Below are 48,241 nucleotides of genomic sequence, written 5' to 3' on the forward strand. Positions count from 1 at the left end.
TGTGCGTCCAGTAGACGCCGGGGTGCTGCCGGGACGCGGCGAGACCGCTGGACTCGGTGATGCGCGGGTCCTTGATGGTGAAGCTCTCGTCGCCGTCGGCGGCGTACGCGTTCGACGGCACGGCGAGCCCCGACAACAGGCAGGCGGCAGCGGGGAGGAGGGCGGCAAGGCGTCGGCGCATGCCCCAAGACTGCCATCCCGGGGCGCGGACCCGAGGAGGCACCGGTGATGATCGTCGTGGCGGTCCTCACAGCGCCCCGTGACCCCACCGGCCACCCGGATCGTTCATCATGAGCGGATGCTCAGGTTCATGCCCGTAGGTGACTCCATGACGATCGGCAGCGCCGGCGAACACACATGGCGTTACCGGCTGTGGCAGCACCTGCGCGACACCCACGACGGCCCGTTCGCCCTCGTCGGCCCGCGCGAGACGCTGTACGACCAGGCCGCGCAGGAGCCGACGTCCTACGACTACGCCGACCCCGACTTCCCCCGCGCCCACCTGGCCGGCTGGGGCGAGGGCTGGCAGCACATGGTCCCGCTGATCGCGGACAGCGTGCGGGCGTGCCGCGCGGACGTGCTGCTGGTCTCGCTGGGCCTGATCGACCTGGGCTTCTACACGAACGCCGAGCAGACCGCGGACAACGTCCGGGCGTTCGTCGCGGCGGCCCGCTCGGCCAACCCCCGCGTCCGCATGGTGCTGCTCCCGGTGATCCGGAACGTCCGCGCGGAGGCCGACCCGGACTTCGCCGCCCAGGTGAGCCTCTTCAACGACCACCTCGCCAAGGCGGTGACCGACCTCGACGAGCCGGCCTCACCGCTGCTGCTGGCCTCGGTCCCCGACTCGTACGACTTCCACAGGGACACCTACGACGGCACCCACCCGAACGCCTCCGGCGAGCACAAGCTGGCGGCGGCCTTCGCGGACGCGATGTGGCGGGGATGGGGCTGGGGAGCGGAGTACGAGGTCCGTACGTGACCTGGTGACCGTGCGTATCGTTGTACTGCGCGGCTGGGCTTGTGGTGAGTCTGGCCGGGGAGGAGCGCCACGATGACCGTCGTCGAAGACAGGATCGAGATGGCCGAGAGCGACAACACGAGCACACTCGACGAGATGTTCGAGCGGCTTGAGCAGATGCCCGTCCCCGAGGGATACAAGGTCGAGATCGTCGAGGGGACCGTATACATGTCGCCGCAGCGGGACACCCACTGGGACATCATCCTGGACATCGTCGAACAGCTGCGGACCAAGTACCCCCGCAAGCGCGTGAAGTCGGACGTACGCATCGACTACCCCGGGCATCTCAACGGTTTCGCCACCGACGTGACGGTCATCGCCGAGGGTGCGGTCAGAACGGCAGGCGGTCTCTGGCGCTACGAGGATGTCGAGTTCGTCGCCGAGGTGATCTCGAAGGGCACCGCCGCCAATGACTACGGCCCCAAGAAGACCGCCTACGCCCTGGCCGAGGTGCCGGTCTACCTGATCGCTGACCCGTACCAGGGGCGCTGCCACATCCACACCCAGCCCAAGGGCGACGCGTACACCGTCGAGACCAGGGTCGCTTTCGGCCACGAGGTGGACCTCACCGGCACAGTCGTCGGCCTGACCCTCAAGACGGACGAGTTCCCCCGCGACTGAAGGCCGCGGGCTCCTTGCATAGAGCGCACTCCAAGCCGTTGGCTTGGAGACCATGAAGTACACGCAGCTCGGACGCACCGGACTCAAGGTCAGCCGACTGGTCCTCGGCACGATGAACTTCGGACCGCAGACGGACGAGGCGGACAGCCACGCGATCATGGACGCGGCGCTGGACGCGGGGATCAACTTCTTCGACACGGCCAATGTGTACGGCTGGGGCGAGAACAAGGGCCGCACCGAGTCGATCATCGGCAGCTGGTTCGCCAAGAGCGCGGCCAACCGCGACAAGGTCGTGCTCGCCACAAAGGTGTACGGCAACATGGGCACGGACGGCGAGCCCTGGCCGAACCACGACAAGCTGTCGGCCCTCAACATCCGGCGGGCGGTCGACGCCTCGCTGAAGCGCCTGCGGACCGACCACATCGACCTCTACCAGTTCCACCACATCGACCGGGACACCCCGTTCGAGGAGATCTGGCAGGCCGTCGACACGCTCGTCGCCCAGGGCAAGATCCTGTACGCCGGATCCAGCAACTTCCCCGGCTACAAGATCGCCCAGGCCAACGAGGCCGCCGCCCGGCGCGGGTCGTACGGACTCGTCAGTGAGCAGTGTCTGTACAACCTCTACGAGCGCCGCGCCGAGATGGAGGTCATCCCGGCCGCGCAGGACTACGGGCTGGGCGTCATCCCCTGGTCCCCGCTGCACGGCGGTCTCCTCGGCGGGGTGATCCGCAAGGAGGTCGAGGGCGGACGGCGCTCCAGCGGGCGTACCGCCGACGCGCTCAAGGACGCCGCCGTGCGCACCAGGGTGCAGTCGTACGAGGAGCTGCTCGACAAGCACGGGCTGGAGCCCGGCGAGGTCGCGCTGGCGTGGCTGCTGACCCGGCCGGGTGTGACCGGGCCGATCGTGGGGCCGCGTACGGCGGAGCAGCTGGAGTCGGCGCTGCGGGCGATCGAGCTGGAGCTGTCGCCGGAGCTCCTCGCCGGGCTGGAGGACATCTTCCCCGGACCGGGGCCCTCCCCCGAGGCCTTCGCCTGGTAGGGCACGGCGGCGCGGCGGCGGCCTGGGGCTATCTCCCCAGCGCCGCCGCCACCGCCACCAGCACGAACATCAGCACGAGCGCACCGGCCATGATCCGGTTCCGGGTCTTCGGGTCCACGGGACGAGCCTAACCGGCCGCGCCCAGTGGCCGGCGGGCGACCGCCTCGTAGCGGGGCTGCTCGCCCGGTACGCCGGAGGCGGGCAGGTTGCTGCGGACCAGGACCAGCTCGGACACGGTCCAGGTGCGGCCGGCGAACCCGGCGAGGGCGTCGACGTACGGCCCCACGTCCACCGCGTCGCGGCTGCGGGCCACCGTGAGGTGGGCCTTGTAGCGGCGGTGCTCGCCCATGTCGAGGCCGGCCCTGCGGCCGGCGGCCTCGCTGCGGTCGGCCAGCAGCCGCAGGGACTCCAGGTCACCGTCGGCCCCTGCCCACAGGGCGCGGCCGTGGCCGAAATGGCCCCCTCCGCGCAACGCCAGCGGGAAGGGGGCCGTGCGGTGTGCGGCGCGCTCCAGGCGGGCCGACAGATCGGGGACGACGCTGTCGTCGACCTCACCGTAGAAGGCGAGGGTGAAGTGCCAGCCGGGGCGGCCGGTCCAGCGGAGCCGGTCCGCGCCGGGGAGGCGTCTCAGCGCGTCCACCTCGGCGGCCAGTTCGGCGACCACCTCGTCCGGTGGCAGCACGGCGGCGAAGAGTCTCATACGCCCCACCCTGCCATCAGGCCGCCGCGGCCAGCTCCTCCCGCCGCTCGCGCGGCACGAACCGCACGCTCGGGTGGCCGTGGTGCCAGCCCACCGCCAGGCGCAGTCCGCCGGTGCGGGCGAGGACCACGGCGATCACCCCGGCGGCGAGGGCCGCGACGGCGCCGCCCGCGGCGAGGCCGGCGCGGGGGCCGTAGGCGTCGGTGATCCAGCCGGCGAGGGGCGCGCCGATGGGGGTGCCGCCGAGGAACACCATCATGTAGAGGGACATGACACGGCCGCGCATGACCGGGTCGGTCGCCATCTGCAGGCTGGTGTTGGCGGTGACGTTGATGGTCATGCCGAACAGGCCCAGCGGGATCATCAGCGCGGCGAACATCCACAGGGTGGGCGCCCCCGCGGCGACGACCTCGATCAGGCCGAACAGCAGCGCGGCGGTGCTGACCACGCGCAGCCGGGCCGTGCCGCGGCGGGCGGCGAGCAGGGCGCCCGCGACGGAGCCGACGGCCATAAGGGTGTTGAAGAGGCTGTAGGTGCCGGCGCCGGCGTGGAAGACGTCGTCGACGAAGGCGGAGAGGTAGACGGGGAAGTTGAAGGCGAAGGTTCCGACGAACCCGACGAGCACGATCGGCCAGATCAGCTCGGGCCGGCCGGAGACGTAACGCAGGCCCTCGCGGAGCTGGCCCTTGCCGCGCGGGGCGCGTTCGACGGCGTGCAGTTCGCGGGCCCGCATCAGCAGCAGGCCGGCGATGGGCGCGACGAAGGACAGGCCGTTGAAGAGGAACGCCCAGCCGGTGCCGACCCCGGTGATCATCAGGCCGGCCACGGCCGGGCCGATCAGGCGGGCCGACTGGAAGTTGGCCGAGTTGAGGCTGACGGCGTTCTGCAGCTGCTCGGGGCCGACCATCTCGGTGACGAAGGACTGGCGGGCCGGGTTGTCCACGACCGTGGCGAGGCCGACGGCGAGGGCGGCGACGTAGACGTGCCACACCTGGACCTGTCCGGTGATGGTCAGGGCGGCGAGCGCGAGGGCGGTGAGGGCCATCGCGGCCTGGGTGACCAGCAGGGTGGGGCGCTTGGGCAGGCGGTCGACGAGGACGCCGCCGTAGAGGCCGAGCAGGAGCATCGGCAGGAACTGCAGGGCGGTGGTGACGCCCACGGCGGTGGCGGAGCCGGTGAGGCTGAGCACCAGCCAGTCCTGGGCGATGCGCTGCATCCAGGTGCCGATGTTGGAGACGGCCTGGCCGAGGAAGAAGAGGCGGTAGTTCCTGATCCTCAGCGAGCTGAACATCGAGGAGCTGCGGGGGTGGTGGGTGGTCTTCGGTGCGGGTGCGGAAACTGTTCCGGTTCCCGTACTCAAGAGCGTTCGCCTCCTTGGTGCGGCTTACAGATGTGCGAGCTTCTCCAGCACGGGGGCGGCGGCGCGCAGTTTGGCCCACTCGTCCTCGTCGAGGTCCTCGACGAGCGCGGCCAGGAACGCGTTGCGCTTGCGGCGGCTCTCCTCGAGCATCGCCTCGGCCTGCTCGGTGCGGGTGACGACCTTCTGGCGCCGGTCCTCGGGGTGCGGCTCGAGCCGGACCAGGCCCTTGGCCTCCAGCAGCGCGACGATCCGCGTCATGGACGGCGGCTGGACGTGTTCCTTGCGAGCGAGTTCCCCGGGGGTGGCCCGGCCGCACAGGGACAGGGTGCCCAGCACCGACATCTCGGTGGGGCTGAGCGACTCGTCGACCCGCTGGTGCTTGAGGCGGCGGGAGAGCCGCATCACGGCGGAGCGCAGGGAGTTCACGGCGGCAGCGTCGTCGCCATGGGTGAGGTCCGGCATGTTCATTAGCTTAACTCATTACTCTGGCTAAGTACCACCCGGAACGCGCCAGATGCCCGTGACCCTCGCCACTCAAACGCCGACGTCACCCGTACGAGTGAGCCGATTCCGGAAAGTGACGCATCGGCCACCCCTGAGCGGCGACCCTCGTGTGCATGGGGACCAGCGTGCTCAGCCTGCGGGTGGACGGGGAGCTGCTCGAGCGGCTCCGGGACCATGCGGCCAAAACAGGAATGAGCGTCCAGGACTATGTCGTCCGGACGCTCATCCGTGATGACTTCGACGAACGGTTCCAGGCCGCCGTCGAGGAGACCGAGAAGTTCTACGGCCTGACGTGAGTGCTAAGTGAGGCCCAGCGCCGGCATCAGGTAGTAGAAGGCGAACACCGCCGACACCACGTACATCGCCGCCGGGACCTCCTTCGCCCGGCCGGCCGCCAGACGCATGGCCACGAAGGTGATGAAGCCCATGCCGATGCCGTTGGTGATCGAGTAGGTGAACGGCATCATCACCATCGTCACGAACGCCGGGACGGCGATCGTGTGGTCGGCCCAGTCGATCTCCTTGACCGAGCCGGCCAGGATCAGGAAGCCGACCGCGAGCAGGGCCGGGGTGGCCGCCTGGGACGGGACCATCGTGGCGACGGGCGTGAGGAACAGCGCCAGGGTGAACAGGCCGCCCGTCACGACGTTCGCGAACCCGGTGCGGGCACCCTCGCCGACACCGGCGGTGGACTCCACGAAGGCGGTCGTGGCCGAGGAGGAGCTCGCGCCGCCCGCGGCGACCGCCAGACCGTCGATGAAGAGCACCTTGTTGATGCCGGGCATCTGCCCCTGGGCGTCGGTCAGCCTGGCCTCGTCGCTGACGCCCATGATCGTGCCCATGGCGTCGAAGAAGCAGGACAGCAGGACGGTGAAGACGAACAGGACGCCCGTCAGCACGCCGACCTTGCCGAAGCCGCCGAACAGGCTCACCTCGCCGATCAGACCGAGGTCGGGCGTGGCGACCGGGTTGCCGGGCCAGGTGGGCGTCGTCAGGCCCCAGGACGGCACCTTCGCGACCGCCTCGATGATCACCGCGAGGACGGTCATGACGACGATCGAGATCAGGATCGCGCCCGGCACCTTGCGGACGATCAGGGCGAGGGTCAGCAGCGCGCCCAGGATGAACACCAGCACCGGCCAGCCGTTGAGGTGGCCGTCGCCGCCGAGCTGCAGCGGGACCGTGGTGTGGGCGGCGTCCGGGATGCGGGAGACGAAGCCGGAGTCGACCAGGCCGATCAGCATGATGAACAGGCCGATACCGATCGAGATGGCCTTGCGCAGGCCGAAGGGCACCGCGTTCATGACGCGCTCGCGCAGGCCCGTCGCCACCAGCAGCATGACCACGAAGCCGGCCAGCACGACCATGCCCATGGCGTCCGGCCAGGACATGCGCGGGGCGAGCTGGAGGGCGACGACGGAGTTCACGCCGAGACCGGCGGCCAGCGCGATCGGCACATTGCCGAGGACACCCATCAGCAGCGTGGTGAACGCCGCCGTCAGGGCCGTCGCGGTGACCAGCTGGCCGTTGTCGAGCTGGTGGCCGTACATGTCCTTCGCGCTGCCCAGGATGATCGGGTTGAGCACGATGATGTAGGCCATCGCGAAGAAGGTGGCGAAACCACCGCGGACCTCGCGGGACAGGGTGCTGCCGCGCTCGGAGATCTTGAAGAAGCGGTCGAGAGCGCCGTGGGCGGGCGCGCCGCCCGGCTGCTCCGGAGCGGGGACCTTGGCGGGGGCCGAGGTGGACATTTGTGGGTTCCTACGAACAGAAGTGGACAGAGGCAAACGGTTTCAGTATGAACATATGAGTCCCCCGATTGCCATCTCCGCGCGTAGACCTGATCGCCGGGGAAGCGGTCGGGTTCACCGGGTCCGCCTCGTACACTGCCCGCATGGCGAAGTGGACCCCCCAGCACGAGGCGCCGGAGCCCCTTGAGGGCCCGGTCGTTCCGACGATCGTCGGCGGCACGATCCTCTGGTTCGTCCTCTTCCTGGCCCAGCTGCCGTTCTACGGCTGGTTCGACGACCGCGGCCACGCCTGGTGGGTGTGGACCTGCCTGGCGGGCGGGGGCCTCGGACTCATCGGCATCTGGTACGTGCGCAGACGGGACGCCGCGATCAAGCGGGCGGCCGCCCGCGACGACGTACCGGCCTCCTAGCCGCCTCCCGAGGGCAGGCGGCCCGGAGCGACCGGTCGGCGGGTGAACGGACGGATCCGCACGTACCGTCGAATGCATGACGCACACCGACGCGAGCGCCGGACTCGACCCTGTGCATCCCCTGCCCGCGCCGGCGCCGCCGGCCGGCGGGCTCACCGCGGCCGAGGTCGCCGAGCGGGTGGCGGCCGGCCGGGTCAACGACGTGCCGGTGCGCAGCAGCCGGTCCGTGGCCGACATCGTCCGGGCCAACGTCTTCACGCGGTTCAACGCCATCATCGGTGTCCTGTGGCTGATCATGCTGTGCGTCGCGCCGATCCAGGACAGCCTGTTCGGCTTCGTGATCCTCGCGAACACCGGCATCGGCATCGTCCAGGAGTGGCGGGCCAAGAAGACCCTGGACTCCCTCGCGGTGATCGGCGAGGTCCGGCCGACGGTGCGCCGGGACGGGGCCGCCGTACAGATCGGCACCTCGGAGATCGTGCTGGACGACGTCATCGAGATCGGGCCCGGCGACAAGGCGGTCGTGGACGGGGTGTGGGTCGAGGCGGACAGCCTGGAGGTCGACGAGTCGCTGCTGACCGGCGAGGCCGACCCGGTCGTCAAGAGGCCCGGCGACCCGGTGCTGTCCGGCAGCTTCGTCGTCGCGGGCGGCGGCGCCTTCCGGGCCACCAAGGTCGGGCGCGAGGCGTACGCGGCGCAGCTCGCCGAGGAGGCCTCCCGGTTCACCCTGGTCCACTCCGAGCTGCGCTCGGGCATCTCCACCATCCTCAAGTACGTGACGTGGATGATGGTCCCGGCCGCGCTCGGCCTGATCGTCACCCAGCTGGTCGTGGAGAGCCGGGACCTGCGGGACTCGGTCGCCCGCACGGTCGGCGGCATCGTGCCGATGGTCCCCGAGGGGCTGGTGCTGCTCGCCTCGGTCGCCTTCGCGATCGGCGTCGTCCGCCTCGGCCGCAAACAGTGCCTGGTGCAGGAGCTCCCCGCCATCGAGGGCCTCGCCCGAGTCGACACGGTCTGCCTGGACAAGACCGGCACCCTCACCGAGGGCGGCATGGACGTGACGGAGCTGCGCGTCCTCGACGGCTACGAGGAGGACCACGTCCGGCAGGTGCTGAGCGCGCTCGGCGAGTCCGACCCGCGGCCCAACGCCTCCCTGAGGGCGATCATCGACGCCTACCCCGACGACAGCGAGGAGTGGCGCTGCACCGAGTCGCTGCCGTTCTCCTCGGCCCGCAAGTACAGCGGCGCCACCCTCAGCGAGGGCGACGGCGAGAGCGGCACCTGGCTGCTGGGCGCCCCGGACGTGCTGCTCGCCGACGACGCCCCGGCCCTCGGCGAGACCGAGCGGCTGAACGAGGAGGGGCTGCGGGTGCTGCTGCTGGCCCGCGCCTCCCGCGAGCTGGGCGACCCGGAGGTGGCGCGGGGCGCCGAGCCGGCCGCGCTGGTGGTGCTGGAGCAGCGGCTGCGCCCGGACGCCGCGGACACACTGCGCTACTTCGCCGAGCAGAACGTCCGCGCGAAGGTGATCTCCGGTGACAACGCGGTGTCGGTGGGCGCGGTCGCGGACAAGCTGGGGCTTTCGGGCACGGTGGTCGACGCGCGGCGGATACCGGCCGAGCGGGAGGGCATGGCGCAGGCCCTGGAGGAGGGCACCGTGTTCGGGCGGGTCACCCCGCGGCAGAAGCGGGACATGGTGGGGGCGCTGCAGTCCCGCGGCCACACGGTCGCCATGACCGGCGACGGCGTCAACGACGTCCTCGCGCTGAAGGACGCCGACATCGGTGTCGCGATGGGCTCGGGCTCGGAGGCGACCCGCGCGGTCGCGCAGATCGTGCTGCTGAACAACAGCTTCGCGACCCTGCCGTCGGTGGTGGCCGAGGGCCGCCGGGTCATCGGCAACATCACGCGCGTGGCGACGCTGTTCCTGGTGAAGACGGTCTACTCGGTGCTGCTCGCGGTGCTGGTGGTGTGCACGCGCGTGGAGTACCCGTTCCTCCCGCGCCATCTGACCCTGCTGTCCACGCTGACCATCGGCGTCCCGGCCTTCTTCCTGGCCCTCGCGCCCAACAAGGAGCGGGCCAGACCGCACTTCGTGCGGCGGGTCATGCGGTACGCGGTCCCGGGCGGGGTCGTCGCGGCGGCCGCGACCTTCACGACGTATCTGATCGCCGGGGACCACTACCACGGCGAGGACGCCCTGGACGCCGAGACCAGCGCCGCGACCCTGACGCTGTTCCTGGTGTCGATGTGGGTGCTGGCGATCATCGCCCGCCCCTACACCTGGTGGCGCGTGCTGCTGGTCGCGGCGATGGGCGGCGCGTTCCTGCTGGTGCTCGTCGTGCCGTGGCTGCAGGAGTTCTTCGCGCTGCGGCTGGTCGGCATGGAGATGCCGTGGCTCGCGGTCGGCATCGCGGTGGTGGCGGCGGTCGCCCTGGAGGTGCTGTGGAGGTGGGTCGACCGCCGCTTCCCGGATCAGGACCGGCGGGATGGTGCCGCGGGTGCTTACCGCACGTCGACGTAGTCGCCCGGCGACACGGTCATCGGGGACGTCGTGGTGGAGGCGCCGGAGAAGAAGAAGCGCCAGGTGCCGTCGTAGGTGGCGGTGTGGGTGGTGCTGATGGCGCCGTAGGTGTTCGACTTGACCGTCTTCACCTTGGAGTACGCGGTGGCGCCGGCCTTCTTGAACTGCAGCTGCATGTACTGGTTGGTGAACTTGCTGTAGGTGCCCGTCTCCCAGTTGGCGCGGGTGAAGGCGCCCTTGAGGGTGAGGGCCCGGCCCTTGACCACCGGCTCCGGGGAGGCGTTCATGGTGAGGACGGCGTTCCGCTGGACCCGGTGGGTCCGGTAGAAGTCGTTGACGTACTCGCTCCCGTCCTTGGCCCAGGCGCCCACGCCCACGTGCCAGGTGCCGGCGAGCACGTTGGCGTACAGGTCACCGACCAGCTTCGGGTCGTTGACACCCGGGGTGGCCGTGATGGTCATCTTGCAGTTGACGGCGGTGGTGGAGGTGACCGCGTCGCAGGTGACGGCGTCACCCGAGGGGAGATAGCCGTCGGCCCGGTACGGGTCCGAGCCGTGCCACAGGTCGATGTAGATGGAGTCGATGCCGCTGGGGTGGCTGGCGGTCATCGACACCGTGAACGTCTTGGCGCTCTTGCTGCCGACGACCACGGCCTTGCCGCTGTTGATACGGACGTTGCTGACGACCGGCGCGGCCTGGGCGCCGACGGCGGCCGAGGCGGAGCCGGACTTGGCGGCGCCACCCGGCACGGAGACCGCGCGCTGCTGGGTGATGCCCGGACGGTCCACACCGGCCGAGTCGTCGGCCTGCGCGGCCGGCATGACGAGGGCGGACAGAGCGAGGGCGCCGGAAACCGCGGCGACAGCGGTGCGCGTACGCATGGAGGTCCTTCGGAGGCTCGGGAACGCCAGGAGGGCGGTGGAGGGGGACGCCCGGCCCCGGCCGGCTGCCGGGGTCGGGCGCGGTGGGTCACGGGGACCCGGAGGTCTTACTGCACGTCGATGTAGTCGGCGGCCGAGGCGGTGGGGCCGCTGATGGAGTTGCCGCTGTAGGCGAAGCGGTAGGAGCCGTCGTACGTGGCGGTCGTGGTGGCGCTCAGGTAACCGGTGGTGGTGCCCTTGATCGTCTTCACGTTGGTCCACGTGGTGGTGCCGGCCTTCTTGTACTGCAGGCGCACGTACTGGCTGCCGTAGTTGTAGTACAGGCCGTTCTCCCAGTTCACCCGGGTCTGGCGGCCGGTGACCGTGATGACCTTGCCGCGGCGGACCGGCTCCGGGGAGGCGTTGGCCGTCAGGCGGGTGGCGCGCTGGAGCTTGAAGGCCAGCGCGTTCTCCTTGTAGATGTAGTCGCCGTCCTTGGCGTTGATCCAGACGTCGACGGTCCAGGTGCCGGCGTTGTTGTTGAACAGGTCGGCCTTCGGGTCCACCGCCACCCAGGCGCTGCAGGTCGAGGTCGTGGCGTTGACCGCGGTGCAGGTGGGCTTGTCGCTGATGAGCACGCCGTAGTTCGGCCCGTACAGGTCGATCGAGTCCTCGGCGTCCAGGATGCCCGAGTTGTCCGTCGCCGTGACGGTGACCTTGAACTTCTTGGCGGTCGCACCGACCTGTACCTGGTTGTCGCCGTCGACGACAACACGCGTGATCTTGGTGTCGCCCTCGATCACGTCGGCCTGGGCGGCCGGAACGGCGAGAGCGGACAGGGCCAGGGCGCCGGTGACGACGCCGAGGGTGGCACGCATGCGCATGTCTCTTCCCCACTGAGACGGGACCTCGGTGCCCTTCGTTGCCTGTGGCTCGTGAGCGCGGCGAGGTCCGGGAGATCTAGGAGTCTGTTGACTCGGAAGATCAGATCTGTGACGGCGGAGAAAGGTTGTACGACTGGCGAAGATTTTGTTCGGGATCGGCCGAGCCCCCGAGAGGGGCCCGGCCGAGCGTGTGCGGGTCGCCCCCGGCCGCCTATCGCACGTCGACGTAGTCGGCGACGGAGACGGCCGACGTGCGGTGGGCGTCACCGGCGTACACGAAGCGGTAGTAGCCGTCGTACCGGGCAGTGGTCGTGGTGCGCAGAGCGCCCACGCTGTTCGACCTGGCGGTCTTCAGCGTGGTCCAGGTGGAGGTGCCCGCCTTCCTGTACTGGAGCTTCACGTACTGGTTGGGCAGCGGGACATAGCTGTACTCGAACTGGTACTCGGCCACGGTGAGCTTGCCCGTGGCGGTGATGGTCCCGCCCTTGCGGACCGGCTCCGGGGAGGCGTTGGTCCGCACGATGGTGTGGCGCTTGGTCGTGAAGGTCTTGACGTTCTCGTCGGTGTGGGTGCCACCCTGCTTGTCGGTGACGGTCACCAGGGTGTCCCAGGAGCTGCCGTCCCCCCGCCACGGGCGCAGGATGAACGTCGCCCGGCAGGTGGCGGTGGTGGCGTTCACCTCGGTGCAGTCGAGCATGCCGTCGGGGGTCGCGGGCCCCGCCATGTCGGGCCAGCTCTGGTCGTCGAGGTCGTCGGGGGAGGGCAGTGTGCCGCCGCTCCAGAGCAGGGCGTCGACGCTTCTGACGCCCGCGGGCGCCTGCACGGTCATGGAGACGCTGACCGGCTCGACGCCGGTGGGGGTGAAGACGACCGGCTTGCCCTCGTTGACGACGACGTTCGAGACGGTGAACGCGGCCGGTTCCTCGTCGGCCCGGGCGGCCGGCAGGGCAAGGGCGGAAAGGGCCAGCGCGCCGGAGACCGCGGCGATGGTGACACGAGTACGCATGAGTTCCTTCTCGGGATTCGCAGGGATGTCCGGGACCGGGCGCGTGCCTACTGCACGTCGACGGCGTCGGCCGCGGAGGTCACGGCGGCGGAGGCCGAGTTGCCGGCGTACACGAAGCGGTAGGCGCCGTCGTAGCCGGCCGTGGCGGTGGCGCTCACATAGCCCGCGGAGGTCGACTTGACCGTCTTCAGCGTGGTGAAGGAGGTCGCGCCCTTCTTCCTGAACTGGAGCTTCACGTACTGGCCGCCGTAGCCGCCGTAGGTGAGCGTCTCCCAGCTGACCCGGGTCAGCCTGCCGCTCACCGTGACGGTGCGGCCCTTGCGGACGGGCTCCGGGGAGGCGTTGGCGGTCAGCCTGGTGTGGCGCTGGAGCTTGAAGGTGCCCGCGGACTCCTTCCAGACCCAGTCCTTGTCGATGGCGTTGATCCACGTGTCGACGCGGTAGGTGCCGGCGTTGTCGTCGGTGAGACGCTCGGGCGCGTCGGTCCTCGGGTTGACCACGAACCCGCCCCTACAGGTCGCGGTGGTGTCGTCGACGAGCGAGCAGCTCGGGTACTTCGCGTGGAACCAGCCGGAGTCCGGGCCGTACACGTCCATCCACTCCGCGGCTTCGGACCAGTCGAAACCGGAGTCGTCGGTCACCGTGACGCTGACGGTGAACCTCGTCTCGTCCCTGCCGACGACGACCTTGTCGTCTCCGTCGACGACGACCTTGGTGATCTTGGTGTCGCCGTAGCTGCCGTCGGCCTGTGCGGCCGGGACGGCGAGCGTGGACAGTGCCAGGGCGCCGGTGAGGACGCCGAGGGTGACACGCTTGCGCATATCTGGTTTCCCCCCACGGGAAAGAGACCTCGCCGCTCTGCGACGCGCACGCGGCTCGCGAGCGTGGCCAGGCCCAACTGATCGAACTTCTGAGCCTTTTGACTCGTCCGATCAGATCCGTGAGGGACGGGAATGGTTGTACGGCCGGTGAACGGGTGATGTCCGCCGACCGCACAGTCCTCCCGTGGAACTCAGTCGAACCAGCGGTCCCGCGCCAGCTCCGCCGTCCGGGACGGGTCCTCCAGCAGGGCGGCCACCTCGAAGCGGCGGGGCCACTGACCGGCCGCCCAGGCGAGGCCGGCGGCGACGCCCTCCAGGGTGGCGGCGTGCAGGACGCCGTCGTCGGTGAGGCGCCAGTCGATCTCGACGCCGTCCACGACCAGTTCCTCGTGCTCGACGTACGACGCCGGCGTGCGCGGGCCGAGCAGCACCCGCACCGACTCCGACACCGCGTGCTCGGTGCCCTCGGAGCCGACGGCCCCGGACACGGACTCGCTCAGCCGCCGCACCTGGAACAGCTCGGCGAGCTCGGCGGCGCGCGCCGGGCGGACCGGCAGCAGGGGCACGCCCTCGGTGAAGGGCAGCAGGTCGGGCGAGTCGACGACCACCGCGTCGGCGGCGTCCACGACGGCCGTGCGCCCGTCGACCACCGCCCTCAGCTCGTCCGGCAGCGTGACCTGCTCGGGGTCGAGGTCGGCCAACGCCCCGTACAACCCGTGCAGTTGCGCGGCGCTCACCTCGCGCTCCGGGTCGGCCAGCCGGTCCAGCAGCTCCGCGGCGCCGCCCGGCTCGTCGAGGAGCGCGGCCACCGAGGTGCGTACGCCGAGCGCCCGCAGGACCTGCTCGTCGTCGAAGCCGGTCGCGTCGGCCTCGTCGTACAGCCCGCGCAGCAGCGGGTCCCCGCCCGCCGCGAGGAGGCCCGCGGGACGGCGGCCGTCGAGCACGGGGTGCCCGCGCAGCCACCACGCGGTGTACGGCCGTACGGTCTCGTGGGTGCCGTCGGGCAGCAGGATGCGCACCGGCTGGGTGAGGGCGTCCCTGAGCGGCGGCTGGGCGAGCAGGGCGAGGGCCTGCGGCCAGCGGTCGTCGTCGACGAGGTCGAGATCGCGTACGGCGACCAGCTCGGTGGCGACCGGCGGCACGGGCGAGTCGGGGAAGCGGTCGAGGACGTCCTCGCACCAGACGTCCACGGCGTCCAGCAGCCCGGCGTCGTCAGGTTCGGCGAAGTCGCCTTCGCGGGGCTCCAGTTCGTCCGGGTCGAGGACGACGTCGGTGGCGCGGACGAGAGCGAAGTTCGCGAGCACCCCGCAGGCGGCCAGCGGCTGCTCGCCCCACTTGCGGGCCAGGTCGGCGTCGACGGCGGCGAGTTCACCCTCACGCATGACCTGGTGGAAGGCGCTGCCCGGCAGCACCAGCTCACCGGCCGGCGCGAGTTCGCCGTCCTCGTCGGGCAGCGCGAGCGCGCCCAGCCAGGGTTCGTCACCGGGTTCGAGGCCGGCGTCGCGGACCAGCGCGAGAACGGTGTCGGCCAGCTCCTCCGCGTCGGGCGCGTCGGCCTCCCAGTCGAGGCCGCCGTCGTCGTCCAGGGAGGAGGCCACGGCGGCCCGCACCTGGGGCGTGGTCAGCACGGCCCGCGGGGTGGCGGGCAGCGCGCCCAGCTTCTCCAGCAGCGGGTGGGCCGCGTCCTCGTGGGCGACCTTCAGCCCGAGCCGGGCCAGCACCTCGGCGTCGATACGGGCCGCGTCCGCGGTCGGCAGCAGCACCTGGCGGGGCCCGATCGTGGTGCGCCCGTCCGCGAGCGGCACGGGAAGCCCGGTGAGCCGGTCGGGGTCCACACCGGCGAGGCTGTCGTACAGCCGCCGCCACCAGCCGGGATCCTTCTCCAGCCCGGCCAGCCGGTCCACGGCGTCGGTCAGCGGCACCCGGGCAACCCCGAGCGTGCGCAGCTCGGCGCGGCGCTCCAGTCCCGCGGGCAGCAGGGTGGGCAGCATCTCGGCGAGGACGGTGACGGTGTCGGCCCCGGCACCTTCGACGACCTCCGCGTCCCTCGGCCGCAGCGTCTCCGGCAGGTCCTCGCCGGGCCCGGCGGCGGGCGGCAGGAAGGGCGTGCGCGGCAGCCGCTCCAGGACGGCCTGGCGCAGCGCCCCGTCGAGCGCGCCCTTTCCCAGCGGGCCGGGCACGAGGTCGATGATCCCGGCGGTCACCGGCCGCCAGTCGGCGAGGAGTCCGGCGTAGGCGTCGGCGGCGCGCTCGACGAGGAAGTCGGTCAGCGGGCCGGGTGCGGCGTGCCGCCGGGTGGTGTCCAGCGGGAAGGAGGCGATGAGCAGGGCGGGCACACCGAGGGGCTCGTCGCTGGGGGTGGGCGCGTGCACGACGGGGCTGGTGCGGGGCCGGGCGGGCGAGCCGTCGTCGTCGACGGGCACGGCCCAGGTGACGGACCAGTACGGCCGCAGCCGTTCCTCGACGGGCCGCTCCGCGAGCAGTTCGGCGGCGAGGGTCCCGTGCGCGGCGGCGGTCCGCCAGCGGGTGGTGCCGTCCCGCGAGTCCGCCACGACGGTCAGGTCGCCGTCGGTGTCGCGGCGCAGGGTCCGTACGGTGTCGGTGCCGGTCTCGACCACGACCTCCTCCAGGCCCGGCAGGGCGAGGAGCAGGGCGTCGTCCACGGCGGTGAGGAGCCGTTCGGCGAGGTCGGCGGCGGCGGCGTCGCGCAGCGGCAGGATGACGGCGGTGTCGTACGGGTCCGGCGCGCTCCCCTCGGCGGCGAAGGGCAGCCGCAGCAGCGGCACATGCCCGTCCCGCCGCCGGATCTCGTCCCCGAGCCCGGGGCTGTGCCGGGCGGTCTCGGCGGCGAGGTCCCGGGCCTCGGCGAGCGACCAGCGCACGCCACCGTGCCGGCCGACGACGGCGGGCTCGTCGGTCACGGCGAGCACGGCGGCGAACCCGACGCCGAACCGCCCGACGGCCCCGGTGCCGCTCTCCCGCTTCGCGGAGGCGCGCAGGGTGGCCAGCGACTCGACACCGGCCGCGTCCAGCGGCGCCCCGGTGTTGGCGGCGACGAGCACGCCGTCCCGCAGGGTGAGCCGCAGCCGCCCGGGCACCCCGGCCCTCGCGGCGGCGTCGGCGGCGTTCTGGGCGAGCTCGACGACGAGCCGGTCCCGGTATCCGCCGAGGACCAGATCCTCCTCGGCGTTCGCGTCCTCCCGGAACCGGGCCGGGCTGGTCGCCCACGCGTCCAGCACACCTCGCCTGAGCCGAGCCGTCCCGAAGGGGTCAGCACCCTCGGCCGCGGGCCGCACGAACTTGCTCACGTCCACACTCTCCTCATCGGGGTGACCATGAAGGTACCCGTCCCCGAGGGGAGCGTGCGCCCACGGATGTGAGGCCTGTGTGACGGAGCCGGCCGTCACCCCCCGCGCCGTGGGCGAGGCGTTGACGGCCGGCCTGCCGCGAGAGGGCGGGCGTACGCCGCCCGGCCCGCTACGAGTGGCCCAGCTCCGCCGTGTCCTCGTCCGTCACGTCCGGGACCGAACCGCCGTCCCGGACCGGCCGCAGCGGGAACGGGTCGACGCGTGTCTCGTCGATGACCGGGGCGGGCGGACGGGGCGGGGCGGGCATGACCGCGGCCTCGGAGTGGCCGCCGCAGCCGTAGGCCAGGGAGACCACGCGGCCGTCCGCCGGGGAGAACTCGTTGGCGCAGACCCCGAAGGCCTGGCCGAGCGAGCCGCCGATGGGGGCGAGGAAGCCGCAGCTGACGCAGGTGGCGGGGGCCGCCTGGGCCATGGGGGTCTTGGCGCCGAAGGCCTCCTCCCAGCGGTCGGCGGCGATGTGCAGGCCGTAGCGGGACAGGACGCGGGCGCGGCGCATGCCGAGTTCTTCGGCGACCGCCGCGATCGAGCCCCGGGCCGGCGCGGTGGGCAGGCTGGCCGGGGCGCCCTGCGTCACCTCGGCGTCCTCGGCCTCGACCAGCTCGGCCATGTCCTCGGAGACGGGGGAGTTCGGCGTCGGCGCGTCGTCGGTCCAGCCCGGCTCCAGCCGCAGGTCCTCGGCGTCGGTGGGCAGGAGGTCGCCGGGGCCCATGTCCCCGGGGCGCAGCCGCTCGCTCCACGGCACCCACTCGGGGGCCAGCAGGGCGTCGGGGCCGGGGAGCAGGACGACCTCGTCGAGGGTGACGATCTTCGCGCGGGAGGCCCGGGCGACGGTCACCGCCCAGCGCCAGCCGCGGTAGCCGAGTTCCTTCGATTCGAAGAAGTGCGTGACCACGCGGTCGCCCTCGGAGACCAGCCCGGCGTGTTCGCCCACCACGCCGGGTGCGGCCGCCTCCTCGGCTGCGGCGCGGGCGAGGTCGACCGCCTCGGCGCACAGGCGGTCGGGGGTGCGGCTTCGCGTGCTCGCTGCGCTCACAGGTATCGCTTCTCTCCTACGCCGTCTCTCGTGGGTGCCTCCTCGGCGGCGGCGCGGACGGAGCGGACCTGTGGGCCGCGTCGACGTCCGCCTCCGATCACACTCGGGCGCACCTGTGCCATCCATTGTGCGGGATGGCTGAGATACGCACGCTACCTGTTCGCGCGCGCTCGGCCTACACCGACGTGGTTTCCCGTCCGATCGGAGTGATCTTCACGGGTCCCGGCGAGGAGCGTCCCACCGCGAAAGTACGGGGCCATACGCGCGGTAACCGCACTACACATGCCCGGATCGGGGCACTATGGCGTCGTGGCAGCCGCGAGGTCGTCCCAGGGAACCACCGGCGTCGGTGGGGTCGAGGGGAGCAGCCGGGGTGGCGGTTCGGGCCGGTTCCGCGGCTCCGTCCGCCGGGTGGGGCGTGCCCTGCACCTGCCGCTGACCGGGCCGGCGCGCGGCATCAGGAAGGCCACGCACGCGCAGGGGGCCGGCGAGTCGGGTCTGGGCAAGCTGATCGAGCTGCACGGCGTGAACGGCGCGGGCGACATGATGATCACGGTCGCGCTGGCCTCCACCGTCTTCTTCTCCGTGCCCACCGACGAGGCCCGCGGCCGGGTCGCGCTCTACCTCGCCATCACGATGGCGCCGTTCACCCTGCTCGCCCCGGTGATCGGCCCGCTCCTGGACCGCGTACCGCACGGGCGGCGGGCCGCGATGGCGATGGCGATGCTGGCGCGGGCGCTGCTCGCGCTGGTGCTGTCCAGCGCGGTGGTCGCCGGCAACCTCCAGCTGTATCCGGCGGCGCTGGGCGTGCTGGTGGCGTCGAAGGCGTACGGCGTGGTGCGCAGCGCCGTGGTGCCGCGGCTGCTGCCGCCGGGGTTCTCGCTGGTGAAGGCGAACTCCCGGGTCACCCTGGGCGGCCTGCTGGCGACCGGCGTCGCGGCGCCCGTCGGGGCGGGGCTGCAGGCCATCGGGCCGCGCTGGCCGCTGTACGGGGCGTTCGTGCTGTTCGTCGCCGGTACGGTCCTGTCGTTCACGCTGCCGCCGAAGGTCGACTCGGCGCGCGGCGAGGACCGGGCCCTGCTGGCGGCGGATCCCGAGCATCTGCACGGCCCGCACCTGAAGCCGGTCAAGCGGCCGGGGCTGCGCACGGTCGGCCCGGCGGTCACCCACGCCCTGGGCGCGAACTGCGCGCTGCGCTGTCTGTCCGGGTTCCTGATCTTCTTCCTGGCGTTCCTGCTGCGCGAGCACCCGATGACCGGGCAGAGCGCGGCGGTGTCGCTGGGCATGGTCGCGGTCGCGGCGGGCGCCGGCAACGCGGCGGGCACGGCGGTCGGGGCGTGGCTGCGCTCACGGGCGCCGGAGATCATCATCGTGACCGTCGTGGCGCTGGTGCTGGGCGCGGCCGTCGTGGCGGCCGTTTTCTTCGGGGCGGTGCTGGTGGCGTGTCTGGCCGCGTTCGCGGGCTTCGCCCAGGCGCTGGCCAAGCTGTCCCTGGACGCCCTGATCCAGCGGGACGTCCCCGAACAGGTCCGCACCTCCGCCTTCGCCCGCTCCGAGACCCTGCTGCAGATGTCCTGGGTGTTCGGCGGCGCGGTCGGCATCGCCATGCCGCTGAACGGGGCGCTGGGGCTGTCGGTGGGGGCCGCGATCGTGGCGGCGGGCTGGCTGACGACCGTACGGGGGCTGCTGGCGTCGGCCCGGCACGGCGGGGCGCACCGGACGCGGGTGGCGTAACCCACGGCATGGCCCCGGCCCCAGGTGAGGGACCGGGCAGGGGCGCCCGATAGCCTTCGCACATGACCACGCTGCCCCGCGGCGAAGCCGCTAGTGAACACAGTGCTGTGCGACGCCGCCGCGCCGTCGCCGCCGCCGGCGCCGTTTCCGCCGGACTGCTCGTCCTCACGGCCTGCGACAAGCCGACGCCCGTCGCGACGATCACCGTCGGCTCGAGCTCGGTCAACGACGAGGCCATCTGCTACAACGACGGCGACAAGCTGAACACCAAGTCGCTGGGGAAGTGCGCCAAGAACACCGAGGACGTCAAGTCCATCACGGTGGGCCAGGACGAGACCGTCCGCTTCGGTGTCGACCCCGAGATCGCGGACAGCGGGTGGGTGATCCTGGTGAACGGCCGCCCGTTCATCGACACCACCAAGCAGACGTACACCGAGATCCCCAGCAACGCGTTCTTCAACGCCCAGTACGGCACCCAGGGCGACACCAACACGGTGTCCATCCAGGAGGGCGCCAAGGGCGTCAAGGGCCTGTGGACGTTCAAGCTGAAGCAGTCGGAGTCCTGGAAGGACGCCATGAAGGAGAGCCTGTCCTGACGGCTCCGTCGCGCGTGCTCGTCGCCACCGCCGTCCCCGCCGAACGGGACGCGGTGGCGCGGGCGTTCCCGGAGCCGCCCGCCGAGGTGCCCCTGCCCGGCGCGGTGCTGCACCGGATCCCCGGTGGGCCGGACCTGCTGGCCGCCGGTGTGGGCCCGGCCCGCGCCGCCGCGTCGGTCGCGGCCGCGCTGACCGTGGCAGCCCTGGAGCACAGGCCGTACACGCTGGTCGTCAGCGCCGGCATCGCGGGCGGGTTCCAGCCGGCCGCGCCCGTCGGCTCGCTCGTCGTCGCCGACGCGATCACCGCCGCCGACCTGGGCGCGGAGACCGCCGAGGGTTTCCTGCCGGTCACCGAGCTCGGCTTCGGGACCGTCACCCACCGTCCGCCCGACGGCCTGGTACGACAGTGCGCCGCCGCCACCGGAGCGGCGGCCGGGACCGTGCTGACCGTCTCGACCGTCACCGGCACCGCCGCCCGCGCCGGGGCCCTGCGGGAGCGTCACCCGGGCGCCCTCGCCGAGGCGATGGAGGGCTTCGGGGTCGCCGAGGCGGCCGCCCTGCACGGCACGCCCGTGCTGGAGATCCGCGCGGTCTCCAACCCCGTCGGCCCGCGCGACCGCGCCGCCTGGCGCATCGGCGACGCGCTCGCCGCCCTGACGACGGCCTTCGGGAAGCTCGCACCCGTCCTGGAGAGTTGGAGAACGGCATGAGCCTGCGGATCGCGTACTCCCCCTGCCCGAACGACACCTTCGTCTTCGACGCCCTCGCCCACGGCCGCGTCCCCGGCGCGCCCGCGCTCGACGTGACGTTCGCCGACATCGACCTCACCAACGGCATGGCCGAGCGCGGCGAGTTCGACGTGCTGAAGGTGTCGTACGCCGTCCTGCCGTACGTCCTCGACGAGTACGCGCTGCTGCCGTGCGGGGGCGCGCTGGGGCGGGGCTGCGGACCGCTGGTGCTGAGCGCGGAGGCGGGGACCGACCTGACGGGCGCCACGGTCGCGGTGCCGAGCCGGACGTCGACGGCGTATCTCCTCTTCCGCCTGTGGGCGGCGGACACGGTCCCCGGCGGGGTCGGCGAGATCGTGGTGATGCCGTTCCACGAGATCATGCCTGCCGTGCGGGACGGGAAGGTCGACGCGGGTCTCGTGATCCACGAGGCGCGGTTCACGTACCAGGACTACGGGCTGCACAAGCTGGCCGACATGGGCGAGCACTGGGAGAGCGCCACGGGGCTGCCCATCCCGCTCGGCGCGATCATCGCCAGGCGGTCGCTGGGCGCCGGCACGCTGCGGCTGCTGGCCGACTCCATCCGCACGTCCGTACGGGCCGCGTGGGACGACCCGGAGGTGTCCCGCCCGTATGTGATGGAGCACGCGCAGGAGATGGACCCGGCGGTCGCGGACCAGCACATCGGGCTCTACGTCAACGAGTTCACGGCCGACCTCGGCGAGGACGGCTACGCGGCCGTGCGCGGGCTGCTGACCCGTGCGGCGGCCGAGGGGCTGCTGCCGCCCCTCGGCCCGGACGCGCTGGACTTTCCGTAGGCCGGATCTTCCGGCGGGTCAGACGTCGAGCTGGTCGGCGACCGCGCGGAGCAGCCCGGCGACCTTCTTCCCGGCGGTCCTCTCGGGGTAGCGGCCGCGCTCCAGGGTCTGTGTGACGTTCTCCAGGAGTGTGGTCAGGTCCTGGACGATGGAGGCCAGTTCGTCCGGCTTCTTGCGCTGGGCGGCCGCGACCGACGGGGTGGGCTCCAGGAGCGTCACCGACAGGGCCTGGTCGCCGCGCTGGCCGGCGACGACCCCGAACTCCACGCGCTGGCCCGGCTTGAGCGTCTCGACTCCGGCGGGGAGAACCGAGGAATGGACGAAGACGTCACCGCCGTCGTCGCGGGAGAGAAAGCCGAAGCCCTTCTCGCTGTTGAACCACTTGACCTTGCCGGTAGGCACGTCTGTCCTCGTCCTCGTACTCGTCGGAAAATGCCGGTGACTGCTCTGGTTACTGCTCATAACGCCATACGGCGGGTCGTCGCTGACCCGCCGGTACCAAGGCTAATGGTCCCGGGGCGGCTGACAAGACGTCGCCCGGTTGTTCCTTCGGACCGGGAACTACCCTGGTCGGGTGCGTGACAAAACCCAGACGAATTCCGCCGAGCCCGGTGACCGGTTGATCCGCACCGGTGCGATCGTGTTCTTCCTCGGTGCGGTGGCCACTTTGGTCACCCTGGCCCCGCTGCTGCTGGGGACGACCCCGTTTCCGACGTACATGTTCGGGCTGAGCATGCTCATGGGCGTCGGATTTCTGATCGCGGGCGCCGGGGTGCTGCGCTCGATCGCCGCGGGCCGGCGGCGGGCGGCCGCGCGGTAGCGGCCGCGCTCAGCCGCGGGCCGTCCGCTCCAGGTGGCCGGCCAGCCACCGCGGGAACTCGGTGAGGTCCGCGAGGACGACGTCCGCGCCCGCCGCGCGCAGCTCGTCCGCGCCGAACGGGCCCGTCGCCACGGTGACCGACAGCGCGTCCGCCGCCCGCGCGCCGCGCACATCGCCCTCGTGGTCGCCGACGTAGACGTCCGCGCCGTGCTCGCGCAGCGCCACCGCCTTCTGCTCGGCCCACAGGTCGCCGACCAGCACGTCCGCCCGGATGTCCAGGTGGTCCAGGTGCAGCTTGGCGTTGGGCTCGTACTTCGCCGTCACCACCAGCGAGCGCCCGCCCGCCTCCCGTACGGCGTCGATCGCCTCGCGGGCGCCGGGCAGCGCGAGCGTGCCCGTGACGGCGTACGACGGGTACAGCGACCGGTAGAGACCGGCCATCTCCTCGACCCGCTCGGCCGGGAACCAGTTCCCGATCTCCTCCACCAGCGGCGGCCCCAGCCGGGTGACCGCGAGATCGGCGTCGATGAACGTCCCCGTCCGCTCGGCGAGCGCCGTGTAGCAGGCGTGGATGCCGGGACGGGAGTCGATCAGCGTCATGTCGAGATCGAAGCCGACGGTGAGCGCGGGTGCGGTGGAGTAGGCCATATGGGCCATTGTGCCGGGGGTGCGCGGACGGGGTCCGGGTGTCTCACTTCCGGCGCTGGGAGCGCCAGAACAGGAACAGGGCGGAGGCCAGGGCCGCGCCGCGCAGGACCCAGGGGTAGGTGTCGGTGAGGGCGTCGGCGGTGTGGCCCTCGGCGATGGGCTCGCCCCAGCGGCCGGTGCCGCGGCCCCACAGCCAGACCAGGCCGGCGGCGACCGCGAGGCCCGGTACGACGAACACGGTGGCCTTGATCTCGGCCTTGCTCAGACGACGGGAGGCCCAGGCGATCAGCCAGCCGAACGCCATCGGGACCGGGTCGCCGATCAGCGCGCCCGCCACCAGCAGCGCGACCGCGCACAGCAGCAGGGGGTTGTTCCAGCGGCGTACGGCGGTAAGTCCGGGGAGCCGTCGGCGCTCGGCGGTCTCCTCACCCCCGGCCGCCTCCTCCCGCGCCTCTTCCCCCTCGTCCCGGGCCTCTTCCTCCGGCTCCTCCTTCTGCGGCCCCTTCCTCGGGGGGCGCTTGAGCAGTTCGGGGATCGTCACTCCGCCGACGAAGCCGGGGACCTCGTCGCCGGGGCCGTAGGGGCCGCTGCCCTCCACGCGCCACCAGTCCGGCTGGGTCACGCTGTCGCCGAGTTCGTCGGCGGTGGCGAGGTGCGGGGGTGCGGCGCCCTCGGAGCGGGGCCGGGGCACGGAGGTGCGGGGGGCGTCGGCGCCGTCGCGCTGGGCGGGCACGGCGGCGGGGCCGGGCGGCTGCTCGGTGACACGGCCGGCCGTACCGCCGCCGGCCGCGGTGACGACCTCGTCCGGGCTGCCGATGCGCTCCAGGATGCGGCGGACCGCGGCCGGGGAGTCCACCACCGCCTTCGCGCGTCTGCGGTCGATCTCGTCGCGCAGCGCGGAGACCAGGCGCATGCGCTCGGCCGAGGGCAGCTGCCTCTGGTGGGCCACGTCTCCCACGCGGCTCAGATACTCGTAGACGACCTGGTCGCTCTCGATCCCCACGGGCACGAAGGTACCGCGCGGACGGTCCGGGGTGGCTGATCTCGCCTTCGGGCGGCGGGTAGTTGCGGGTTCCTCGCGCAGTTCCCCGCGCCCCGCGGGGCGACGCGGCCCCGCCTCACTGTCACGGGCACCCGCTAACGTGGGCAAGATGAGCACCGAGGCCCCGGCTCCCAGGTCCCTCGCGGAAGCGCTCCGCGCCAGGGACGACTCCTCGCTGGCCGCGCTGTTGCGCAGCCGCCCCGACCTCATCACGCCCGTCCCCACGGACCTGACGCAGCTCGCCACCCGGGCAGGCACGCGCGCCTCGGTCGTACGGGCCCTGGAACGCCTGGACCGGTTCGCGCTGCAGACGGCGGAGGCGCTCGCGGTGGCCGGCGATCCGGCGACGTACGACGAGCTGCTCGGGCTGATGGGCGGCGACGAGGGCGAACCGCTGGTGACGGCCGCGCTGCCGCAGGCGCTCGGCACGCTGCGGGAGCAGGCGCTGGTGTGGGGCGGCGACGACCGGCTGCGTCTGGTACGCACGGCCCGGGAGCTGCTCGCGCCGTCGCCGCAGCATCCGTCGCCGACGGGGCTCGGGCCGACCGTGCGGGAGGCGACGGCGGGCATGTCGCCCGGGCGGATCCAGGAGATCGTGACGGCGGCCGGGCTGCCGTCCACGCACGACCCGGTGTCCGCCGCCGACGCGCTGAGCGGACTGTTCCGGGACCGGGCACGGCTGTCGGCGCTGCTGGACGAGGCGCCCGCGGAGTCGGTCGAGGTGCTGGAGCGGCTGGTGTGGGGGCCGCCGTACGGGCAGGTGACCGCCGATCCGGCGCCCCGGCTGCGCTGGCTGCTCGACCGGGGTCTGCTGCTGCCGACCGCGCCGGGCACGGTGGTGCTGCCGCGCGAGGTGGCGCTGCATCTGCGCGCCGGGCGGGCGCACCGCACCCCGGAGCCGGTGCCGCCCGCGGTGCCGGCCGCGGCCACGCACGCGGCGAAGGTGGTGGACGCGACGGCGGCCGGGCAGGCGTTCACCGCGCTGGCGACGGTCGAGGAGCTGCTGAAGGAGTGGGACGAGGGCGGCCCCGCGGTGCTGCGGGCCGGCGGGCTGAGCGTGCGCGACCTGAAGCGGACGGCGGTCGCCCTCGACGTGTCCGAGCCGGTCGCGGCGTTCTGGGTGGAACTGGCCTACGGGGCCGGGCTGATCGCGTCGGACGGCGAGGCCGACGAGCGGTACGCGGCCACCCCCGCCTACGACGAGTGGCTGGAGCGTCCCGCCGCCGAGCGCTGGGCGCACCTGGCGCAGACCTGGCTGACGGCGACCCGCACCTCCGGGGTGATCGGCGGCCGGGACGCCAAGGACCGCACCCTGTCGGCGCTCGGCCCGGGCCTGGACCGGTCGGCGGCGCCCGAGGTGCGCCACCGGGTGCTGGTGCTGCTGGCCGGCCTGCCCGAGGGCGCCGCCCCCGACGCCGAGTCGGTGCTGGCCCGGCTGCACTGGGAGCGGCCGCTGCGCGGCGGCGGCCGGCGTGACGAGGACGACCTGCGCACCAGGCTGGCCCGCTGGACCCTGTCGGAGGCCGAGCTGCTCGGGGTGACCGGGCGGGGGGCGCTGTCGTCGCACGGGCGGGCGCTGCTGGCGCTGCCTGCCCCGGCCGGGCACGTGGCGGAAGGGCCCGGCGACAGGCTCCCGGTCCACCACAGGCCGGCCTCCGCCGAGCCCCTCTCCCCCGCCGAGCAGGCGGTGGCCTCGGCGGCGGCGGCCCGGCTGCTGGCGCCGCTGCTGCCGGAGCCGCTGGACCACGTGCTGCTGCAGGCCGACCTGACGGCGGTGGCGCCCGGCCCGCTGGAGCGGCCGCTGGCCGAGACGCTCGGGGTGCTCGCGGACGTCGAGTCCAAGGGCGGCGCGACCGTCTACCGCTTCACACCGGCCTCGGTGCGCCGCGCCCTGGACGCCGGCCGCAGCGCCTCCGACCTGCACGCCTTCCTCGCCGCGCACTCCCGTACGCCCGTCCCGCAGCCGCTCGCCTACCTGATCGACGACGTGGCCCGCAGACACGGGCACCTGCGCGTGGGGGCGGCCTCGGCGTACGTGCGCTGCGACGACGACGCCCTGCTGAACGAGATCCTGGCCGACAAGCGTGCCGCCGGGCTGCGGCTGCGCCGTCTGGCGCCGACCGTGCTGGCCGCGCAGGCCGACCCGGCGACCCTGCTGGAGGGGCTGCGCGCGATGGGCTTCGCCCCGGCGGCCGAGTCGGCGGAGGGCGACGTCCTGATCACCCGCGCCCACGCCCACCGCACGCCGCCGCGCACCGCCCCGGAGCCGGTACCGGAGGGCCCGCCGGCCCCGGACGCCACGCTGCTCACGGCGGCGATCCGCGCGATCCGGGCGGGCGACCTGGCCTCCACGGCCCCGCGCAAGGAGGTGTCCGCCGCCTCCCCCGCATCCGGCGAACTCCCCCGCACCTCCTCCGCCGAGACCCTCGCCACCATGCAGGCCGCCGTCCTCACCGGCCAGGCCCTGTGGATCGGCTACGTCAACGCCGAGGGCGCCGCCAGCCAGCGCGTGATCGCCCCCGTCCGCGTGGAGGGCGGCTTCGTCACGGCGTACGACCACACGGCCGACGAGGTCCGCACGTATCCGCTGCACCGCATCACGGGCGTCGCCGAACTCGCCGACGACTAGTCCCCGCCGGGGTCCCCGCCGGGGTCTCCTCCGCGGTTCCCTCTCCCTCGCACGCTGTCCGGGCACGGCTCTGACCTGCCCGGACAGCGTCCGGCTGTCCCGGACATGTCCTGGACAGCCGAAGCCGTTGTGGGCCCCGCCCCGGCCCGTCCAGTGTTTCGGTCCGTCAGCCGGTCCCGCCCTCGGGTCCGGCGCCCAACGGACGGAAGGAAGCACGGGAATGTCACTCACGAACACGGCGAAGACCACGGCCGTCGCGGGGGCGGTCCTGGCCATGACGCTGGGGAGCCTCGCCACGGCCGGCCCGGCCGAGGCCGCGACCGCTCCGGGCAAGAAGGCCGCCGAGATCGCGCTGGGCCAGTACACGAGCAGCAACCCCGAGGTGCGGAAGCGCACCTACGAGGGTGACGCCGAGGACGGCGACACCGAGAGGAACAACTGCAACTTCTACACCGGGTTCTGGACGTCGAAGGCCAACTACCGCTGGGACCGCACCAGCGCTCCCCGGCACGGCACGATCAACAACCGCCAGGCGTGCGGCACGAGCAAGGGCTACATGTACATCAAGGTCGACGGGGCCTGGAAGAAGAAGTGGACCAGCGTGAAGTGGACCTCTCGCGCCTGGTGCGCGGACTTCGCCAAGTACAGCTGGTACTGGGCCGGGGCGAAGATCACCGGGCTGAACGCGCTGGCCGACTCGTTCCGCAGGTACGGGATCTCCAACGGCACCTGGCACAGCAAGGCGAGCGGCTACAAGCCCAAGCCCGGTGACGCGGTGATCTACGACGGCGCCGGCAACCGCTTCGACGGCATCGGCGACCACGTGGGCGTCGTGACCTCGTACGGCTCGGGCAAGTACCGGTCGGTGGAGGGCAACACCTCCCTGGAGCGGCTCACCTACAAGAAGGACCAGCCGTTCGACGGGCGCCGGGTGCTCGGCTACACCACGCCGGTGAAGAAGCGGTGATCCCCGGGCGCGCGATGTCCTGAAAGTGCTTTCCAAGCCGACAGGCCCACGCCAAGATCGGTGACATGGGTCACAGGGCACCGTCGCCTCAGAACATACGGACCGCGGCCGAGCTGAACGCGCAGCTGCGGGAACTGAAGGCGCGCTCCCGGCTGACCTACCGTCAGCTCGAGGAGCGCGCCGCCGGACAGGGCGAGCTGCTGCCCCGCAGCACCCTCGCCGACGTGCTCCGCCACGGCACCCTGCCCCGGCCGGAGCTGCTGACCGCGTTCATCCGCGCCTGCGGGGAGGGCGACGCCGTGGAGGAGTGGCTGGCCGCACGTCAGCGGGCCGCGGGACAGCCGCCCGTGGAGGAGCCGCCCGTGGAGGAGCCGCCCGTGGAGGAGCCGCCAGGGGAGGAGCCGTCAGGGGAGGAGCCGTCCGGGGGCGGCGGCCGTCGTACGGGGGTCGGGGGCCGCCGCCCGGGCAGTGCCGCCCGGCGCAGGTGGTGGCTGGCCGGCGGAGCCGCCCTCGCGGTCGCGCTGGTCGCGGCCGGGTTCCGGCTGCTGGGGGACTCCGGCGGGCCGGACGCGGGGGCCCGGCCGCCGGGTGAGGAGGTCCTCATCCGGCCGGCCGGCTCCCCCGGACTGTGCCTGACCGACGGACAGCCGGCCGACGGGCGCTACGACTCCCTCGTCGCCGTCCAGCGACCCTGCGCCGAGGCGGTGCCGCCGGCCACGACCCTGGACCCGGCCGGCCGCGACACCTACCGCATCGCCTGGCACCACCCCGACCACGGCAAGGGCTGTCTGAAGGCCCTCACCTCGGGCGACGGGAAGGGGCTGCTGGAACCGTGGGAGGCGTGCGGGAAGACGACCCTCTTCCGGTTCGTACCCGCCGAGGACGAGCGGGACGACACCTACCGGATCCACGTCACCGACACCACGTGCGTCGCCGTCGCCGGCACCCGCGCGGGCGCCGAGGCGGTCGTCGCGCCCTGCGCGGACGTCGACGCCCAGCTGTTCGTCGTCGAACCCGATACCGCGCACGGCGACTGAGATCACCGTCCGGGATCGGAGCCGGATGGGGCACACTGGACGTTTGGCCCGCGTGGAAGGGATGGACACGCACGTGAACGGACCGCTGATCGTCCAGTCGGACAAGACCCTGCTCCTGGAAGTCGACCACGAGCAGGCGGACGCCTGTCGACGGGCCATCGCGCCGTTCGCCGAGCTGGAGCGGGCGCCCGAGCACATCCACACCTACCGGCTCACCCCGCTGGGCCTGTGGAACGCGCGCGCCGCCGGGCACGACGCCGAGCAGGTGGTGGACGCGCTGGTGCAGTACAGCCGCTACCCCGTGCCGCACGCGCTGCTGGTGGACATCGCCGAGACGATGGACCGCTACGGCCGCCTCACCCTGTCCAAGCACCCCGCGCACGGGCTGGTCCTCACCACCACCGACCGCCCCGTCCTGGAGGAGGTGCTGCGCTCCAAGCGGATCGCCCCGCTGGTCGGCGCGCGCATCGACCCGGACACCGTCGCCGTGCACCCCTCCGAGCGCGGGCAGATCAAGCAGACGCTGCTGAAGCTGGGCTGGCCGGCCGAGGACCTCGCCGGGTACGTCGACGGCGAGGCGCACCCGATCGACCTCGCCGAGGACGGCTGGGCGCTGCGGCCCTACCAGAAGCAGGCCGTGGAGAACTTCTGGCACGGCGGCAGCGGAGTCGTGGTGCTGCCCTGCGGCGCCGGGAAGACGCTGGTGGGCGCCGGGGCGATGGCCCAGGCCCGGTCGACGACGCTGATCCTCGTCACCAACACGGTCTCGGCGCGGCAGTGGAAGCACGAGCTGGTGAAGCGGACCTCGCTGACCGAGGACGAGATCGGCGAGTACAGCGGCACCAGGAAGGAGATCCGGCCGGTCACCATCGCCACCTACCAGGTGCTGACGACCCGGCGGAAGGGCGTCTACCCGCACCTGGAGCTGTTCGACTCCCGCGACTGGGGCCTGATCGTCTACGACGAGGTGCACCTGCTGCCCGCGCCGGTGTTCAAGTTCACCGCCGACCTCCAGGCGCGGCGCCGCCTCGGCCTGACCGCGACCCTCGTCCGCGAGGACGGCCGCGAGTCCGACGTGTTCTCCCTCATCGGGCCCAAGCGGTTCGACGCGCCCTGGAAGGAGATCGAGGCGCAGGGCTACATCGCGCCCGCGGACTGCGTGGAGGTGCGGGTCAACCTCACCGACTCCGAGCGGCTGGCGTACGCGACCGCGGAGGCCGAGGAGAAGTACCGCTTCTGCGCGACGACCGCGACCAAGCGGAAGGTGACCGAGGCGATCGTGCGCCGGTTCGCGGGGCAGCAGATCCTCGTCATCGGGCAGTACATCGACCAGCTCGACGAACTGGGCGAGCACCTGAACGCCCCCGTGATCAAGGGCGAGACCTCCAACGCGCAGCGCGAGAAGCTCTTCGACGCCTTCCGGGAGGGCGAGATCAGCGTGCTGGTGGTGTCGAAGGTGGCGAACTTCTCCATCGACCTGCCGGAGGCGACCGTCGCCATCCAGGTCTCGGGCACCTTCGGCTCCCGCCAGGAGGAGGCCCAGCGCCTCGGCCGCGTCCTGCGCCCCAAGGCCGACGGGCACCAGGCCCATTTCTACTCGGTCGTCGCCCGCGACACCATCGACCAGGACTTCGCCGCCCACCGGCAGCGCTTCCTGGCCGAGCAGGGCTACGCCTACCGGATCGTGGACGCGGACGAGCTGCTCGCGGAGAGCTGAGCCCCGCGGTTCATCTGCGGCGGACTCCGGCCTCCTCGCCGTACTCGCCGAGGATGATCACGTCTATCGCGGCACCCGCGAACACCTTGAGCGCGCGCAGGGCGTCGCCCAGGCGGTGGCGGTGTCCGGCGGCCACGGGGCTGGCGCCGGACGGGCGGAGCGGGACCGGACCGATGGTTGCAGCACTCATGTCTCCATAGTGCGAGTGCGGCCGCGAAACGGCATCGGTCCAGGGTGGGAACCCCTGTCCGACCCCGGGGGGAGCGCACACCCTGGGGGACGGACCGGGCGCCCCCTAGGGGACGGAAAACCGTTGGCTCCCGCGCCGCCCGCTGCCCTACAATCTCCGCTCTTGCCCGCCTCCCCTCGACGGAGTGCCGCCGTCCGGACGGAAACCGGTCGGCATACCGCAGCCACCAGCCCGCCAGCAGGTCCCACGGAGGCACCCCCTTGTCCAGCACCGCCGTCGACCCCCTCTCCAGAGAGCGCTCCCACCTGGCCGCCTCCCGTGCCGCGCTGCGTGCCATGCGGGAGGACGTGGAGTCCCTGGACATCAGCGACGTGACCGCGAACTGGGTCAACGCCGAGGTCCTGGCCCGCCAGATCGAGGACCGCATCAAGGCGCTGGCCGACCTCAGCGACACCCCGCTGTTCTTCGGCCGCCTCGACTACCTGCACGCGCCCGGTGCCGAGCAGGCGGAAGGAGCGCAGGGCGAGCGCTTCTACATCGGACGGCGGCACGTCCACGACGCCGACGGCGACCCGATGGTCATCGACTGGCGAGCCCCGGTGTCGCAGCCGTTCTACCGCGCGTCCAAGAAGGACCCGATGGACATCGCGCTGCGCCGCCGCTTCGGCTACACCGGCGGCGACCTCACCGCGTACGAGGACGAGCACCTCTCCGACCCGGCCGAGGCGGCCAGGACCAGCAAGCTGCTCCAGCAGGAGATCGAGCGCCCGCGCGTGGGCCCCATGCGCGACATCGTCGCCACCATCCAGCCCGAGCAGGACGAGATCGTGCGGTCCGGCCTCGGCGGCACGGTGTGCGTACAGGGCGGGCCCGGCACCGGGAAGACGGCCGTCGGCCTGCACCGGGTGGCGTACCTGCTGTACGCCCACCGCGAGCGCCTCGCCCGTACCGGCACGCTCGTCATCGGGCCGAACCGGTCCTTCCTGCACTACATCGAGCAGGTCCTGCCCGCGCTCGGCGAGCTGACCGTACGGCAGGCCACCGTCGACGACCTGGTGGCGCACGTGGAGGTGCGCGGCACGGACGACGCGGCCGCCGCCGTCGTCAAGGGCGACGCCCGGATGGCCGAGGTGCTGCGCCGTGCCCTGTACGCGCACGTGGTGATGCCGGCCGAGGCCGTGGTCGTCGTACGGGGCTCACGCCGCTGGCGCGTGCCGGCGTACGAACTGGAGGAGATCGTCCGCGAGCTGCTGGACCGCGGTCTGCGCTACGGCGCCGCGCGCGAGGCCCTTCCGCAGCGGATCGCGCACGCGGTGCTGGTGCAGATGGAGCGGGCGGGCGAGGCCCCGGACGACCGGGTCCAGGACGCGGTGGCCCGCAACAGCGCGGTGAAGGCCGCCGTGAAGGCCCTCTGGCCGGCCGTCGACCCGGCGAAACTGGTGCTGCGGCTGCTGACGGACGCGGACTTCCTCGCCGTCCACGCGGACGGTGTGCTGAGCGACGACGAGCAGAAGACGATCCTGTGGGCGAAGCCGGTCCGCTCGGTGAAGTCGGCGAAGTGGTCGCCGGCCGACGCGGTGCTGATCGACGAGGCCGCCGACCTGATCGAGCGCACGCACTCCCTCGGGCACGTGGTGCTGGACGAGGCGCAGGACCTGTCGCCGATGCAGTACCGGGCGGTGGGTCGGCGCTGCACCACCGGCTCCGCGACCGTCCTCGGCGACCTCGCGCAGGGCACCACCCCCTGGGCGACCCGCAGCTGGGAGGAGGCGCTGGGTCATCTCGGCAAGTCCGACGCGGTCGTCGAGGAACTCACCGCCGGTTTCCGCGTACCGGCCGATGTCATCACGTACGCCTCCCGGCTGCTGCCGCACATCGCCCCCGGGCTGGCCCCGGTGGCCTCCGTCCGGGAGAACCCGGGCTCCTTCGAGGTCCGGTCGGCGCAGAGCGACCTCGCGGTCGTGGACGCCGTGCGGGACTCCCTGCGGCGGGAGGGGTCGATCGGCCTCATCGCGGCGGATGCGCGGGTCGCCGCGCTGGCCGCCGCTCTGGAGGAGGCCGGGATCCCGTGGCTCGACCCCGGTGAGGAGACCACGCCCGACACCCGGCTGACGCTGGTGCCCGCGTCGCTGGCCAAGGGTCTGGAGTACGACTACGTCGTGCTGGACGAGCCGCAGGCCGTGGTGGACGGGGAGCCGGACGAGCGGACGGGGCTGCGGCGGCTGTATGTGGCGCTGACCCGTGCGGTGTCGGGGCTGATCGTGGTGCACGGGGCGCCACTTCCGGTGCAACTGGGCTGAGTTCCGGGGCTGTTCGGGGGTGGCCGCTGTCGTCTCCGGGCTGTCCCGCCGTCGTGGCTGCCCGCGCGGTTCCCCGCGCCCCTCGAAGAGCGCGGGGAACCGCGCGAGCGACCCACGGTCACCCGCAGCCCGACATCGACCGTGACCAGCCCCCTCGGTCCGCTCAGTCCCCGTCCAGCACCCTCCGCCACTCGGCGACGGCCTGCGCGGAGACGGGCCCCGACCAGCCCGCGGGGCGCGCCGCGCCGCCGATGTGGAAGCCCTCCACGCCCGCCTCCCGCAGTCGCGGCACATGGTCGAGGCGCAGCCCGCCCCCGACGAGGATCTGCTGCTCATAGCCCGGCTCGCCCCGGCGCGCGGCCTCCGCCACCAGCGTGGGCAGGCCGTCGTCGACGCCGGTGGCCGAGCCCGCGGTGAGGTAGGTGTCGAGGCCGGGCAGCCCGTCGAGCTGCTTGCGCAGGGCGTCGCGGTCCGCGGCCCGGTCGATGGCGCGGTGGAAGGTCCAGGGGCAGCCCTCGATCTCGGCGACGACCCGCTCCACGGCGTACACGTCGACCCCGCCGTGCGGGTCGAGGAACCCGAGCACGAACTCGCTCGCCCCGGCCCCCCGCATCGCGCGCGCGGCGTCGGCCAGCAGGTCGACCCGCCCGGCGGCGAACCCGTCGGCGAGCCGCAGCATCACGCGCAGCGGGATGTCGACGGCGGCGCGGATCGCGGCGACGGTCGTGGCCCGCGGGGTCAGCCCGTCGGCGGCCATGTCGGTGACCAGCTCGAGGCGGTCCGCGCCTCCGGCCTGGGCGGCGACCGCGTCCTCGACGTCGAGGGCGATCACCTCCAGGACTGCACGCGTGCTCATACGGCCCCTTCCCGTCGGTGTCCTCGTGGTTCCTCGGTGTTACCTGAGCGACTACAGGTCTAGTCCAATCTCAGGGTACGTCGCGCCATGGGGCGCGGGGAACCGCGCGGGAAGCCACGATCACCCGCGGGTCCGACACCCGGGGGGCGCGCGCGGGAGAATGGCCGCATGGCCGATCTCGACGTCCTGCGCGCCCGTTTCGCCCGCGCCCTCGCCGGCGCCCGCGGTCCCGGCGACGGCCCCGACCCGGTGCCGTACGCCGACAACCTGCTCACCCGCTGGCAGGAGCCGCAGCGGCACTACCACACGCTCTCCCACCTGGTCGCGGTGCTGGACCACGTCGACACGCTGGAGCGGTACGCCGCCGACGCCGACGTCGTACGGCTGGCGGCCTGGTTCCATGACGCGGTGTACCTGCCGGACCGCTCCGAGAACGAGGAGCGGTCGGCCCGGCTCGCCGAGCGCGCGCTGCCCGAGGCGGGGGTGCCGGAGGACAAGACCTCCGAGGTGGCACGCCTGGTGCGGCTGACCGTCACGCACGACCCGGGCGAGGACGACTTCGACGGGCAGGTGCTGTGCGACGCCGACCTCGCGGTCCTCGCCTCGCCGCCGTCGGCGTACGCCGCGTACACGGCCGCCGTACGGGAGGAGTACCACTTCGTGCCGAACGACGCCTTCCGCGCGGGCCGTTCGGACGTCCTGCGCCAACTCCTCGCCCTGCCGCGGCTGTTCCACACGCCGTTCGGGCGCAGGCACTGGGAGGCGACGGCCCGCTACAACCTGCGCGGTGAGCTGGAAATGCTGTCGACCTGAGGGCGGAGGCCCGCCTAGCCTGCCCGCATGCGATTCATGGGTGCGGAGCGGGTGGAAGAGGCGGTCGCGGGCTGCGCGGCACTGCTGCGGACGGTGGTCGGGGAGGACTGGACGGGCACCAAGGCCGCGGGCCTGGACTGGAGTTGCCGGGAGACGGTCACGCACATCGCGAGCGACCTCGTCGGCTACGCCGGCAATCTGGCCGGCCGGCTGCAGTCGTCGTACGCGCCCTTCGACATCACCGTCGACGGCGACGAGAACGGCGACTACCGGGCCGACAACGCCGGCCAGATCGAGGTCGTGGAGGTCATGGGCGCGCTCTTCACCGCGACCCTGCGCACCACCCCGCGCGCGGCGCGCGGCTTCCACCCGTACCCCTTCCGCAGCGCGAACCGCGACGGCTTCGCCGCCATGGGCATCGCCGAGGTGCTGCTGCACACCCATGACATCGCCCGCGCCTTCGGCGTGCCCTACGAACCGGCCGCCGAGCTCGCCGAGTACGTCCTGACGACCATCTTCCCGGCCGTCCGGCCCGGCCCCGCCCCCTGGCCGACCCTGCTGTGGGCGACCGGCCGCGGCGACCTGCCCGGCCGTGAGCGGGTCACCCGGTGGAACTGGACCAACAACCACGTCCTCCAGGCCGGCCGCCTCACCCTGGAGGGCGTCACCCCGGCCGCCGCGGCCGACCTCCACAACGGCGGCGACGGCGGCTTCGACTGGGTCGGGGACGGACCGTTCGAGGGCACCCGGTCCGCCTCCGAGATGCTGGTCAAGGCGTACGAGGCGGGGGTGCACCGACCCGAGTTCGGCGTGTACGTCCTCGTCCGCGAGGAGGACGACCGCGCGGTCGGCGGCATGGGCTTCCACGGCGCGCCGGACGAGGAGGGCCGGGTGGAGGTCGGCTACGACCTCGCCGAGTCCGCCCGCGGCCAGGGCTACGCCACCGAGGCGCTGGGCGCGCTGACGCGCTGGGCGCTGGACCGCGAGGACGTCACGACCCTGATCGCCACGATCGACCGGGACAACCTCGCCTCCCAGGCGGTCGTCACCCGCACGGGCTTCGTCCAGGTCGGCGAGAAGGGCGACACGGGCGAGCTGCTGGTGTTCGAGCTGAAGGACTGACCGCTACGCGAGACGGCTCTTCCTCCTGCGCAGCCCCGCGCCGTGCAGCAGCCGCACCACCTCGCGGCTGCTGACCTCCACGGCGCCCGCCCGCACCGCGTCGGGGTAGCGGTGCGCGGGGATGTCGTAGTGGTCGCGTTCGAAGGCGCGGCGCGGCACGCCGAGACGGTCGGCGAAGCGGTGGAGTTCGTCGTACGAGACGTCGCTGACCAGGTGCGACCACATACGGCCGTGCCCCGGCCACTGCGGCGGGTCGATGTAGACGGTCACGAGGACGTGGCCCCGCCGGCCGCGCCCAGCGTGCCGACGCGGGCCACCCGCACACCGGCCTTGTGGCACACCCAGTGCGGGTCGGGCCCCAGTTCGGGCTCGACGTCCAGCGAGTGCGGGTCACCGGATCCGCACACCGGGCACAACGGCCAGCGCCCGTACCGCTCCAGGAGCGCGTCCTGGACGTCCTGGGCGACCAGCCCGGCGACATAGCCGACGCCCTCCGGCCACTGCTCGACCCACCAGCGGCGCTGCGCGACGGACTCCTCGACCATCGAGACGACGTCCGCCTCGGCGACCCGTCCCGCCATCAGATCGGCGAGCACCAGCGCGCGGGCAGCGTGCAGGGCCTGTTCCAGGGGGCTGAGGGCTTCCATAGGTCCCATTGTGCGCACTCTTGACCGCGACACCGAGCCGAAAATATCTTTCACGGGTGACCCGTGCACTGAAGGAAACTTTCTCCCCGTCGGGCGGCGGCACGGGCGGCACCGCGCCCGCACCGGCCGCCCTCGCCGCCAAGGTCCGTACCCTCGCCCCCTCGATGACCCGCTCCATGCAGCGCGTCGCCGAGGCCGTCGCGAGCGACCCGGCCGGCTGTGCGGCCCTCACGGTCACCGGCCTCGCCGAACTGACCGGCACCAGCGAGGCCACCGTCGTCCGCACCGCCCGCCTCCTCGGCTACCCCGGCTACCGCGACCTCCGCCTCGCCCTCGCCGGGCTGGCCGCCCAACAGCAGTCCGGGCGGGCGCCGTCCATCACCACCGACATCGCCGTCGACGACCCCATCGCCGACGTGGTGGCGAAGCTCGCCTACGACGAGCAGCAGACCCTCGCCGACACCGCGGCCGCCCTGGACACCGCGCAGCTCGGCGCCGCCGTCGCCGCGGCCGCCGCCGCCCGCCGCATCGACGTCTACGGCATAGGGGCCTCGGGCCTGGTCGCCCAGGACCTCACCCAGAAGCTCCTGCGCATAGGGCTGATAGCCCACGCCCACAGCGACCCCCACCTCGCGGTGACCAACGCGGTGCAGCTGCGGGCCGGGGACGTGGCGATCGCCATCACCCACTCGGGCTCGACCGGCGACGTCATAGAACCCCTCCGTGTCGCCTTCGAGCACGGCGCCACGACGGTCGCCGTCACCGGCCGCCCCGACTCCCCCGTCACCCAGTACGCCGACCACGTCCTGACGACCTCCACGGCCCGCGAGACAGAGCTGAGACCGGCGGCGATGTCATCGCGGACCAGCCAACTCCTCGTGGTGGACTGCCTGTTCGTGGGCGTGATGCAGCGGACCTACGACACCGCGGCCCCGGCGCTGGCGGCGTCGTACGAGGCACTGGCCCATCGGCACCGCCGCTAGTGCTCCCTGTCTTAGGAACCCGGAGAGAGCCGCCCCCATGAACCCCGAAGACCTCCGCCTGGACACCCTCGCCACAGAAGCCTTCCGCCCGGAACTCGCGGACATCGACCGCCTCCCCACCCTGGAGATCGCCCGCCTGATGAACACGGGCGACGCGACGGTCCCGGCCGCGGTGGCCGGACGCCTGCCGGAGATCGCCGCCGCGATCGACGCCGTGAGCCGGCGCATGGCCCACGGGGGCCGCCTGATCTACGCGGGCGCCGGCACCGCGGGCCGGCTCGGCGTCCTGGACGCCTCCGAGTGCCCGCCGACCTTCAACACCGATCCCGCCCAGGTCGTCGGCCTGATCGCGGGCGGCCCGCAGGCGATGGTGACCTCCGTGGAGGGCGCGGAGGACTCCGGGGAACTGGCGCGGGCGGACCTGGACGCCCTCAAGCTCGACGCCGAGGACACGGTGATCGGCGTCTCGGCCTCGGGCCGCACACCGTACGCCGTCGCGGCGGTGGAGCACGCCCGGGCCCTGGGCGCCCTCACCGTGGGCCTGTCCTGCAACACCGGCAGCCCGCTGGCCGCCGCCGCGGAGCACGGCATCGAGATCGTGACGGGCCCCGAGCTGATCACCGGCTCGACGCGGCTCAAGGCGGGCACGGCCCAGAAGCTCGTCCTCAACATGATCTCGACGATCACCATGATCCGGCTCGGCAAGACCTACGGGAACCTCATGGTCGACGTACGGGCCTCCAACGAGAAGCTGCGCGCCCGCTCCCGCCGGATCGTCGCCCTGGCGACCGGCGCCACGGACGCCGAGATCGAGTCGGCGCTGGCGGCGACCGACGGCGGGGTGAAGGACGCGATCCTCACCATCCTGGCCGGGGTGGACGGGGCGACGGCCGCCCGCCTCCTGGAGGAGTCCGGCGGCCGCCTGCGGGCCGCGCTCACTTCCTCCAGAACAGATGGTGCGTGACCCCGCTGGGGCTGGGCACGACCTCGCGGTGGAACCGGTCGAGCAGTTCGTCGGAGGACTCCCACAGCCGCACCCCCGAGCCGAGCTTCACGCCCGGTGAGACCGCCACGTGCAGGGTGTCGACGAGGTCGGCGTCGAGGAACTCCCGCACCGTGGTGGCGCCGCCGCCCAGCCGCACGTCCTTGCCCTGCGCGGCCTCCCGGGCCAGCCGCAGGACGGTGGCCGGATCACCGTCGACGAAGTGGAAGGTGGTGTCGGACAGCGTGAACGAGGGCCGCGGATGGTGCGTCATGACGAACACCGGCGTACGGAACGGAGGCTCGTCGCCCCACCACCCCTGCCACTCGTGGTCCTGCCACGGGCCGCGCTGAGGCCCGAACTTGTTGCGGCCCATGATCTCGGCTCCGATGTTGCGGCGGAAGTCCCGGGTGAAGTAGTCGTCGAGCCCCCGGCTCCCGCCGGGCTCCGTCCGGTTCGGCCAGCTCGCCGTGGCCCCGGCCCACGAGAACATCTCCCGCGGATCGGCATGCCCGAACGGCCGCTCCAGGCTCTGGCCCTCCCCGGCCGCGAACCCGTCACCCGACACACAGAGATTCTGGACACGCACCAGCTGACTCATGTGGCTCCTCCTGAAGTCGTCTCCAGGAAGTAGACCGAGACGCCACCGCAAACTCATCGGCGCCGCCACCGCCTACCCTGGGACAACATGAACCACGCCCAGCTCACCGCCCTCGGCCGTGCCCTGCGTCTACTCGGCGAGCACGGGGAGGCGCTGACCGCCGACACACCCGACGCCAGGCTGCACGAGGTGAAGGGGGACCTGCGGCGGGCGCTGGACCTGCTGGAGGAGGGCATTTCCACCGCGGCGCCCGCGACCCGCTGCGCCGAGCACCCCAACGGGCCCGTCGACACCGCGGCACCCGATCTGTGCCTGCTGTGCGAGACGCGCAGAAGGGCGGCGCGGCGGGCCGAGATCAACGGTCCGGCCGCGCCCCGGCCCGCGGAGACCGCGCCGTCGCGGTACGGGGTGCGCGAGGACCGGCCGCAGCCCCAGCAGCGCTGGCTGCCGGAGCTGTGGAACGGCCAGGAGTGGCAGCTGTGCGGCACGCCCCGGCGGGACCGGCGCGAGGCGGAGCTCTACCTCGCGGCCCAGCGGCGCGGTCCGCGGGCCGCGATGGCGTACCGGCTCGTCCACGAGTTCACGGACTACGAGGTGCTGCGCGTGTGGGGCACCCCGGTCCGCGTCGACATCGAGCCGCTGAACGGCAACCTGTGAACGTCAGCTGAGGGTCTTCAGCGCCGCCGCGTCGTACGGCGCGAGCTCGTCCATCCGGCCGGCGAGCACCTTGGCCGCCCACTCGGGGTCCTGCAGCAGCGCGCGGCCGACGGCGACCATGTCGAACTCGTCGGCCTCCAGCCGGTCGAGGAGGTTGTCGAGGCTGCCGAGCGCCGCGCCCTCGCCCTGGAATGCCTTGATGAAGTCGCCGTCGAGGCCGACCGAGCCGACGGAGATGACCGGCTTGCCGGTGAGCTTCTTCGTCCAGCCGGCCAGATTCAGGTCGGAGCCGTCGAACTCGGGCAGCCAGTAGCGCCGGGTGGAGGCGTGGAAGACGTCGACACCGGCCGCCGCGAGCGGGCTGAGGACGGCCTCCAGCTCCTCGGGTGTCTCGGCGAGGCGGGCGGTGTACTCCTGCTGCTTCCACTGCGAGTAGCGGAAGATGACGGGGAAGTCGGGGGAGACGGCCTCCCGCACGGCCGCCACGATCTCCGCCGCGAACCGGGTGCGGGCCACCGCGTCACCGCCGTAGGCGTCGGTACGGCGGTTGGTGCCGGCCCACAGGAACTGGTCGATGAGGTAGCCGTGGGCGCCGTGGATCTCCACGCCGTCGAAGCCGATGCGCTCGGCGTCCGCGGCGGCCCGGGCGAACGCCGCGATCACGTCGTCGAGGTCCTGCTGCGTCATGGCCCTGCCGGTGGGCACGGCACCCGCGGTGACCAGCCCGGAGGGGCCCATGGCGGGGGCGTCCGGGAACGGGCCGTCGCCCTGCTCGCGGACCATGCCGATGTGCCACAGCTGCGGGACGATCGTGCCGCCGGCCGCGTGGACGTCCTCGGCCACCTTCGCCCAGGCCGCCAGCTGCTCCTCGCCGTGGAAGCGGGGGACGCGGTTGCTGTTGCCGGCCGACTCGTGGCCGACGTAGGTGCCCTCGGTGACGATCAGGCCCACACCGGCCGCGGCACGGCGGGCGTAGTAGGAGCGGACGTTCTCGCCGGGTATGCCGCCGGGGGAGAACATACGGGTCATGGGCGCCATCACGATCCGGTTGGGGACGGTGAGGCCGTTCAGCGTGATCGGCCGGGACAGCACCTCGGCGGCGCGGGACGCGGGGGACTCGGTGACGCTCACGGGGGGCGCTCCTCAAGCTCGGGCAACGGTGAAACCACACGGTATGTGAGTGTGCATTGTTGCAGGTTCTTAAGTAAGCGCCTACGGCCCCGGTTATGACCCTGGACACGCCGAAGGGCGGCGCCCCCTGTCACGGACAGGGAGTGCCGCCCTCGCGAAGGACAGGCGATCAGCCGGAGGCCGATCAGAAGTCCATGTCACCGCCCGGCATGCCGCCGCCGGCCGGCGCGGCGGCCTTCTCCGGCTTGTCGGCGATGACGGCCTCGGTGGTGAGGAACAGCGCGGCGATCGACGCGGCGTTCTGCAGCGCGGAGCGCGTCACCTTGGCCGGGTCGATGATGCCCTCGGCGACCAGGTCGACGTACTCACCGGTCGCGGCGTTCAGGCCGTGGCCCGGGGTGAGGTTGCGGACCTTCTCCACCACGACGCCGCCCTCGAGGCCGGCGTTGACGGCGATCTGCTTCAGCGGGGCCTCGAGCGCCAGCTTGACGGCGGCGGCACCGGTGGCCTCGTCGCCCTCCAGCTCCAGCTTCTCGAAGACCTGGGAGGCCTGCAGCAGGGCCACGCCACCACCGGCGACGATGCCCTCCTCGACGGCGGCCTTCGCGTTGCGGACGGCGTCCTCGATGCGGTGCTTGCGCTCCTTGAGCTCCACCTCGGTGGCGGCACCGGCCTTGATGACCGCGACACCGCCGGCGAGCTTCGCCAGGCGCTCCTGCAGCTTCTCGCGGTCGTAGTCGGAGTCGCTGTTCTCGATCTCGGCGCGGATCTGGTTGACGCGGCCGTTGACCTGGTCGGAGGAGCCGGCACCGTCGACGATGGTGGTCTCGTCCTTGGTGATGACGACCTTGCGGGCGCGGCCCAGGAGGTCCAGGGTCGCGTTCTCCAGCTTGAGGCCGACCTCCTCGGAGATGACCTCGCCGCCCGTGAGGATGGCGATGTCGCCGAGCATGGCCTTGCGGCGGTCACCGAAGCCCGGGGCCTTGACGGCGACGGACTTGAAGGTGCCGCGGATCTTGTTGACGACCAGGGTCGACAGGGCCTCGCCCTCGACGTCCTCGGCGATGATCAGCAGCGGCTTGCCCGACTGCATGACCTTCTCCAGGAGCGGGAGCAGGTCCTTGACCGAGGAGATCTTGGAGTTGGCGATGAGGATGTACGGGTCCTCGAGCACCGCCTCCATGCGCTCCATGTCGGTCGCGAAGTAGGCGGAGATGTAGCCCTTGTCGAAGCGCATGCCCTCGGTGAGCTCGAGCTCCAGACCGAAGGTCTGCGACTCCTCGACGGTGATGACGCCTTCCTTGCCGACCTTGTCCATGGCCTCGGCGATGAGCTCGCCGATCTGGGTGTCGGCGGCGGAGATGGAGGCGGTGGAGGCGATCTGCTCCTTGGTCTCGACCTCCTTGGCCTGGTCGAGCAGCGCACCGGAGACGGCCTCGACGGCCTTCTCGATACCGCGCTTCAGAGCCATCGGGTTGGCACCGGCGGCCACGTTGCGCAGGCCCTCGCGGACCAGCGCCTGGGCGAGCACGGTCGCGGTGGTCGTACCGTCACCGGCGACGTCGTCCGTCTTCTTGGCGACTTCCTTGACCAGCTCGGCGCCGATCTTCTCGTACGGGTCCTCGAGCTCGATCTCCTTGGCGATGGAGACACCATCGTTGGTGATCGTGGGGGCGCCCCACTTCTTCTCGAGGACGACGTTGCGACCCTTGGGGCCGAGCGTCACCTTGACGGCGTCCGCGAGCTGGTTCATGCCGCGCTCGAGGCCGCGCCGCGCCTCCTCGTCGAACGCGATGATCTTGGCCATGTGAAGTGGTCCCTCCAGGACTGGGGGTGATTCCTTCGGACCGCGCCCGCGCCCGCGACGGACGGCTCGCACGCCTCGTGGTTCCTTGCCCCACCCGGCCTGCGGGCCTCACCGACCCGGTCCTTCGCTGTCACTCTCACCTTCAGAGTGCTAACGCCAATGATTAGCACTCGCCCCCTGCGAGTGCAAGCGCCTCTCGGGGTTCGAGCCCCCCGGGCGGGGCCGATCAGCCGCAGGCGAACAGCGGCCGGCCGGGGCGAGCGGGGAGGGGAGGGCACCGGAGGGCAGAGCAGGACCGGACAGGGCCCGGACGGGGACCCGGACAGGACGCGGGCAAGGCGAAGGGCCCGCACCCTGAGCGGATGCGGGCCCTTCGCCGGAAAGAATCGTTCAGGCGGTGACGCGAACCATGTCGGCCTGCGGGCCCTTCTGACCCTGCGAGATCTCGAACTCGACCCGCTGGCCCTCTTCCAGGGTGCGGTAGCCGTCCATCTGAATCGCGCTGTAGTGGACGAAGACGTCCGCACCACCGTCGACCGCGATGAAGCCGTACCCCTTCTCCGCGTTGAACCACTTGACGGTGCCCTGAGCCATGCCTAACTCCCCTATTACTGGCCCTTGCACAGATCCACACTTCGCGGACCCGGGTCAGACCTCACCCCCCATCGGTCGGGGGCGTGCGCCGGAACGCGTCGACCGCGGCTGAATGTATCTGTCCAACTGCCGTCTGCAACAGGTCAATCGGACGAGAATTCAGGACGCGAGCGTTCGGGAATTTACCAAGAATTCACCCTGATTCAGGGCAAGTCGGGCCGCGCATAAGGAGCGAAAGGCGCAAAACCATCGGGCACTTTGGCTGCTTCTCGTCGGTTCTCGACGGTTCCTCTAGCGGAACTCATATGCGCCCGGCATACGGAAGACGGCTGGCTTCCCCAACTCTACCGCGCTCAACCATACAGAATTGCCCCCTCCGCTTCTCTCACGGAGGGGGCAATTCGTTGAACTCTCGGTGACGACCCTTACCGAAGGTAATGGGCGGGCGGGTCTCAGCCGCCGGCGACCGCCGGAATGATGGAGACGCCGGCACCGTCCGGGGTCTCGGTCTGGAGCCCCTGCTCGAAGCGCACGTCGTCGTCGTTGACGTACACGTTCACGAACCGGCGCAGCTTGCCCTGGTCGTCGAGCACCCGGGCGGCGATGCCCGTGTGGTTCTTCTCCAGGTCGGCGATGACCTCGGCGAGGGTCGCGCCCTCGGCGGGAACCTCTGCCCGACCGCCGGTGTAGGTGCGCAGGATGGTCGGGATGCGGACGGTCACGCTCATGCGAGGCCAGCCTCTCGGAAGGAGTCCAGGGTGGGGCGGATGGTGGCGGTCAGACCGGTGCCGGCCACCGCGTCGAGGGTCTTCAGACCGTCACCGGTGTTGAGGACGACGGTCGTCAGCGAGGGGTCGAGAACACCGCTCTCGATCAGCTTCCTGGTGACGCCGACGGTCACACCGCCGGCCGTCTCGGCGAAGATGCCCTCGGTGCGGGCGAGCAGCTTGATGGCGTCCACGATCTGGGGGTCGGTCACGTCCTCCACCGAGCCGCCCGTACGGCGCGCGATGTCCAGGACGTACGGTCCGTCGGCGGGGTTGCCGATGGCCAGCGACTTGGCGATGGTGTCCGGCTTCTGCGGCCGCACCACGTCGTGCCCGGCCTTGAAGGCGGTGGACACCGGCGAGCAGCCCTCGGCCTGCGCGCCGAAGATCTTGTATGGCCGGTCCTCGACGAGCCCGAGCTTGATCAGCTCCTGGAGCCCCTTGTCGATCTTCGTCAGCTGCGACCCGGAAGCGATGGGCACCACGATCTGGTCCGGCAGCTTCCAGCCCAGCTGCTCGCAGATCTCGTACGCGAGGGTCTTGGAGCCCTCCGCGTAGTACGGGCGCAGGTTGACGTTGACGAAGCCCCAGCCCTCGCCCGCCGGGTCGCCGATGAGCTCGGAGCAGAAGCGGTTGACGTCGTCGTAGTTGCCCTCGATGCCGACGAGCTCGCCGCCGTAGACCGCGGCCATGACGACCTTGCCCTGCTCCAGGTCGTGCGGGATGAACACGCACGAGCGGAAGCCGGCCCGCGCGGCGGCGGCGCCGACGGCACCGGCGAGGTTGCCGGTGGAGGAGCACGAGAGAGTGGTGAAGCCGAAGGCGCGGGCGGCCTCTAGGGCCTGCGCCACGACCCGGTCCTTGAAGGAGTGGGTCGGGTTGCCGGAGTCGTCCTTGATGTACAGCCCGCCGGTGACGCCCAGCTCGCGCGCCAGGTTGTCGGCCTTGACGAGCTTGGTCCAGCCCGGGTTCAGATTGGGCTTCCCGGCCACGTCGGCGGGCACCGGCAGCAGCGGCGCGTAGCGCCAGATGTTCGCGGGGCCGGCCTCGATCCGCTTGCGCAGCTCCTCGGCGTCGTAGGAGGAGAAGTCGTAGGCGATCTCCAGCGGGCCGAAACACTCCTCGCAGGCGAAGAGGGGTCCGAGGGGCACGCGGTGCCCGCACTCGCGACAGCTCAGCGCGGCGGCCGGCCCGAGGTCTACGGTGGAATCGGTGGAGCTTGCAACAGTCTGCACAGCCATGTGAGGCGAGGCCCTTTCTCCTCATCTTCCTCACGACGCATCTCGCCGTGAGACGGATTTGGCACCTTCCCTAGCCGGGAGCCTCGCTGCACGAATGTCAGGAGAACCGACTGGAGGGTTGCCGGGGCTTCATCGGGCCGTGTCCCTCTGCCCCTCTGGATGAGCGGTATGGAGTTGTCCACGCGGAGGACCCCCGACATGCGATGGTCATCAGCGTTGTTCAAGACTGTAACCGAAGGCCAGGACAGTTGAGACAGCCGTCCGAACCGCGAGATGGATCATTTCAGAACCGCTCGCCGAGAGAACGCAGAGGAGCCGCAGGCTGTGCTGGAAGAAGTCGAGCGCTGGCTGACCACCCGCTCCTGGTCGGTCAGTGACCGCCCACTGCACCAGATCCTGGCCGCCAAGCGCGCGAGCGGCCAGACGGTCTCCGTCGTGCTGCCCGCGCTCAACGAGGAGGAGACCGTCGGCGACATCGTCGCGGTCATCCGCCACGACCTGATGCAGCAGGTCCCCCTGGTCGACGAGATAGTCGTGGTCGACTCGGCCTCCACCGACCGCACCGCGCAGGTCGCGGCCGCGGCGGGCGCCAGGGTCGTCCACCGCGACGAGATACTCCCCCGCATCCCGTCCGTCCCCGGCAAGGGGGAGGTGCTCTGGCGCTCCCTGCTGGTCACGACCGGGGACATCGTCTGCTTCATCGACGCCGACCTGAAGGAGTTCTCCTCCGACTTCGTCTCCGGCATCGTCGGGCCCCTGCTCACCGACCCCGACGTGGACCTCGTCAAGGGCATGTACGACCGCCCCCTCGCCGGCGCGCAGGGGCAGGGCGGCCGCGTCACCGAGCTGATGGCCCGCCCCCTGCTCAACATGCACTGGCCCCAGCTGGCCGGCTTCGTCCAGCCCCTCGGCGGTGAGTACGCGGCCCGCCGCGGCCTCCTCGAACAGCTCCCCTTCCCCGTCGGCTACGGCGTGGAGCTGGGCATGCTCGTCGACTCCCTGCACCTCGTCGGCCTGGACGCCCTCGCGCAGGTCGACGTCGGCGTGCGCATCCACCGCCACCAGGACGGCCAGGCCCTCGGCCGGATGGCCGCCGCGATCTACCGCACGGCCCAGCTGCGCCTCGCCCGCGGCCACCTCGTCCGGCCGGCCCTCACCCAGTTCGAGCGGGGCGAGAACGGCTTCGAGGCCCGCACCTACTCCGTCGACACCGAGGAGCGCCCGCCGATGCGGGAGATCGCGGAGTACGCGTCACGCAAGGTCGCGTGACGCCCGGACCTCGCGTATACGGCTGATACGTGCGTTTGAGGGTTTACGGGCCGGGCTAGGTTGAGGCGTATGGCTTCCACGCACGGTGCACAGGTGCTGGTCGCGTCCAATCGCGGCCCGGTCTCGTACGAACTGCGCGAGGACGGCGCACTCCACGCGAAACGCGGCGGCGGCGGACTCGTCTCCGGCCTCTCCGCGATCGGCCCGGACGCGGGCGCCCTCTGGGTCTGCTCGGCGCTGTCCGACGACGACCGCGAGGCCGTCCGCCGCGGCGAGGGCGAGGCGGGCGTCCGCATGCTGGACATCCCGGCCGACGTCCACGCCGACGCCTACAACGGCATCGCCAACTCGGTCCTCTGGTTCGTCCACCACATGCTGTACCAGACCCCGCTGGAACCCGTCTTCGACGAGGACTTCCGCCGCCAGTGGAGGGCCTACGAGACCTACAACCAGGCCTTCGCGGAAGCGCTGGCCGCCGAAGCGGCCCAGGGTGCGGCGGTGCTGGTCCAGGACTACCACCTCACCCTGGTCCCCGGCCTCCTGCGCGCCCTGCGCCCGGACCTGCGCATCGGCCACTTCTCCCACACCCCGTGGGCCCCGCCCGAGTACTTCCGCATGCTCCCCGACGACATCTCCGCGCAGATCGTCCAGGGCATGCTCGGCGCGGACCGCCTCGGCTTCCTCACCCACCGCTGGGCGAACGCCTTCACCGCGTGCGCCGGCGACCTGGGCGGGACCCGGATCGGCGTGCACGGCCTGGGCGCGGACGCCGACTTCCTGCGCAAGCGCGCCCACGAGCAGGACGTGGCGGACCGAATGGAGTCCCTCCGGGCCGAGATCGGCGAAGGCCGCAGGACGATCGTCCGGGTGGACCGCACGGAACTCTCCAAGAACATCGTCCGGGGCCTCCTCGCGTACCGCCACCTCCTCGACACCCGCCCCGAGTGGCGCGAACGGGTCGTCCACGTGGCCTTCGCCTACCCGTCCCGCCAGGACCTCGCCGTCTACCGCGACTACACGGCCGAGGTCCGACGCCTGGCCGACGAGATCAACACCGCCTACGGCACCCCCGACTGGACCCCCGTCGTCCTCCACGTCAAGGACGACTTCGCCCGCTCCCTGGCCGCGTACCGCCTCGCCGACGTCGCCCTCGTCAACCCCATCCGCGACGGTATGAACCTCGTCGCCAAGGAGGTCCCCGTCGTCTCCGACCAGGGCTGCGCGCTGGTCCTGTCGCGTGAGGCCGGTGCGTACGAGGAGCTCGGCGAGGACGCGCTCGCCGTCAACCCGTACGACATCGTGGGCACGGCCCACGCCCTCCACGAGGCGCTGACCATGCCGTCGGCCGAGCGGGCCGAGCGCACGAAGCGGCTGGCCGCCGCGGCAACCGCCCTGCCCCCGGCCCAGTGGTTCCTGAACCAACTGAACGCCCTGACACACTGACGCCCACCGCCGTACGCGAATGCGGGCCCGTCCACGGCCGGTCGCGCAGTTCCCCGCGCCCCTGAGAAACCGCCCACCCGACCAGGCCCGCCCCGCCGTACGCGAGTGCGGGCCCGTCCACGGCCGGTCGCGCAGTTCCCCGCGCCCCTGAGAAACCGCCCACCCGACCAGGCCCGCCCCGCCGTACGCGAGTGCGGGCCCGG

The 48,241-nt window shown here is 72.2% G+C and carries 47 protein-coding genes and 1 riboswitch (1 of these 48 cut by a window edge); of the genes, 23 read left to right on the forward strand and 24 right to left on the reverse strand.

All coding sequences use genetic code 11. The features are described 5' to 3' along the window. A protein-coding gene (locus ACIGXJ_RS21535; RefSeq protein WP_399647693.1) for a WD40 repeat domain-containing protein crosses the window boundary here: on the reverse strand, positions 1-181 show its start. Its footprint begins 788 nt before the window's first position; the window shows 181 of its 969 coding nt (coding positions 1-181); its start codon is at positions 179-181; the stop codon falls past the left edge of the window. 117 nt (positions 182-298) lie between these two features. On the opposite strand from ACIGXJ_RS21535, the gene ACIGXJ_RS21540 reads away from it, so the two are divergent. The 3 genes from ACIGXJ_RS21540 to ACIGXJ_RS21550 all read left to right on the forward strand — a co-directional run bounded on the left by ACIGXJ_RS21540 (position 299) and on the right by ACIGXJ_RS21550 (position 2,681). After that, positions 299-979 (forward strand): GDSL-type esterase/lipase family protein, encoded by a 681-nt coding sequence (locus tag ACIGXJ_RS21540; protein WP_399647696.1) that lies wholly within the window; start codon positions 299-301, stop codon positions 977-979. Between the two features lie 72 nt (positions 980-1,051). Next, positions 1,052-1,639 carry a Uma2 family endonuclease gene (locus ACIGXJ_RS21545; protein WP_399647699.1) on the forward strand — a complete coding sequence of 196 codons (588 nt, stop codon included), beginning with the start codon at positions 1,052-1,054 and terminating at the stop codon, positions 1,637-1,639. Positions 1,640-1,691: 52 nt separating this feature from the next. Further along, positions 1,692-2,681: an aldo/keto reductase gene (locus ACIGXJ_RS21550; RefSeq protein WP_399647702.1), complete on the forward strand. Its 990-nt coding sequence runs from the start codon at positions 1,692-1,694 to the stop codon at positions 2,679-2,681. 127 nt (positions 2,682-2,808) lie between these two features. Here the strand turns inward: ACIGXJ_RS21550 and thpR are convergent, their stop codons facing one another. The 3 genes from thpR to ACIGXJ_RS21565 are packed head-to-tail and all read right to left on the reverse strand — an operon-like array spanning position 2,809 to position 5,203. Beyond that, on the reverse strand, positions 2,809-3,381 hold the full coding sequence (thpR, locus tag ACIGXJ_RS21555) for an RNA 2',3'-cyclic phosphodiesterase (protein ID WP_399647704.1): 573 nt from the start codon (positions 3,379-3,381) through the stop codon (positions 2,809-2,811). Positions 3,382-3,397: 16 nt separating this feature from the next. Next, the gene (locus tag ACIGXJ_RS21560) at positions 3,398-4,741 is read right to left on the reverse strand and encodes an MFS transporter (protein ID WP_399647706.1); all 1,344 of its coding nucleotides are present in this window, start codon (positions 4,739-4,741) and stop codon (positions 3,398-3,400) included. Between the two features lie 24 nt (positions 4,742-4,765). Beyond that, complete coding sequence (locus ACIGXJ_RS21565; RefSeq protein WP_386377691.1) at positions 4,766-5,203, reverse strand: MarR family winged helix-turn-helix transcriptional regulator; 438 nt, start codon at positions 5,201-5,203, stop codon at positions 4,766-4,768. Positions 5,204-5,358: 155 nt separating this feature from the next. Between ACIGXJ_RS21565 and ACIGXJ_RS21570 the strand changes: the two genes are divergently transcribed. Further along, positions 5,359-5,541 (forward strand): ribbon-helix-helix protein, CopG family, encoded by a 183-nt coding sequence (locus tag ACIGXJ_RS21570; RefSeq protein ID WP_399647710.1) that lies wholly within the window; start codon positions 5,359-5,361, stop codon positions 5,539-5,541. Between the two features lie 3 nt (positions 5,542-5,544). On the opposite strand, the gene ACIGXJ_RS21575 is transcribed toward ACIGXJ_RS21570, so the two are convergent. Next, complete coding sequence (locus ACIGXJ_RS21575; RefSeq protein ID WP_399647711.1) at positions 5,545-6,996, reverse strand: NCS2 family permease; 1,452 nt, start codon at positions 6,994-6,996, stop codon at positions 5,545-5,547. A 143-nt stretch (positions 6,997-7,139) separates the two neighbouring features. Between ACIGXJ_RS21575 and ACIGXJ_RS21580 the strand changes: the two genes are divergently transcribed. After that, positions 7,140-7,406: a DUF2530 domain-containing protein gene (locus tag ACIGXJ_RS21580; protein WP_399647714.1), complete on the forward strand. Its 267-nt coding sequence runs from the start codon at positions 7,140-7,142 to the stop codon at positions 7,404-7,406. Between the two features lie 76 nt (positions 7,407-7,482). Next, the gene (locus tag ACIGXJ_RS21585; RefSeq protein ID WP_399647716.1) at positions 7,483-9,927 is read left to right on the forward strand and encodes an HAD-IC family P-type ATPase; all 2,445 of its coding nucleotides are present in this window, start codon (positions 7,483-7,485) and stop codon (positions 9,925-9,927) included. Here the strand turns inward: ACIGXJ_RS21585 and ACIGXJ_RS21590 are convergent. The 6 genes from ACIGXJ_RS21590 to ACIGXJ_RS21615 all read right to left on the reverse strand — a co-directional run bounded on the left by ACIGXJ_RS21590 (position 9,909) and on the right by ACIGXJ_RS21615 (position 17,899). Further along, positions 9,909-10,808, reverse strand: a complete 900-nt coding sequence (locus tag ACIGXJ_RS21590) for a calcium-binding protein (RefSeq protein WP_399647719.1) — start codon at positions 10,806-10,808, stop codon at positions 9,909-9,911. The two genes, ACIGXJ_RS21585 and ACIGXJ_RS21590, sit on opposite strands and share 19 nt — an antisense overlap. Before the next feature lie 107 nt (positions 10,809-10,915). Next, complete coding sequence (locus ACIGXJ_RS21595; RefSeq protein WP_399647721.1) at positions 10,916-11,665, reverse strand: calcium-binding protein; 750 nt, start codon at positions 11,663-11,665, stop codon at positions 10,916-10,918. 217 nt (positions 11,666-11,882) lie between these two features. After that, positions 11,883-12,677: a calcium-binding protein gene (locus ACIGXJ_RS21600; protein ID WP_399647724.1), complete on the reverse strand. Its 795-nt coding sequence runs from the start codon at positions 12,675-12,677 to the stop codon at positions 11,883-11,885. Between the two features lie 47 nt (positions 12,678-12,724). Beyond that, positions 12,725-13,498: a calcium-binding protein gene (locus ACIGXJ_RS21605; protein ID WP_399647727.1), complete on the reverse strand. Its 774-nt coding sequence runs from the start codon at positions 13,496-13,498 to the stop codon at positions 12,725-12,727. 191 nt (positions 13,499-13,689) lie between these two features. Further along, the gene (locus ACIGXJ_RS21610; RefSeq protein WP_399647730.1) at positions 13,690-16,806 is read right to left on the reverse strand and encodes a sacsin N-terminal ATP-binding-like domain-containing protein; all 3,117 of its coding nucleotides are present in this window, start codon (positions 16,804-16,806) and stop codon (positions 13,690-13,692) included. Positions 16,807-16,975: 169 nt separating this feature from the next. Beyond that, the gene (locus ACIGXJ_RS21615; protein ID WP_399647732.1) at positions 16,976-17,899 is read right to left on the reverse strand and encodes a DUF3027 domain-containing protein; all 924 of its coding nucleotides are present in this window, start codon (positions 17,897-17,899) and stop codon (positions 16,976-16,978) included. Between the two features lie 309 nt (positions 17,900-18,208). On the opposite strand from ACIGXJ_RS21615, the gene ACIGXJ_RS21620 reads away from it, so the two are divergent. The 4 genes from ACIGXJ_RS21620 (at position 18,209) to ACIGXJ_RS21635 (ending at position 21,775) form a co-directional block, all read left to right on the forward strand. After that, on the forward strand, positions 18,209-19,633 hold the full coding sequence (locus tag ACIGXJ_RS21620; RefSeq protein WP_399647734.1) for an MFS transporter: 1,425 nt from the start codon (positions 18,209-18,211) through the stop codon (positions 19,631-19,633). Between the two features lie 62 nt (positions 19,634-19,695). Continuing rightward, a complete protein-coding gene (locus tag ACIGXJ_RS21625; RefSeq protein WP_399647737.1) occupies positions 19,696-20,229 on the forward strand; it encodes a DUF2771 domain-containing protein in 534 nt (177 codons plus the stop codon). Between the two features lie 14 nt (positions 20,230-20,243). Continuing rightward, a complete protein-coding gene (locus tag ACIGXJ_RS21630) occupies positions 20,244-20,939 on the forward strand; it encodes a futalosine hydrolase (protein WP_399647740.1) in 696 nt (231 codons plus the stop codon). Beyond that, positions 20,936-21,775 carry a 1,4-dihydroxy-6-naphthoate synthase gene (locus ACIGXJ_RS21635; protein WP_399647742.1) on the forward strand — a complete coding sequence of 280 codons (840 nt, stop codon included), beginning with the start codon at positions 20,936-20,938 and terminating at the stop codon, positions 21,773-21,775. Before ACIGXJ_RS21630 ends, ACIGXJ_RS21635 begins: the two co-directional genes overlap by 4 nt. 18 nt (positions 21,776-21,793) lie before the next feature. On the opposite strand, the gene ACIGXJ_RS21640 is transcribed toward ACIGXJ_RS21635, so the two are convergent. Further along, on the reverse strand, positions 21,794-22,177 hold the full coding sequence (locus ACIGXJ_RS21640) for a cold-shock protein (RefSeq protein WP_399647744.1): 384 nt from the start codon (positions 22,175-22,177) through the stop codon (positions 21,794-21,796). A 172-nt stretch (positions 22,178-22,349) separates the two neighbouring features. Here ACIGXJ_RS21640 and ACIGXJ_RS21645 point away from each other — a divergent pair, with 172 nt between their 5' ends. Continuing rightward, positions 22,350-22,595 carry a hypothetical protein gene (locus tag ACIGXJ_RS21645; protein WP_399647746.1) on the forward strand — a complete coding sequence of 82 codons (246 nt, stop codon included), beginning with the start codon at positions 22,350-22,352 and terminating at the stop codon, positions 22,593-22,595. Positions 22,596-22,604: 9 nt separating this feature from the next. Here ACIGXJ_RS21645 and ACIGXJ_RS21650 read toward each other — a convergent pair whose 3' ends face one another. Together ACIGXJ_RS21650 and ACIGXJ_RS21655 are read right to left on the reverse strand one after the other, a co-directional pair. Beyond that, positions 22,605-23,243, reverse strand: coding sequence for an HAD family hydrolase (locus ACIGXJ_RS21650; protein WP_399647749.1), 639 nt, complete (start codon positions 23,241-23,243; stop codon positions 22,605-22,607). 43 nt (positions 23,244-23,286) lie between these two features. Then, the gene (locus tag ACIGXJ_RS21655; RefSeq protein WP_399647751.1) at positions 23,287-24,246 is read right to left on the reverse strand and encodes a hypothetical protein; all 960 of its coding nucleotides are present in this window, start codon (positions 24,244-24,246) and stop codon (positions 23,287-23,289) included. A gap of 148 nt (positions 24,247-24,394) precedes the next feature. Here ACIGXJ_RS21655 and ACIGXJ_RS21660 point away from each other — a divergent pair, with 148 nt between their 5' ends. The 4 genes from ACIGXJ_RS21660 to ACIGXJ_RS21675 all read left to right on the forward strand — a co-directional run bounded on the left by ACIGXJ_RS21660 (position 24,395) and on the right by ACIGXJ_RS21675 (position 30,635). Further along, on the forward strand, positions 24,395-26,914 hold the full coding sequence (locus tag ACIGXJ_RS21660) for a helicase-associated domain-containing protein (RefSeq protein WP_399647753.1): 2,520 nt from the start codon (positions 24,395-24,397) through the stop codon (positions 26,912-26,914). Between the two features lie 220 nt (positions 26,915-27,134). Further along, the gene (locus tag ACIGXJ_RS21665; RefSeq protein ID WP_399647756.1) at positions 27,135-27,881 is read left to right on the forward strand and encodes a CHAP domain-containing protein; all 747 of its coding nucleotides are present in this window, start codon (positions 27,135-27,137) and stop codon (positions 27,879-27,881) included. Between the two features lie 65 nt (positions 27,882-27,946). Continuing rightward, on the forward strand, positions 27,947-28,918 hold the full coding sequence (locus ACIGXJ_RS21670; RefSeq protein WP_399647758.1) for an RICIN domain-containing protein: 972 nt from the start codon (positions 27,947-27,949) through the stop codon (positions 28,916-28,918). 73 nt (positions 28,919-28,991) lie between these two features. Next, the gene (locus ACIGXJ_RS21675; protein WP_399647760.1) at positions 28,992-30,635 is read left to right on the forward strand and encodes a DNA repair helicase XPB; all 1,644 of its coding nucleotides are present in this window, start codon (positions 28,992-28,994) and stop codon (positions 30,633-30,635) included. 10 nt (positions 30,636-30,645) lie between these two features. On the opposite strand, the gene ACIGXJ_RS21680 is transcribed toward ACIGXJ_RS21675, so the two are convergent. Beyond that, positions 30,646-30,825 (reverse strand): hypothetical protein, encoded by a 180-nt coding sequence (locus tag ACIGXJ_RS21680; protein WP_399647763.1) that lies wholly within the window; start codon positions 30,823-30,825, stop codon positions 30,646-30,648. A 335-nt stretch (positions 30,826-31,160) separates the two neighbouring features. Here ACIGXJ_RS21680 and ACIGXJ_RS21685 point away from each other — a divergent pair, with 335 nt between their 5' ends. Further along, positions 31,161-33,125 (forward strand): HelD family protein, encoded by a 1,965-nt coding sequence (locus tag ACIGXJ_RS21685; protein WP_399648105.1) that lies wholly within the window; start codon positions 31,161-31,163, stop codon positions 33,123-33,125. 163 nt (positions 33,126-33,288) lie between these two features. Here ACIGXJ_RS21685 and ACIGXJ_RS21690 read toward each other — a convergent pair whose 3' ends face one another. Then, complete coding sequence (locus ACIGXJ_RS21690) at positions 33,289-33,981, reverse strand: copper homeostasis protein CutC (protein ID WP_399647766.1); 693 nt, start codon at positions 33,979-33,981, stop codon at positions 33,289-33,291. Between the two features lie 168 nt (positions 33,982-34,149). Between ACIGXJ_RS21690 and ACIGXJ_RS21695 the strand changes: the two genes are divergently transcribed. Both ACIGXJ_RS21695 and ACIGXJ_RS21700 read left to right on the forward strand, forming a co-directional pair. Continuing rightward, positions 34,150-34,794: a hypothetical protein gene (locus tag ACIGXJ_RS21695; protein ID WP_399647768.1), complete on the forward strand. Its 645-nt coding sequence runs from the start codon at positions 34,150-34,152 to the stop codon at positions 34,792-34,794. 27 nt (positions 34,795-34,821) lie between these two features. Further along, on the forward strand, positions 34,822-35,916 hold the full coding sequence (locus ACIGXJ_RS21700) for a GNAT family N-acetyltransferase (RefSeq protein ID WP_399647770.1): 1,095 nt from the start codon (positions 34,822-34,824) through the stop codon (positions 35,914-35,916). Positions 35,917-35,919: 3 nt separating this feature from the next. Here ACIGXJ_RS21700 and ACIGXJ_RS21705 read toward each other — a convergent pair whose 3' ends face one another. Both ACIGXJ_RS21705 and ACIGXJ_RS21710 read right to left on the reverse strand, forming a co-directional pair. Next, positions 35,920-36,186, reverse strand: coding sequence for a DUF4031 domain-containing protein (locus ACIGXJ_RS21705; protein ID WP_399647772.1), 267 nt, complete (start codon positions 36,184-36,186; stop codon positions 35,920-35,922). Then, positions 36,183-36,563 carry a hypothetical protein gene (locus ACIGXJ_RS21710; RefSeq protein WP_399647775.1) on the reverse strand — a complete coding sequence of 127 codons (381 nt, stop codon included), beginning with the start codon at positions 36,561-36,563 and terminating at the stop codon, positions 36,183-36,185. Before ACIGXJ_RS21710 ends, ACIGXJ_RS21705 begins: the two co-directional genes overlap by 4 nt. Before the next feature lie 56 nt (positions 36,564-36,619). On the opposite strand from ACIGXJ_RS21710, the gene ACIGXJ_RS21715 reads away from it, so the two are divergent. Both ACIGXJ_RS21715 and murQ read left to right on the forward strand, forming a co-directional pair. Next, a complete protein-coding gene (locus ACIGXJ_RS21715) occupies positions 36,620-37,546 on the forward strand; it encodes a MurR/RpiR family transcriptional regulator (RefSeq protein WP_399647777.1) in 927 nt (308 codons plus the stop codon). A 37-nt stretch (positions 37,547-37,583) separates the two neighbouring features. Then, complete coding sequence (gene murQ / locus ACIGXJ_RS21720; protein WP_399647779.1) at positions 37,584-38,510, forward strand: N-acetylmuramic acid 6-phosphate etherase; 927 nt, start codon at positions 37,584-37,586, stop codon at positions 38,508-38,510. Here murQ and ACIGXJ_RS21725 read toward each other — a convergent pair. Then, positions 38,482-39,129 (reverse strand): dihydrofolate reductase family protein, encoded by a 648-nt coding sequence (locus ACIGXJ_RS21725; protein WP_399647782.1) that lies wholly within the window; start codon positions 39,127-39,129, stop codon positions 38,482-38,484. The two genes, murQ and ACIGXJ_RS21725, sit on opposite strands and share 29 nt — an antisense overlap. An 87-nt stretch (positions 39,130-39,216) precedes the next feature. Here ACIGXJ_RS21725 and ACIGXJ_RS21730 point away from each other — a divergent pair, with 87 nt between their 5' ends. Next, positions 39,217-39,786 (forward strand): hypothetical protein, encoded by a 570-nt coding sequence (locus ACIGXJ_RS21730; protein ID WP_399647784.1) that lies wholly within the window; start codon positions 39,217-39,219, stop codon positions 39,784-39,786. Positions 39,787-39,789: 3 nt separating this feature from the next. Here the strand turns inward: ACIGXJ_RS21730 and ACIGXJ_RS21735 are convergent, their stop codons facing one another. From ACIGXJ_RS21735 to thrC, 5 genes are all read right to left on the reverse strand, one after another. Continuing rightward, complete coding sequence (locus tag ACIGXJ_RS21735; RefSeq protein WP_399647786.1) at positions 39,790-40,917, reverse strand: NADH:flavin oxidoreductase; 1,128 nt, start codon at positions 40,915-40,917, stop codon at positions 39,790-39,792. 184 nt (positions 40,918-41,101) lie between these two features. Beyond that, positions 41,102-42,724 carry a chaperonin GroEL gene (groL, locus tag ACIGXJ_RS21740; protein ID WP_399647788.1) on the reverse strand — a complete coding sequence of 541 codons (1,623 nt, stop codon included), beginning with the start codon at positions 42,722-42,724 and terminating at the stop codon, positions 41,102-41,104. Between the two features lie 390 nt (positions 42,725-43,114). After that, a complete protein-coding gene (locus tag ACIGXJ_RS21745; RefSeq protein ID WP_004986573.1) occupies positions 43,115-43,318 on the reverse strand; it encodes a cold-shock protein in 204 nt (67 codons plus the stop codon). Positions 43,319-43,770: 452 nt separating this feature from the next. Next, positions 43,771-44,046 (reverse strand): MoaD/ThiS family protein, encoded by a 276-nt coding sequence (locus ACIGXJ_RS21750; protein WP_399647791.1) that lies wholly within the window; start codon positions 44,044-44,046, stop codon positions 43,771-43,773. Further along, complete coding sequence (gene thrC / locus ACIGXJ_RS21755) at positions 44,043-45,326, reverse strand: threonine synthase (RefSeq protein WP_399647793.1); 1,284 nt, start codon at positions 45,324-45,326, stop codon at positions 44,043-44,045. Before thrC ends, ACIGXJ_RS21750 begins: the two co-directional genes overlap by 4 nt. 18 nt (positions 45,327-45,344) lie before the next feature. Then, a riboswitch (SAM riboswitch) is annotated at positions 45,345-45,492 on the reverse strand. A gap of 158 nt (positions 45,493-45,650) precedes the next feature. Here thrC and ACIGXJ_RS21760 point away from each other — a divergent pair. Together ACIGXJ_RS21760 and ACIGXJ_RS21765 are read left to right on the forward strand one after the other, a co-directional pair. Further along, on the forward strand, positions 45,651-46,595 hold the full coding sequence (locus tag ACIGXJ_RS21760; protein WP_399647795.1) for a glucosyl-3-phosphoglycerate synthase: 945 nt from the start codon (positions 45,651-45,653) through the stop codon (positions 46,593-46,595). A 69-nt stretch (positions 46,596-46,664) separates the two neighbouring features. After that, complete coding sequence (locus tag ACIGXJ_RS21765) at positions 46,665-48,038, forward strand: trehalose-6-phosphate synthase (RefSeq protein ID WP_399647798.1); 1,374 nt, start codon at positions 46,665-46,667, stop codon at positions 48,036-48,038. The last annotated feature ends 203 nt before the right edge of the window (positions 48,039-48,241 follow it).

It is taken from the genome of Streptomyces sp. NPDC053367, from assembly GCF_044545925.1.
GTDB lineage: Bacteria > Actinomycetota > Actinomycetes > Streptomycetales > Streptomycetaceae > Streptomyces.

Bases quoted from the DNA above. Each gene is read 5' to 3' on its own strand.
- ACIGXJ_RS21540 (WP_399647696.1), top strand. From the start codon at position 299: ATGCTCAGGTTCATGCCCGTAGGTGACTCCATGACGATCGGCAGCGCC.
- ACIGXJ_RS21545 (WP_399647699.1), top strand. From the start codon at position 1,052: ATGACCGTCGTCGAAGACAGGATCGAGATGGCCGAGAGCGACAACACG.
- ACIGXJ_RS21550 (WP_399647702.1), top strand. From the start codon at position 1,692: ATGAAGTACACGCAGCTCGGACGCACCGGACTCAAGGTCAGCCGACTG.
- thpR (WP_399647704.1), bottom strand. From the start codon at position 3,381: ATGAGACTCTTCGCCGCCGTGCTGCCACCGGACGAGGTGGTCGCCGAA.
- ACIGXJ_RS21565 (WP_386377691.1), bottom strand. From the start codon at position 5,203: ATGCCGGACCTCACCCATGGCGACGACGCTGCCGCCGTGAACTCCCTG.
- ACIGXJ_RS21570 (WP_399647710.1), top strand. From the start codon at position 5,359: ATGGGGACCAGCGTGCTCAGCCTGCGGGTGGACGGGGAGCTGCTCGAG.
- ACIGXJ_RS21575 (WP_399647711.1), bottom strand. From the start codon at position 6,996: ATGTCCACCTCGGCCCCCGCCAAGGTCCCCGCTCCGGAGCAGCCGGGC.
- ACIGXJ_RS21580 (WP_399647714.1), top strand. From the start codon at position 7,140: ATGGCGAAGTGGACCCCCCAGCACGAGGCGCCGGAGCCCCTTGAGGGC.
- ACIGXJ_RS21585 (WP_399647716.1), top strand. From the start codon at position 7,483: ATGACGCACACCGACGCGAGCGCCGGACTCGACCCTGTGCATCCCCTG.
- ACIGXJ_RS21590 (WP_399647719.1), bottom strand. From the start codon at position 10,808: ATGCGTACGCGCACCGCTGTCGCCGCGGTTTCCGGCGCCCTCGCTCTG.
- ACIGXJ_RS21595 (WP_399647721.1), bottom strand. From the start codon at position 11,665: ATGCGTGCCACCCTCGGCGTCGTCACCGGCGCCCTGGCCCTGTCCGCT.
- ACIGXJ_RS21600 (WP_399647724.1), bottom strand. From the start codon at position 12,677: ATGCGTACTCGTGTCACCATCGCCGCGGTCTCCGGCGCGCTGGCCCTT.
- ACIGXJ_RS21605 (WP_399647727.1), bottom strand. From the start codon at position 13,498: ATGCGCAAGCGTGTCACCCTCGGCGTCCTCACCGGCGCCCTGGCACTG.
- ACIGXJ_RS21625 (WP_399647737.1), top strand. From the start codon at position 19,696: ATGACCACGCTGCCCCGCGGCGAAGCCGCTAGTGAACACAGTGCTGTG.
- ACIGXJ_RS21635 (WP_399647742.1), top strand. From the start codon at position 20,936: ATGAGCCTGCGGATCGCGTACTCCCCCTGCCCGAACGACACCTTCGTC.
- ACIGXJ_RS21650 (WP_399647749.1), bottom strand. From the start codon at position 23,243: ATGGCCTACTCCACCGCACCCGCGCTCACCGTCGGCTTCGATCTCGAC.
- ACIGXJ_RS21660 (WP_399647753.1), top strand. From the start codon at position 24,395: ATGAGCACCGAGGCCCCGGCTCCCAGGTCCCTCGCGGAAGCGCTCCGC.
- ACIGXJ_RS21665 (WP_399647756.1), top strand. From the start codon at position 27,135: ATGTCACTCACGAACACGGCGAAGACCACGGCCGTCGCGGGGGCGGTC.
- ACIGXJ_RS21670 (WP_399647758.1), top strand. From the start codon at position 27,947: ATGGGTCACAGGGCACCGTCGCCTCAGAACATACGGACCGCGGCCGAG.
- ACIGXJ_RS21680 (WP_399647763.1), bottom strand. From the start codon at position 30,825: ATGAGTGCTGCAACCATCGGTCCGGTCCCGCTCCGCCCGTCCGGCGCC.
- ACIGXJ_RS21685 (WP_399648105.1), top strand. From the start codon at position 31,161: ATGCGGGAGGACGTGGAGTCCCTGGACATCAGCGACGTGACCGCGAAC.
- ACIGXJ_RS21690 (WP_399647766.1), bottom strand. From the start codon at position 33,981: ATGAGCACGCGTGCAGTCCTGGAGGTGATCGCCCTCGACGTCGAGGAC.
- ACIGXJ_RS21695 (WP_399647768.1), top strand. From the start codon at position 34,150: ATGGCCGATCTCGACGTCCTGCGCGCCCGTTTCGCCCGCGCCCTCGCC.
- ACIGXJ_RS21700 (WP_399647770.1), top strand. From the start codon at position 34,822: ATGCGATTCATGGGTGCGGAGCGGGTGGAAGAGGCGGTCGCGGGCTGC.
- ACIGXJ_RS21710 (WP_399647775.1), bottom strand. From the start codon at position 36,563: ATGGAAGCCCTCAGCCCCCTGGAACAGGCCCTGCACGCTGCCCGCGCG.
- murQ (WP_399647779.1), top strand. From the start codon at position 37,584: ATGAACCCCGAAGACCTCCGCCTGGACACCCTCGCCACAGAAGCCTTC.
- ACIGXJ_RS21725 (WP_399647782.1), bottom strand. From the start codon at position 39,129: ATGAGTCAGCTGGTGCGTGTCCAGAATCTCTGTGTGTCGGGTGACGGG.
- ACIGXJ_RS21730 (WP_399647784.1), top strand. From the start codon at position 39,217: ATGAACCACGCCCAGCTCACCGCCCTCGGCCGTGCCCTGCGTCTACTC.
- groL (WP_399647788.1), bottom strand. From the start codon at position 42,724: ATGGCCAAGATCATCGCGTTCGACGAGGAGGCGCGGCGCGGCCTCGAG.
- ACIGXJ_RS21745 (WP_004986573.1), bottom strand. From the start codon at position 43,318: ATGGCTCAGGGCACCGTCAAGTGGTTCAACGCGGAGAAGGGGTACGGC.
- ACIGXJ_RS21750 (WP_399647791.1), bottom strand. From the start codon at position 44,046: ATGAGCGTGACCGTCCGCATCCCGACCATCCTGCGCACCTACACCGGC.
- thrC (WP_399647793.1), bottom strand. From the start codon at position 45,326: ATGGCTGTGCAGACTGTTGCAAGCTCCACCGATTCCACCGTAGACCTC.
- ACIGXJ_RS21765 (WP_399647798.1), top strand. From the start codon at position 46,665: ATGGCTTCCACGCACGGTGCACAGGTGCTGGTCGCGTCCAATCGCGGC.